The sequence below is a fragment of the Streptomyces sp. S063 genome, assembly GCF_002832675.1.
GTDB lineage: Bacteria > Actinomycetota > Actinomycetes > Streptomycetales > Streptomycetaceae > Streptomyces > Streptomyces sindenensis.
Window position 1 is genome coordinate 282,670 of record NZ_CP021707.1, and the last position, 57,671, is coordinate 340,340.

The following is a 57,671-nucleotide window of genomic DNA, read 5'->3' on the forward strand; positions in this document are numbered from 1 at the left end:
CGTCGAGCCCGCGCCCGCGTGGGCGGGCCGTTCGATCGCCGAGGTCCCGGCCGCCCGCTGAACGCGCATGTCATGCCCCGTACCCGCTGACGGTGGTCCGACCGGGTCACGCGGCCGGGCGGGCCCCGGCCAGTACGGCGCGGTGCACGGCGCGGGCGATCCGCGCGCCCCAGGTGGAACGGGGTCCGGCGAAGGGTTCGCCGCCCTCGTGCCCCGGCTCGGGGGCGGCGACGCACACGGCGTCGGTCGGCGTGCCCGAGCAGTCGAGTCCCGCGTCCAGGAGCGCCTGGACCTTGGCCTCGGTGGCGGTGGCGACGGCGTTGACGAGGGCGGCGTCGGAGAGCGCCACGGGAAGGCTGACGACGATGTTGACCGTCCCGGGCCGGAACGAGGGCGCCCGGTCGTCGTCGGGGGCCGCCGCCCAGCCCCGCACACCGAGGCCCGCCGTGACGGTCGCCGTGACGCCGCCGTCCTCGGCGGTCGTGTACGCGGCGACGTCGGCGGCGGTCATCAGCCCGGCCCCCGGTCCCGAGAGCCCCTCCGCTGCCGCGATCTCGGCAAGATGGCGGTCCGGATCGAGGCGCGGGTAGCCACCGGGGACCTGGGCGTTGAGGATCCAGGCCCGGGAGCCGATGCCACCGCCGAGCACCGCGCTGCTGCACACCCGCACGCCCGGCCCCAGCCGCCACACGAGGTGGTGGAGGTGTTGTCCGCCCTCGTGCCGGTCGCGAAGGTCCGCGCGCGGTTCGCCGCGTTGCGCGGGCAGCCCGAGACGTACGGAAGAGATGGCGCACCCCTGGTGGTTCGGCGGGTCGGCGGTGATCCGTCCTGCGGCCGCCGTGGTCCGCCGATCCTATGCGAGCGCGGGTGACTCACCCGATTGGCGTAATGCGCTCCGGAGTGGCCCGGTGCCGCCGCACAGGGCCCGGGGCCCCGCAACGGGCTTCCGGGAGCCGCGATCGGGGTGGGCGGGCGGTTGCAGCGTCCATGCGGGTGAGGCGCGATGGAAGCCGGACGCGCCACCTCCGGTGGAGCCAGCCACAGGGCGTGCCCGAGAGGAGGAATCGGTTATGGGAGCCGCTGACGGTTTCACGGATTCCGGAGAACTCGACGGTCTGACCGTGTACGACAACGACGGCGAGAAGGTCGGCAGCGTGGGCCGGGTGTACGTCGACGACGACACCGGCAAGCCCGACTGGGTCACGGTCAAGACCGGCCTGTTCGGCATGAAGGAGAGCTTCGTCCCGCTCGCCGGAGCCCGTCGAGTGGGTTCCGACCTGCACGTCGCCCATCCGAAGGAGAGCGTCAAGGACGCGCCCCGGGTGGACGCGGACGCGCACCTCTCCGTGGCCGAGGAGGAGGAGCTGTACCGGCACTACGGCCTGAGCAGGAAGTCCGGCAATCTCGGCGAGAACCGGTCGCCCGGCATGGACGCGCCGACCGTCGCCGGGACCGGGGCGATGGGCGCGGCGGGTGCCGCGGGCACGGCGCGGGGCACCGGAACGCCCCCCGGCGCCAAGGCGACCACCGCCGGGACGAGCGCCGGGACGGCCGGCGCGGGAACGACAGGAGCTGCGGGCATGGCAGGAGCAGGCAGCGGTACGGGCAGGCATCGCGACACGGACGCGTCCACCACGGCACGTCCGCTGGCGGGCGCCGGTGCGGGGACGTCCCGGGCGGCCGACATGAGCGGCAAGGAGGAGATGATCCGCTCCGAGGAGCAGCTGCACGTCGGCAAGGAGGAGTACGAGAGCGGCAAGGCACGGCTGCACAAGTACGTGGTGACCGAGGAGGTCACCCGGACGGTGCCGGTCTCCCACGAAGAGGTCCGGGTGGTCCGTGAACCGCTCCGGCCCGGCGAGAAGACCACCGGGACCACGGACTTCGCCGAGCAGGACGTCGAGGTCACGCTGCACGCGGAACGCGCCACCGTGCGCAAGGAGGCCGTGCCGGTGGAGCGGGTCCGGCTGGAGACCAACCGGGTCACCGAGCAGAAGGAAGTCTCCGCGGAGATCCGCAAGGAGAAGATCGACTACGCGGACGGTAGGGACACGGGTACCGGCAAGGACGCCGGCGGCGAGTTCGGCCAGGGGCGACGCCGCTGACCGTCTCGACCCCAGGTGGCCGGAAGGCCGCTCCCACGTCCTCGGCCGCCGGGCGGGCTCGCAGCTTCGAGTCCGCCCGGCGGGCTGTCCGGGGCCGTTCGGGCCGGGAGGGCTGGGCCGGGGCGCGGGCAATCCGTCGGTTCCGGTTGCACACCGGATGCCCTGCCCCCGTCGCTGGGTTCGGCGGGCCCCGGCACGTCTCGCAGCTCGGGTGCGGTGTGGTGGATGACGGCCCGCAGGGCCGGTGCGGCGCGGGATCGGCCCGCCGTACCGGCCGCGCGGATCCCGTTCAGACCTGGGGAGCCTGGAGGGCGATCACCGCGTTCTGGCCGCCGAAGCCGAAGGAGTGGCTGACGGCCCGGCGTACGGGGACCTCGCGCGGGGTCTTGGTGACGCAGTCGATGGCGAATCCGGGCTCGGGGGCGTCCAGGTTCGCGATCGGAGGGATCACCCCGTGCTGGAGCGTGAGGATCGTCAGGCCCGCCTCGATGGCGCCGGCCGCCCCCATGCAGTGGCCCAGGACACCCTTGGGGGCGGTGACGGGCGGCCGGTGCGGGTAGGCCCGGCCGATGAGGGCGGCTTCGGTGGCGTCGCCCTGCGGGGTCGCGGTGCCGTGGGCGTTGACGTGGTCGACGTCCTCGGCCCGCCAGCCCGCGTCGCGCAGCGCGGCGTCGACGGCTGCCCGTGCGACCTCTCCGGAGGGGTGCGGGCTGGTGGGGTGGTGGGCGTCGGTGGTGGCGCCGGTCCCCGCGATCAGCGCCCGGGGGGAAGCTCCTCGGGCGCGGGCCTCCTCGGCCCGCTCCAGAACCATGATCGCCGCGCCCTCGCCCATGACGATGCCCGCCCGGTCGGCGGCGAAGGGGCGGCAGAGCCGGGCGGGGTCGCCGTCCCGCGGTGCCGCCGCGCCGGAGCGGGCGAAGCCGGTCATGGCGACGGGGAACACGATCGACTCGGTGGCCCCGGCGATGGCGATGTCGCACTGGCCCAGGGTCAGCATGTCCCGGGCCACCGACAGTGCGGTCACCCCGGACGAACAGGCCGTGCACGGGGCGAGGCTGGGTCCGGTGGCCTTCATCGCGATGGCGATCTCGGCCGCGGGCATGTTCGGGATGGTCAGCAGGATGCCCGACGGCGAGGTGGCCTCGGGGCCGCGTCGCTCCAGGGCGACGGCCTGTTCGGTGAGTCCGGCGGATCCTCCGCTGCTGGTCCCGACCACGACGGCGACCCGGGCGCCGTCCCAGTGCGCCGGATCGAGCCCGGCGTCGGCGACCGCCTCCCGAGCGGCCAGGAGAGCGAACTTGACGTACCGGCCCATCCGGAACGCGGACCGGCCGCCGACCGCTTCGTCAAGGTCGATGCCGGAGACCGTACAGGCGAAGTCGACGGCGCAGCCCCGCAGTTCGGAGACGGTGCGGGCGGGCGAGACGCCGGCGCGGACGCCGTCCCAGGTGGTGTCGGTGGTGTGGCCGACCGGGGTGATCATCCCCAGCCCTGTCACGGCGATGGCGGGTCGCTTCATCGGGTGTTGCTCACCGGCACCGTCGCCTCGGCCGCCGCGCTGCCGACGGCCGCGTCGATGTACGCGGAGATGTCGGCGAGTGTGGCGTCCTTGTAGAGCTTCTCGGAGTCGGCGTCGACGCCCAGGGTCTCCTTGATGATGACGGCGAACTCGGCGACCGCGAGGGAGTCCATCTCCAGACTGTCCATCGTGGACTCCGGCAGGACCTCGTGGGCGGGCACCTTGAACGTCCCGGTCAGTACCTCGGTGATCTTGGGGTGAATGGTCTTCATGGTCGTTCCTCTCATCGGGGTCATCGAGTTCGTCCGAGCGGCGGGGATGAAGAAAGTGGCCCACCGACCGAAATAACTGGATGACGATCTTCCGGTTACGCCTTCCGGCGAACCGATTCGTCTACGCTCACCTGCGGCTTCTCGAACCACCGGGAGAGCACTGACGTGGTTCCCCAGTACGCCAAAAGGACCCCACGGGCGCCGAGCGCCGCGAACTTCTCGCGCAGCGGGCGCCTCCGGCTGCCGCAGACGGGCCGCCGGAATTCCGCCGCGCGGCCCCGGATTCCCGCCCTGCCGCCCCGGTGCCAGGCCCCCTCGGGGTCGTCGTAGACGTCCGCGTAGCGGGGTCCGGCGATCGGCCAGTCCGACATCAGGCGCTCGGGCAGGGCGAAGGTCGCCACCAGGGCGGGGGTGTGTTCGGCCACGACGACGGTCGCCTCCTCCACCGCGTCGGGCAGAAGGGTGACCTGTTCGGCGGTCAGCCGTCCGGAAGCGAGCAGGTCGCCGCTGTTGCGGGCGACCCACCGGAGCGCGAAGAGCCGGCGCAGTTCGGTGAGCCGGTCGCGCGCCTCCCCCTCGGGCAGGGTGGCGACGGCCTCGGCGTACGCCTCGTCCGCCTGCCGGTAGGCGTAGGCCTCGACGCCGCGCAGCGCGGCCGACGACGCGGCGTTCCAGCGGCCGAGCGGGTCGCCGGGCGGTGCGGCGCTCATCTGTTCACGGGCGCGGGTGAACCAGAGGTCCTCGACGTCCGCGAAGAGCCGCGCGAGGAAGGCGGGGTCGTTCGGATCGCCGGGGCCGTCGTCCTCGGCCGGCTCCCGGTCGGTGACGCCGAAGAGCATCTCGGCCGCGGCCTTGGCGTGGACGGCGAGGTTGTCGCCCTCGGCGGTGATCGCGCCCTCGATGCCGGTGACCAGCTCGGTCATTCCGTTGTTCTCCAAAAGCCCCTGGGCCCCGCACCGTTCGCGGCATTCGACGATGACGTCGCGGGCCTGCCAGGTGATCCACCCCTTGGCGACGGCGACCAGGCGTTCGGCCTCGTCCCGGTCGGCCCCGGAGGCCGACTCCCAGCCGTCCAGGGCCCTGCGGTGCAGCAGGCTCATCGCGTAGACCGTGGCCATCGCCCCGGCCAGCGGGCCGTGGTGGGTGCGGTGCGCGTACACCGGGATCCGCCGTGCGGCGCGCGATCCGGAGATCATCCGGTGGCCGGCGTACCGGACGGCGATGGCCAGGGTGACCCGGGCGGAGCCGACCGCGCAGGCGCTCATGGACAGCTTGCCGGGGGTGACCCGGCCGATGGAGGCAAGGAACCGCCGTCTGCGGTTGGGGACGTCGCTGTGGAGGCGGCCGTCGTCGCCGATCCGCCCGTGCTGTCCGGCGAGCAGCGCATCGCGCGGGACGAAGCAGCGGTCGAAGGAGGTGAGGCAGTGGTCGACCGGGGAGCCCATCCGGGCGGGCAGCCGTCGCACCCGGACGCCGGGCAGGGCACGGTGGGCGTCGGTGAGCGGGGTGAGGAAGAGGAAGACCCCGTGGTCGGTGCCGTCGGCGAGCAACCGGGCCGCCACCACACCGGACTTGGGCCCCCCTGCGGGGCTGGTGTTGGGCATGAACTTCTGCGCCCCGGCGTGCGGGTGTGCAGGACGAAGCCGTCGCGTTCGCGGTCGTACGTCGCGGTCGTCTCGATGGCCGCCGCGTCGTTGCCGTGCGCCACCTCCGTACAGAGGAAGGTGCCCACGCGCCGCAGGGCGAGGAAGTCCGACAGGTCGCGCCGGGTGTCGGCGTCGTGGTCGAGGAGGCTGCCGAGGAAGAGGTTGTAGTGGATGCCCGCCACGGTGGTCAGCGCCGGGTCAACGGGGCCGAGCCATTCGTGGAGGGCGGCCAGCGCCCGGGGGTCGGCGGCCAGGCGGGCGCCGCTGTCGAGGGTGTTGTTGAGGATGCGCAGCCGGTGGTAGGAGAGGGCGAGTCGTTCGTCGGGGGTGCCGCCACCGGGGCGGCGAAACGGTTCTGTTGTCAGCAGGCGACGCCAGAAGCCGTGCTCCTGGCGGAAGTTCGGCCCGAAGAGGACTGAGGTCAGCAAATCGTTCGTGGACGGCGAAGCCGCGTCGTTCGTGGTTACGGTCACAACACAGTAACGATCAAGGAACGGCGAGGACACCCCCGCCGTCCCGAAATGCCCGTGCTTGTCAGGCGCGTTGGAAGGCGAGCGCGACGTTGTGGCCGCCGAAGCCGAAGGAGTGGCTCAGGGCCGTCTCGACCCGGTGGTGACGGGGCTCCTTCGTCACGCAGTCGAGGGGGAAGGCGTCGGGGAGCGCGTCCAGGTTGGCGATCGGCGGAACGGCGGAACGTTCCAGCGTCAGGACGGTGGCCACGGCCTCGATCGCGCCGGCCGCCGCGAGGGTGTGTCCGGTGACGCCCTTGGGGGCGGTGACCGGCGGGCGGTGCGGGAAGAGCCGGGAGATGAGGGTGGTCTCCATGGCGTCGTTGAGGGGGGTGGAGGTGCCGTGGGCGTTGATGTGGTCGACATCGCCCGGCGTCCAGCCCGCCTGATCGAGCGCCGCCTGCACCGCACGCTGGGCGCCGTGCCCGTCGGGGGCCGGGGCGGTGGGGTGGTGGGCGTCGGTGCTGGAACCGGCCCCGGCGAGCAGGGCGCGCGTCCGGCCGCCCCTGGCCCGTACCCCCTCCTCGCGTTCCAGGACGAGCATGGCGGCGCCCTCGCCGATGACGAAGCCGTCCCGGTCGGCGGCGAACGGGCGGGAGGCGGCGGCCGGTTCGCCGGTGCGGGTGGACAGCGCGCCCATCCGCGCGAACGCTGTGACCACCAGGGGGGTCAGCACCGACTCCGCGCCGCCCGCGACCACCACGTCGCAGCTGCCGCCGAGCAGCAGGTCGCGGGCGACGGCGACGGCCGTGGCACCGGAGGCGCAGGCGGTGGCGGGGGCGAGGCTCGGGCCGCCCGCCTTCAGAGCGATGGCGACCTCGCCCGCCGCCGCGTTGGGGATCATCATCGGCACGAGGAGCGGGGAGACCGCGTCGGGGCCCGAGGCGGCCAGCCTGGCCGCGTTGTCGACGAGGACGGAGACGCCCCCGACGCCCACGCCGAGCACCACGCCGACCCGGGCGCCGTCCCACCGGGCCGGGTCGAGGCCGGCGTCGGCGACGGCCTGCCGGGCGGCCACCAGTGCCAGCTTCACGAAGCGGGCCATCCGCCACACCGACCGGCCGCCCACCGCCGCGTCCAGGTCGATGCCGTCGACCGGACAGGCGAAGTCGACCGGCAGGCCCGCGAGTTCCTCGATCCGCCGGGCGGTGGACCGCCCGGAGCACAGCCCCTCCCAGAAGCTGTGCTCGTCCGCCCCTGCGGGTGTCACCAGGCCGACGCCCGTCACCGCCACGGCGGTGCCGGCTCGGGCCTCGGTGCCCTGATCAGCGGGGAGCGACATGCTGTGTTCCTTCCATAGAGTCCGTGCACATGGTCTGCGGGGTCCCGGGCCAGCGAAGTGCCGCCGAGCCCCAGGTCAGTCCGCCCCGAAGGCGGTGAGCAGCACCCGGTCGCCGGGGCGCAGGCGTCCGCCGTCCGCCGCGTCGGCCAGGGCCAGCGGGATGGAGGCGGCGCCGGTGTTGCCGACCCGCTCCAGATGGGTCACGCAGCGCTGCGGCGCGATGCCGACCCGCTCGGCGACGGCGTGCAGGATCCGGGCGTTGGCCTGGTGCGGTACGAAGCGGTCCACGTCGGCCGGGTCCCAGCCGACCCGGTCCAGGAGCGTCCGGCAGGAGGCGGTCATCCGCTCCACGGCGTGCTGGTAGACGGTGCTGCCCCGCATCCGGAAGAACCCGTCGCCCGGGCCGGCCGGTTTGCCGCCCGCCCGCGCGCGGGCCCCGCCGCCGGGGACGGTGATCAGGTCGTAGCCCGTACCGTCGCTGCCCAGGTCGAAGGCGAGCAGCTCCCCCGGATCGCCGCGGCGCCCGGCCGCCACCAGGGCGGCGCCCGCCCGTCGCCGAAGACGACGCCCGCCGAACGGTCCGCCGGGTCGAGCCACGTCGAGTAGACGTCGGCCCCGACGAGCAGGATCCGCCCGTAGAGACCCGAGGTCACCAGACCGTGGCAGACGGCGAGGCCGTAGACGAAGCCGCTGCACACGGCGGCGAGGTCCAGCGCCGGTACGGTACCGAGCCCCAGCCGGGCCGCGAGCGCGGGAGCCGTGCCGGGGCACAGGTGGTCGGGGGTGGCGGTGGCCAGGACCACGGCGTCCACCCCGCCCGCCGCCGGGACGCCGGCCAGCAGCCGGGAGGCCGCCTCGTAGGCGAGGTCGCCGGTGGCCATGCCCTCTCCGGCCCGGTGCCGGCTGCCGATGCCGGTGCGGCGGCGCACCCAGGCGTCGTCCACGCCCCAGTCGGCGGGCAGCCGTTCGTTGCCGACCGGCTCCCCCGGCACCCAGCCCCCACGCCCCGCAGCACCGCCGTGCGCGTCCCGGACGCTAAGACGCCCGCCCGTGTCCCCGGCTCCGCACCTCTGTCGGCCGCCCGTCTCCTCGCCACCCGTCGCCCCGATGCCACCCGTCGCCCCGATCCCGTTGTCGTACCGCATCAGGTTGACGAACGGTGGAACGTCTCACGGGGATGCGTTCGACTGCGCCGAACGGGTCATGACGTGGCGTCAGTTGACGTCGAGCGCCGCGCGGAGGTCGTCGGGCCCCGGTGGGCTGGCCCCGGCCCGGGCGACGGTCACGGCGGCGGAGGCGGCAGCGTGGCGCAGGACGTCGGCCACGGTGTCCCGGTCCGCGGCGCGCAGACGGTCGCGGGCGTCCGGGCCCAGGAGCCCGTGCGCGGCGAGGGCGTGGAGGCTCCCGACATGAACGCGTCGCCCGCGCCGACGGTGTCGGCGACCTCGACCGCCGGGGCCTCGACGGCGATCCGGCCGCCGGGGAACAGCGCGAACGCGCCCGCCTCGCCCCGGGTGACGAGGACGAGCGCGGGTCCGGCGGCGAGCCATCGCTCGGCGATCCGCTCCGGCTCCTCGTCCGGGTGCAGCCACCTCAGGTCCTCGTCGCTGGCCTTGACCACGTCGCTCACGGCGACGGTGCGCTCGACGCGGGCCACGGCCCGGGCGCGCTCGCCCATCAACTCGGGCCGCACGTTGGGGTCGTAGCTGACGGTGGCGGCGGCCCGCAGCGATTCCAGGGCGGCCAGGACCGTCGCCGCCCCGGGCTCGACGACGGCGGCGATGGAGCCGGTGTGGACATGCCCCGGCGCCCGGTCGAGCGGGACCGGCCCCAGGGTCCAGCCGACGTCGAAGGCGTACGTGGCGTGCCCCTGGCCGTCCAGGGTGACCACGGCCGAGGGGGTCGGCCCGGTGGCGCCGTCGGTGCGGACCTCGACCCCGGCGGCGGTCAGATGGTCCCGGATGAGCCGCCGTGCCCATCGGCGCCCAACTGGGTCAGCAGGGTGGGGTGATGGCCGAGCCGGGCCAGTCCGTACGCGACGTTCGCGGGGCTGCCGCCGGGGTGGACCCGGTCGGCCCGGTCCGGCCGCCGGACGATGTCGGCGACGCATTCGCCGATGACCAGCGGCTCAAGTCGGTCGAGCATGGGGGCGGATCTCCTCGGGTGCGGTGTCGTGGAGCGGTCCGGCGGGGACGGGGGCGGCGACCGGGCCCCCGGTCGCCGAGGGGCCGTGGTGGGCCGGGGCCGGGGCGGCGCGGCGGACCCAGAGCAGTGCGCCGGCCAGCACGGCCGTGGCGGCCAGCAGCCAGGGCAGCGGGCCCGGGGGCAGTGCGCCCGCGCCCAGTCCGGCGCCGGCGGCGACCAGCTGCAGGGAGAGCGACTGGACGGAGAGGGCGGTGGCACGGCCGGAGGCGTCGACGCGGCGGTGCAGCAGATCGTTCTCGTTGGGCCCGCGGCTCCGAGGGCCAGGTAGACGAGGCCGTAGCCGGTGACGGCGATCGTCGTGGCGAGGGGGCTCATCGAGTCCGTGGTGAGGCCGAGCAGGGCCAGCCCCAGGACGGTGAGGCCGAGGCTCGCGGGCACCGCCCGCTCGCTTCCGCCGGTGAACCGGGCGACGAGCGGGGCGAGTTGGGAGCCGAGGGCGGAGGTCAGGAAACCCGCGCAGGCGAGTCCGGCGAAGACCAGAGCCCCTGATTCGGCGGTGCCCATGAGGGCGGCGGCCCGGCCGGGGGTGAGCAGTTCGACGGCGGCGAGGGCGGCTCCGGCGGCGCTCGCGGTGAGCAGGATGCGCCGGATCAGGACGTCCCGGGCACCGAGCCGGAGCCCGTCGGTGATGGCCGCGGGCACACCGCCCACGACCCGCGAAGGGTGGTGCGGGCCGGGTCGGTTCGGGCAGGGCGCTGAGCACGTAGAGCACGAAGACGCCTTCGACCAGGGCCGCCGAGCACGGCGGGCACGGAGAGCGGGATGACCAGGCCGCCGGTCGTGTCGGCCAGCCACTCCCCCACGCCGCCGGGGCGAGGCCGAGCACCCAGGGCAGCCCGCCGCCGAGCAGGGTGCCGAGCGCGAGGGCGGCCGAGGTGGCGGAGCTGCCGCGCGCCAGGCCCCGTACGCAGATCGGCGTCCGGGCCCCTCGTGGGCGTGGACGGTGTCGACGTACCAGGCCTCGGCGGGTCCGCTGGACAGGGCGCGGGCGAGGCCCATCAGCCCCATGCCGAGCGCAATGGCCCAGCCCGCCGCGCCGAGGCCGATGAAGGTGAAGGCGGTGAGGTTGAGCAGTCCGGCGATGGCCAGGACAGGACGTCGCCCGATGACGTCGGAGAGGCCGCCGGTGGGCAGTTCCATCGCGGCGGCCGTGAGGGAGTGCACGGCGTAGAAGCCGGCGATGGCGGCGAGGCCCATACCGCGTTCGGTGAAGAGGAGCACGCCCGTCGCGATGGACATGCCGATGGGGAGCCAGAAGAGGAAGGAGACCGTGACGTAGCGGCGGCGCGCGGTCGCGCCGTCCAGGCCGCCGTGGCCCGGGGAGACGGCGGCGGATACCGGCCCGCCGGTCACGAGCCGTCTCCCGTGTCCGTGGCCTCCGGAGCCAGCGGGAGTCCTGCCGTGAACAGCACGACCTGTTCGGCGCGGGGATCATCGGCGTCACGGGCGGTCAGCTCGGCTGTCTTCGCCCGAACACCTCCCACAGCTCGGCCAGGGACTCCGGGGTCAGCCGGGGCATCAGGTCGCTGACGCCCGACGGTTCGTGCCACTCCTCACCCAGCCGGCCGCTGTCCAGGTCCGCCTCATGGCGGTCCAGGGACTGCTGGAGGTGCTCGACCTGGCGGCGGTGCAGAACGCTGAGAATCACGCTGCCGCCGGGGCTGGAGCGCAGCGCCTCGTTGCTCCACGAGGTGACGTCGTGCACGGACTTCCAGCGCCGCTCCCGGCTGTCGCGGTGGTCGGCCTCGGCGACGAACGCGTACTTCGCGAGCACCCGCAGGTGGTAACTGGTGGAGGCCGAGGACTCTCCCGTCCTGGCCGCGAGCTCGCTGGCGGTGGCCGGGCCGTGCTGTCGCAGCAGACCGAGCAGAGTGAGGCGCAGGGGGTGAGTGAGGGCCTTGAGGGCGGCCCCGTCCTGCGCCGGATCGAGTACGCGACCTCTGTCTTCGCTGTCCATGGCAGCAGCCTAGAGCGGCGGAAGCACTTTCCCAAATAGTTTTTGCAGAATTTTTTTGGGAAAATGGGACGTCGCGGGGAGCCGGACGTCAGTCGCCTTCCCGGACCTGGACCCGCCGCGCCCGCAGCACCTCCATCACATCCCGGCACCAGTCACGGTTGGCACGTTCGAAGTCCCGGCCGCGGCGGCAGGTGAGATACGGGCCGACGCGCGACGCGCCGCGGAGCAGGAACTCCGCCTCGTCCAGCCCTCCGCGCATCCTGCGCAACTGCTCCTCGAACAGCGCGGCCTTGGCCTCGGCGAACGCGTACCGCTCGGTGAGCCGCTCGATCAGCACGTCGGCATCGAGATGGTCGGCCGCCTGGACCTGGACCAGCAGATCCTCCCGGAGGAACGCCGGCTTGGCGGCGGCGGACGCGAAGCTCTCCAGCTCACCCAGCCCTTCCCCGGTGACGCGGAACAGCCGCTTGTTGGGACGGCCCTCCTGGACGACCTCACGCCCGGCGACCAGACCCTCCTTCTCCAGCTTCGCCAGCTCCGCGTAGACCTGCTGCGGCAGGGCGTGCCAGAAGTTGGCGACGCCCGCCGCGAACGCCTTCGTCACCTGATAGCCGCTCAGCTCCTCGTCGAGCAGCGCCGCCAGCACCGCATGACGCAACGCCATCGGACCGCCTCCCTCTCCGTCGCGTCCGGCCCCCGAGCCCAGCCGGGTCGGGACGGATCCCCGTCCGCCCCTGTCCGGAACACCAGCCCTCATGATAGTCATGAAGCTGACTAGTCACTTTCTTGACTATGAGGAGGACACATGGCCACCGCAGTGGACCGCTTCCGCGCCGCCGTCGACAACCGCGACCTCGACGCCCTGGACGATCTGTTCACCGAGGACATCCGGCTCTACAGCCCGGTGAAGTTCACTCCGTTCGAGGGCAGGCCGGCGGTGCTGGGGCTGTTCGGCGTCCTGCTGCGCACTTTCGAGGACTTCCGGTACGTCGGCGAGTTCGCGGGCGCCTCGCGGACGAGCGCGGACGGGACCGAGGCCCCGTCGGCGGTCCTGCTCTTCCGGGCGACGGTCGGGGGCAAGGAGATCCACGGCATCGATCTCCTGCACCTGGACGAGGACGGACGCATCAAGGAGTTCACCGTGATGGTCCGCCCCGCCTCCGCCGTACAAGCACTGGGCGAGGCGGTGCTCGCCGGGCTGGTCGCCGACGGCCTCGTCGCCGCCCCGTAGAACCCGGGGCTCCGGGACTCAGTTCGCCCGCGCGGCCTCCAGGGCGTCCGCGACCAGGCCCAGGAAACGGGCGTGGTCGCGGGGCCCGTAGAGGGGTTCGGGGTTCCACGGGACGACGGGTGTCGGCGTGCCCTCGCTTCCCCGCAGCTCCTCCAGGGGCGCCGCATGGGAGCGGATGTCGGTCAGGATCACCTCGGGGCGCAGCGCGAAGGTGTCGGCACGGCTCTGCGTGGACCAGTTGGCCCCGGGCCTGCGGCGGGTTCCACCAGTCGGACGCCCAGTTCGGTGAGGACGCGCAGCTCGGGCCACATCCTGGGGCGTGCGACATGGGCCTGGTCCGGGCCGGCCGGGGAGAGGGCGAGCACTCGGGGCGCGCCGGCGGAGGTGGCGGCGACGACGGCGCGCAGCCTCTCCCGCGCGGCGTCGAGGTCCTGGTCCGCGCCCGGCCGCTCGGTCGCGCCGAGCGAGCGGGCCAGTTCGGCGAACCGGTCGCCGATCTCGCCGAACGTACGGGCCTGGCTGACGTCGAGGACGACCACCGGTACCCGCTCCTCCAGGGGTTTGGCCGTCTCGGGGGCCAGGCCGTAGACATGACCGCCGCCGTAGCTGACGGCCACCACGAGGTCCGGCTCGGCGCTCAGCAGCCGCTCGACGTCCAGGGCGCCGCCCGCGCCGATGTAGTCGACCTCGGCCAGCGGCAGCGTCCCGGTCTTCGCCGTGTCGGGGTCGGGGCCGTCGTGGTCGGAGCCGAAGATCCCCACCGGCCGGATCCCGAGGTCCCACAGGGTCGCCCCGGCCTGAACGTAGGCCAGCACCCGCCCGGGCGGCCGGGGCGCCGTCGACCGCTGACCCCGGTCGTCGGAGAACCGCCATTCGCTCTGCTCCGTCACGTCACACACGCCCCTCTGCCGCCGACTGCCGTTCCGCCCGTGCGAGTTCGCACACGTGTACCTGCCCACCTCCTCACCGCCACACCCCTCTGACCGGCGAGTAGACGGCCGCCCGGCCGGTGCGGGCACAACAGGCACCACCTGTCACCCAGTGTTAGAAATAAGTCACTCCCAGTCATCGGGTGGCGTCGTAGCCCTGCCCCTTCCGGACGGAGTCGGCTCCTCATGCGCGCGAACCTTCTGAAGGCGGCTCTGGCCGTGGCGGTGGCCGGGGCGTCGCTCTGCGCGGCCTCGGCCGACGCCCCGGCACATCCCGTGGCGGAGGCGACGAGGGCGGCAGCGTGTCCCGTGGTCGACGTGCTGGTCCTCTACACACCGAAGGCCGCGCGGCGGGTCGGCGGCGAGCACCGGGTGCCCGCCTCGGCCCAGCGGATCGCGACCCGGATGAACCGCTCCCTGGCGGGCGGCGGGCTCTGCGGCATCATCCGCGTCGTCCACCCGCACACGGTGACCGGCTACGAGGGGCCGGAGGAGTTCCGGGCCGCACACGCCCTGTTGAAGGACCGCACATCGGCGGGGGTCGGACGCCAGGCGCACGAACAGCGGGCGCGGCACGGCGCCGATCTGGTCACGCTGATCGTGGACCGGCCGGAGCGGGGCGGCGGCACGGCGGACTACACGCCCGCCCTCGACAGCTCCACGGACGAGTACGCCTACGCGGTCGTCGATGTCGACGGGATCGATCTGGATTCGGCGAGCCACGAGATCGGCCACAACCTGGGCCTCGCCCACGACCGTGCGACGCTGGCGGGCAACCCGGGCGGTTCGATGAGGGTGAGCCTGAACCACCCTTACAACACGGGCTGGGTCACCGAGGACGGCACGCGCTACACGATCATGGCGTACCGCTCCGCGTGCGGGAACCACTGCCGCCGCATCAGCCGGTTCTCGAGCGCGACGGGGATGTGGGAGGGCCACCGGCTGGGCGACGCGGACAACGACGGCGTACGGGTGCTGCGCGAGACCATGCCGATCGTCGCCGGGTACCGCACCAAGGGCTGAGCCGGGAGGGCCCCGTCGGGAGGGCCCCGGTTCCCGTCAGCCGGCCGGCTCCGTGCCGGGGTCCCGCCGCGGTGCGGGCCGCCGCAGCTCGACGTTGAACTGGGCTCCGGCCAGCAGCGAGAGGTTGGCGAACCAGACCCAGATCAGGAAGACGACGAGCCCGGCGAGCGATCCGTACAACCTGCTGTAGCTGCCGACCTGGGTCGCGTAGAGGGCGAACAGCGCCGATGCGGTGAGCCAGCAGATCGCGGCGAGTATCCCACCGGGCAGGCTCCGGCGGACGCCCCGCGCGGAGCGGGGGCCGGTGCTGAAGAGGACCGTGATCAGGCAGGCGACGAGAAAGACCAGCAGCGGCCACTTCAGCGCCGCCCACAGAGTCTCACCCCGTGCGGCAGGCCGATGCGGTGGCCGAGCCAGCGGGCCAGCGGGCCGGTCATGACGAGGGCGAAGGCGCTGGTCATCAGGAGGAGCAGCAGGCCGATCGCCGAGACGACGATGATGTGGGCCTGGCGCAGGGGCGGGCGGTTGTCCCGGACGCCGTGCATCGCGTGCATCGCCCGGCGGAAGACCGCGAGGTAGCTGCACGCGGACCAGACGGCGCTCACGGATCCGGTCGCCACGAGCAGCCACACGGCGGAGCGCTGCTCGGTCGCCGCCTCCAGCGGCCTGCGCAGCGCCTCCCCGGACTCGGCGGGTGCGAACGCGGTGATGTCGGCGATCAGGGCGCTGGTGGCGTCGGGGTTGGCGAGGCCGATCACGGACACGGTGACCAGGAGCGCCGGGAGCAGGGCGAGGATGGCGTAGTACGTCAGGGCCGCGGCCCAGTCGGTGATGTCGTCGTTCCACAGCGAGACCGGGGTACGGCGCAGGGCGGTGAGCCAGGAGCGGGGTGGTGCGGCGGGTCCGCCGGCGGGGGCGGTGCTGTCCGCGGCGGACGCGGTCTGGGTGGGCAAGGTGGTGCTCCGGGGACGTGGGTGGCTGCGGCGACCGGGGTGGCCTGCCCGTTCCCGGACGTGGCGACCCCGCTCGATCCTCTCCTGCCACGTCGCGGCCGGGGCACACCCGGGGTGCCCCGGCGACCGTCGGCCGGTCAGTCGTTGACGGCGGTGAGCAGGACCACGGCGTCACCGAGCGCCAGCAGTCCGTGCCGTTCCTGCGGGATCGGGTGCAGGGTTCCGGCGGAGAGTTCCGCGTCGCCGGACGCGGCGGTGAGGCGGACGCTGCCGCGCAGGACGAGCAGCGAGGCGGCGGGCGGCGCATTGTGCTCGTCGAGCGCGGTCCCTTCGGTGAGCGCGATCACCGTCTGCCGCAAGGGAGGCTGCTGGAGCAGCAGGTGGGCGCTGCGGCCGTGTGCGGAGGCGCGGGCGGCGGTCAGGTGTTCCTCGGCGAGTGCGTTGAGGTCGTCCATAGGCCCCACTGTGCCGCAGCCGCACGCGCCCCGCGATCCCGGTGTGCCCGGACGGCGGGGGAAGGGCCGGCGCGCCGGAGTCGGCGGGGCGCCTGCGCGATGGCGCCTCGGACCACGAGCTCCGGCTCGAAGAGCGACTCGTCCGGCGGCAGCGATCCGCCCTGGACGCCCGCGCACAGCGGTTCGACGGCGGCCCCGTGCCGGATCCGGTTCTGCCGTTCGGGCAGGACGAGGCGGGCGAGCCGAGGGAGCTCGCCCCGCAGCCGGGTGAGGCGCTCGTAGCCGAGGACGTCCAGGGCCGTCAGCACGGACTGCCGGGTGGGGTCGACGATGTCCGCGTTGTTGATGCGGGTGCCCTGGAACACCTTCGACGCCGAGAGCCGGACGGCCTGTCCTGCCCCGTTGCGGGGACCGGACAGGCCGCACGACGGGCCGTCAGAGGCCGCCGGTGTACAGCAGCCGGTCGGGCGAGCCCTGGCCGAGGCCGGCGAGCACGTCGGGGGTGGCCGTGTCGTTGAGCCACCGCGCGACGGCGGCGGGCGAGGCCGAGGGGTTCTCCTGCTTGTAGAGCGCGGCGACGCCCGCGACGTGCGGGCTGGCCATGGAAGTGCCGTTGAGCGAGACGGTGCCGCCGCCGAGCCGGGCGGAGACGATGTCGGCCCCGGGGGCGTACAGGGCGAGGCAGGGACCCCAGTTGCTGAAGGAGGTCTCCCGGTCCTGCCGGTCGCTCGCGCCGACCGTGACCACGCCGTCGGCGGCTGCCGGGGAGACGTCGCAGGCGTCCCGGTCGTCGTTGCCGGCGGCCACGACGGGCAGCACACCCGCGTCGGCGACGGCCTCGACCGCCGCGTCGACGGCGGTGGAGCGGGCCCCGCCCAGCGAGGCGTTCAGCACGCCGGGGGTCTTGGTGCGCTCGGCGTCCTTGGCGACCCAGTCGAACCCGGCGAGGATGCCGGCCCAGGTGCCCCGGCCCTCGCAGTTCAGGACGCGGACGTTCACCAGCGAGACATCCTCGGCGACGCCCGAGGTCGCGCCGCCCGCGGTGCCGGCGACATGGGTGCCGTGCCCGTTGCAGTCCATGCCACCGCGGCCGTCCCCCACGGCGTCGTAGCCGTTGACGACCCGCCCGCCGAACTCGCTGTGCGCGGCGTCGATCCCGGTGTCGACGACATACACCTTCACGCCGTCGCCGGTGGCCGTGGTGGTGAAAGTGTCGTCCAGCGGCAGCGTGCGCTGGTCGATGCGGTCGGTTCCCCAGCCGACCGCGGGGGCCCGGAAGAGGCTTCCCGCCCGGGGCGCCTCCACCGCGACCTCGGCGTTCTCCTCGACGGCGAGGACGCCGGGAACGGTGCGTACCGCTTCGAGTTCGGAGGCGGTGAGCGTGGCGGCGAAGCCGTGCAGGACGTTCCCGTAACGGAACATCGGACTGAGCCCGAGCTCCCGCAGAACGGTGTCCGGCGAGAGTTCGGGCTCCAGGGTGACGATGTACTGCCCGGGTACGGCCCGGGTGGACTGCTCCACCGCGACCCCTTCCGGCCCGCTGTCGGCGGCGGCCGGGGCGGGGATGGCGATCAGCGGGGCGATCAGCGGCAGAGCGGCCGCAGCCCATCGGGCGGGCAGGCGCATGCATTCTCCTCGGGATGGGGGTCCGTTCGCGGAGCGAGTGCATCCGCGAAGCACGAACACCCGTTCCTTCGTCCCCGTCCGCCGGTCGCCTTAGCCGGTTCAGCCGGACAGCGCAACGCCGGCGGTCAGCTCCAGCTCGTCGAGGCCTGCCTCCACGGACGGACGGAGGGCGTCGTTGGTCCAGCTGCCCACGGCCGTCTCGGCGGTGATGCCGGGTCCGAAACCGGCGATGAGACCCTGCGCGGACTCGGCGGCTCCGCCGTCGTCGAAGAGCCTGGCCAGCGCGTCGAAGACGACGGAGCTGGCGATGTTGCCGCGTTCGGTGAGGGTGGCCCGGCTGTAGCGGAACATCTCCGGCGGCAGCTTCAGGAAGTGGCAGAGGTCGTCCAGGATACGCGGTCCGCCCGCGTGGACGATGAAGAAGTCCATGTCCGGGACGGACCAGCCGTGCAGGTCGACCAGGTCCTGGAGGACCGGGGCGAGCATCTCCATGGTGCCGGGGACCCGCTTGTCCAGCAGGAAGTGGAATCCGGTGTCGCGGACCGCGTAGGAGATCCAGTCCTCGGTGTCGGGCACCAGGTGCGAACCGTTGCGCTCCAGCCGCATCCCGGTGCCGCCCTGCCCCCGGACGACGGCGGCGGAGAGGGCGTCCCCGAAGAGTCCGTTGGAGAGCAGCGAACCGACGCCGATGTCGGTGGGCTGGTAGCACAGCGAGCAGAACTCGCAGGAGACGATGAGGACGTTGGCCTCGGGGTAGGCCACGCAGAAGTCGTGCGCGCGGTTGATGGCCGCGCCGCCCGCCGCGCAGCCGAGCTGGGCGATGGGCAGTTGGCGGGTCCCGGGCCCGAAGCCCATGGTGTTGATGAGCCACGCGGTCAGCGAGGGCATCATGAAGCCGGTGCAGGAGACGTAGACGATCAGATCGATCTCGGACGGGTCGGTCTCGGCGTGGGCGAGGGCCTGCCGGACGACGTCGGGCACCCGCCTCTTGGCCTCGGCCTCGTACACCCGGTTGCGGAGCTCGAATCCGGGGTGCTTCAGGGTCTCCTCGATGGGCTGCACCAGGTGGCGGGTCTGGACGCCGGTGTTCTGGATGAGCCGCAGGACGAGGTCGCGCTGCGGGTGCCCGGCGTGGGTCTCGCGGGCCAGGTCCAGGGTCTGCTGCATGGTGATGACGTGCTCGGGCACAGCGATGGCGGGTCTGCACAGGGTCGCCATGGGTTCTCCTCGTATCTCGGAGCGGAGGCTCTCGTCACCAGGTGACGGGCAGGACGAGCGGGTAGCGCCAGATGGACGTCGTGTTCCACTCGATGTCCTCGGGCGCTACGTCCAGACGCAGGGCCGGGAAGCGGGTCAGCAGCGTGGAGAAGGCCACTTCGAGCTCCATGGTGGCCAGCGGCGCCCCCAGGCAGTGGTGGGCGCCCCAGCCGAACGTCATGTGGGGGATGGACGGCCGGTCGGGGTCCAGCTCGTCGGGGCGGTCGAACTTCGCGGCGTCCCGGTTGGCCGTCAGATAGGACACGTGGACCACGTCGCCGGCCTTGATGAGGACCCCGCCGAGCTCCACGTCCTCCAGGGCGATGCGCGGAATGCCGACGCCCTTGCGGAAGGGGATGTGGCGCAGCAGCTCCTCCAGGGTGCGGGGCAGCCGCGCCGGTTCGGTCCGGAGGGAGTGGAGGAGTTCGGGGCGGGTGAGCAGGGTGTAGGCGATGTTGCCGAGCTGGTAGGTGGTGGTGTCCTGGCCGGTGATGAGCAGGACCATCGCCATGACGGCCAGTTCGTCGTCGTCCAGCAGTTCGGCGCCGTCCCGGGCGGTGGCCAGAGTGCTGATGAGGTCCTCGCCCGGGGAGCGGCGGCGGTCCGCGGTCAGCTCCTGGAAGTAGCCGCGCAGCTCCGCCTTGGCGCGTACGGCGTCCTGCTTGCCGGCGGCCCCGACGTTCATCATGGTCATGGCGTGGGCGCGGAGCCAGGGGCGGTCGGCCTCGGGGATGTCGAGCGCCTCGCAGATGGTGATGAGCGGCAGCGGCGAGGAGACCCGGGCGACGAAGTCGGCCGGTGCGCCCTCCTCGGCCATCTCGTCCAGCAGCCGGTCGACGACGCGCTGGGTCCCGCCGCGCATCTGCTCGACGCGGCGCGGGGTGAAGCTCTTGGCGACCAGGCTGCGGAGCCGGCTGCTGGCGGGCGGGTCCATGAGGTTGATGGACTCGGCCTGGACGATCGGTTCCGGGGTCATCCGGGGGAAGTCACGGCCGAGGACGGCGCTGCGGCTGAACCGCCGGTCGGTGGTGACCGTGCGGACGTCCTCGTAGCGGGTGACGAGCCAGGCTTCGCCCTCGCCGTACGCCATCCGGATACGGGAGACCGGCTCCTCGGTCAGCAATTGCCTGAGCTGGGGGTCGAACTCGAGCTGCTGCGCGTAGTCGAACGGGCAGTTCCGTACGGTTTCCTTGTTCTGCACCGAGGTGTTCTCCACCGAGGTTCTCCCCATGGCCGGTTCGGGGTGTTCAGGACATCCCGGTGCCAGGTCCGGGAACAGACCTCCCCTGTGTGCCCCGCCGCGCCGCGAAACATGTCACTCACTGTTCGCAGTCAGCCGATCAGGGGGGCACGCCCCGGCGCTCGGCCTCCCGGCCCAGGCGAACCGCCCCGCATGGAGGAAGCGGCGCTGAGCTGGTGCTCCGCGCGGTAATGGTGAGGGGACAGAGCAGCCCGTCCGCATCGCGAAAAGGGGAACGGTTATGACGGAAAGTGACCAACACCGGGACGCCCGCCTCGGCCGACGAACCTTCGTGCGGGGTGCCGCGAGTGTCGTGGGAGGCGCGGGACTGATCGGTACGGTGTCGGCGGGCGCGGCTTCCGGCGCCCCCGCGGCAGTCCCGGACGAGGGCCGGGTGCCGTTCCACGGCGCGCACCAGGCGGGGATCCTGACCCCGCAGCAGCGGTTCGGCGGCTTCGTCGCCTTCGACGTGCTCGCACGGGACCGGGCGGAGCTGGCGGCGCTCTTCCGGAAGCTGACCGTGCGGTCCCGTGTCCTCACCGCCGGGGTCACCCCGAAGGATCCGGACGTGGCGGCGGTGCGGGGCCCGCAGGACCGGCTGACGATCACCGTCGGGGTGGGCGCCTCGCTGTTCGACGGGCGTTTCGGGCTGGAGGGGGCGCGGCCACCCGGCCTCACCCGGATGCCGCGCTTCCCCGGAGACCGGCTCGCACCAGGCGGCTGCCACGGGGATCTCTCGGTCCAGGTCTGCGCGCAGCACCCGGACGCCGTCCTCCATGTCGTACGGGATCTGGCGCGGGAGACCGCGGGGATGCTGCGGGCCCGGTGGCGGGCCGACGGGTTCGTGAACCCGCCGCGCCCCGAGGGCAGCCCCCGGTCCTTCACCGGCTTCAAGGACGGGACCGCGCACCCGGACACCTCGTCGGCGCGGGAGATGGACCGGCTGGTCTGGGTCGGGCCGGAGGGACCGGACTGGGCACGGGGCGGGAGCTACCAGGTGCTGCGCACGATCCGGTTGAGGGCCGAGGCGTGGGACCGGGTCCCGTTGGGCGAGCAGGAGCGGATCTTCGGCCGGCGCAAGTCGACCGGTGCGCCGCTCGACGGGAAGAAGGAGAGCGACACGCCGGAATACGGGCGCGACCCGCAGGGCCGGGTGACGCCGCTGGACTCCCACATCCGCCGTGCCAACCCCCGTACCCCCGGGAGCGAGGACTCGGTGCTGCTGCGCCGCAGCTACAACGTGGACCGGGGCCTCGCTCCCGACGGGACGCTCGATGTGGGGCTGGTCTTCTGCTGCTACCAGCGGGATGTCGACCGGCAGTTCGCGACGGTGCAGAAGCGGCTGGAGGGCGAGCGGTTCGCGGACTTCAGCACCACCACGGGCGGCGGCTACTTCCTGGCGCTGCCGGGGGTGGCCGACGCCTCGGACTGGTACGGCTCGGCACTGCTCGAACCCTGAGGAACCGGTGTCGCTCCGTCGAGCACGTGGTGGCGGCCGATCGGGAGCATCGGGCACCGCCCCGAGACGGGGTCCTCGATGATGCGGCTGTCGAGGTCGCACACCGCCGGGCGGCGACCGGAATGTCGGAGATCGTCTCCACCGAGCCGGGCGCGAGCGCGGGAAGCGTGCGGGTCTGCCCGGTCATGGGAGGCGGCCCCGGACGGTACGGGAACGGCTCGGGGTGGGCTTTACCGTTGGGATCACGCCTCGGGGGCGTGCGGGAGCCGTGAGCCCCTTCGTCTGCCTCGACTCGACGTTTACGCGGGCCGGGGTACGTCCTTCAGGTGAAGGCATCGCCGCTTTCGCCGTGTACGCCGCCGCCCGGCCGGACAGTGGGTGGGCCGGCCCGGCAACCGGGCCGTGGCCGGTGGAACGTGACGTGCGGAGAAGGGTGACGGATTCATGGGCACTGAGGCCACCAGGCGGGTCGCGCTCGTTTTCTCCCTGTTCGACGCCAATGCCAACGGCGTCCTGGAGCAGGACGACTTCGATCTCATGGCCGAGCGGGTCGTCCGCGAGGCGCACGCGTCGGACCAAGCGGCGAAGGACGCGATGCGCGCGGCGTTCAGGCGGTACTGGACGACCCTGCTGACCGAGCTGGACGCCGACGGGAACGGCGAGATCAGCTTCGAGGAGTTCACAGCGTGCGTGCTGTCGCCGGAACGGTTCGACGCCACCATCGCCGTGTTCGCCGAGGCGCTGGCCGCCCTGGGCGACCCGGACGGCGACGGGCTGATCGAGCGCCCGCTGTTCATGGCGTTGATGCGGGCCATCGGGTTCGAGCCCGCCAATATCGACGCGCTCTTCGACGCGTTCGAGCCGACGGACGGGGACCGGATCCGGGTGGAGACATGGGTCGCCGGGATCAAGGACTACTACGCCCCGGGCAAGGCCGGTATCCCCGGGGACCACCTGGTCGTCGGCACCGCGGTCTGAACGGGCGGCCCGGGAGTGCCGTGCCCACGTGCTCCGCGCGCGAGGCACGGCATCGGCGGCCGGGGCGCGTCGGCGCGGTCGATCAGCGTTCGTCCGGGTCCGTGTCCCGGGTGATGCGCCCGATGGTGGCCGCCGCCCGTTCCGGGTGGCGGTCCAGCCAGCTGCCGAGGTGCTCCCGGACGCCCTGCTCGACGCCGTCGCGCACGGTGGTTCCGCCCAGCGGCCCCGGGTGGAGCCATGGCATTCCGGACGGTCCAGTCCGAGCGAGACGACCGCCGTCAGTCCCTCACCGCGGCTTCGTACGCGCCGGCTCCCTCCGTCACGCTTCCCCCTCCCCTGGTGTCCGACACGGCATCAGCCCGTCAGCAGGTCAGGGTTGCCCGCCAGCGCCGCCAAGCGCCCCTGCGGGTCCGGGACGAGGCGGCGTTCGGTCAGGTCGAGGACGCCGGCGACTCCGGTGATCTCCGCGGCCACCGTGCCGTCCTCCTTGAGGATCTGCTGCTCCAGGGTGAACGTCTTGCCCGTGCCGTAGTCGAACCGGCAGGTGACCCGTACGCGCTCGCCGCCGCGCAGCTCGCGGCGGTACTTGACCGTCACCTCCAGCTGCACCGGGCCGATTCCGTCGGCCAGCAGCTTCTCCTGGGGCAGTCCGGCGGCGCGCAGCAGCTCCCAGCGGGCGTGCTCCGCGTACTGGAGGTAGACGGCCTGGTTCAGGTGGCCCTGGGTGTCGAGTTCGTAGCCGCGCACGGTCACATCAACGGAGAAGGTCATGACCGTGCGAACAACCGGGCCCAGCCGTCCATTCCGGGTGGACGGGGGGTGCCGGATCCCTTTACGCACCTGTCATGCACCGGTAACTTCCTCCCCGCAAGGAATTGCAGCAATATTCCGGCAGAGCTTGCCGCCGGATCGTGTTCACTCACCGAACCCCGAGGCGCGTCAGGGTTCTCCCCTCACCTGGAGACACGCATGAGACGCACTCCTCACCGGCTGCTGCGCCGACCGCTCGCGGCGGCCGTGGCAGCGGCCGGGCTGCTGGGGCTCCTTACCGCCGTACCGCAAGCGCGTCCCGCCCCGGCGGGCGAACCCGTCGCCTCCTCCTCCGCCGCCGCCGAGACCACGGCGACCGTCTTCTACTCCACGAAGACCCGTGACTGGTCGGCCTACTACCTGCACTACTCCCCCGACGGCGGTTCCTGGACCACCGTCCCCGGCACCCGGATGCAGGCCGCCTGCGCTGACTGGGTCAAGCTGACGGTCCCGCTCGGGGTGCGGCCGGACTGAAGGCGACCTTCACCGACGGCTCGGGCACCTGGGACAACAACGCGGGCCGGAACTACGACCTGGGCACCGGGAACATCACGGTCCAGGACGGGACCGTGGCGCACAGCGACCCGTGCGCGGGTACGGGCCCCGAAGAGCCGGAGGAGCCCGGCGGGCCGAACACGGCCTCCGTCTACTACGCCACCTCCACCGTCGGCTGGTCCACCGTCAATCTTCACTACCGCCCGCACGGCGGAGCGTGGACGGCCGTCCCCGGCATCGGCATGGAAGCCGCCTGTACAGGCTGGATGAAGCGCACGGTCGACCTCGGGACGGCCACCGGCCTCCAGGCCGCGTTCAACAACGGCAACGGCGTCTGGGACAACAACAACGGCGGCGACTACACCCTGTCGGCCGGGCTCACCACGGTGAAGGACCGTACGGTGACGGCCTCGGCGAAGGACCCGTGCGCCGCCGAGGAACCGGACACCGAGGCACCGTCCGCCCCCACTGCGGTGAAGGCTGCCGCCGACGGGGTGGCGGTCGTGGTGACATGGGAACCCGCTACGGACAACCGGGGCGTGACGAAGTATCAGGTCACCAGGAACGGTGGGAGGAAGGGCACGGTGGTCGTCGACACCACCTCGACCGTCTACTCCGACACGGGGCTCGATGCCCAAACCGCCTACCGCTACACCGTCCGGGCCGTCGACGCCGCCGGAAACGTCTCGGCCGAGTCCGCCCCGGCCTCCGTCACCACCGGCGAGAAGCCCACCGCACCGGCCACCGGCACCCCCCTGGGCACCGACCCCCGCAAGGACCCGATCTACTTCGTGCTCACGGCCCGCTTCTACGACGGCGACTCCATGAACAACCGGGGCGGCAGTCAGCACGAGAAGTCCGGCAACGCCGCCAACGACGACCCCATGTTCCGGGGGGACTTCAAGGGTCTGGTGCAGAAGCTCGACTACATCAAGGGGCTCGGCTTCTCCGCGGTCTGGATCACCCCGGTCGTGCTCAACCGCTCGGACTACGACTACCACGGGTACCACGGCTACGACTTCTACAAGGTCGACCCACGGCTGGAGTCCGCGGGGCCTCCTACCAGGACCTCATCGACGCGGCTCACGCCAAGGGCATGAAGATCTACCAGGACGTCGTCCACAACCACTCCTCGCGATGGGGCGCCAAGGGCCTGTTCACCCCGAAGGCGTACGGCGTGCGCGACGCGCAGTGGAGCTGGCACTACGACGAGAAGAACGACGGGTTCACCTACGACGGCCTCACCGTCGAGCCCAAGTCCGGGAAGTCGTACTACAACGGCGACCTGTGGTCCACGGCCGAGCCGACGGGCAACACCTGCGTGGGCTGGGGCACCGCCACCGGGCACACCTCGCCGGAGGGCTACCGCATCTACAACTGCCAGTGGCCGAGCCCCACTTCGGGCATGTTCCCGAAGGCGCTCTACCACACCTGCTGGATCGGCAACTGGGAGGGCGAGGACTCCCGCTCCTGCTGGCTGCACGATGACCTCGCCGACTTCAACACCGAGAACGCCCAGGTCCAGAACTATCTGATCGGCGCCTACAACAAGTACATCGACATGGGGGTCGACGGCTTCCGGCTGGACACGGCGGTGCACATCCCCCGCACCACCTGGAACCGCCGATTCCTGCCCGCGATCCAGGAGCGCGTCACGCGGCGGTTCGGCGCGAAGGCGGCGGAGAACTTCTTCGTCTTCGGTGAGGTCGCGGCCTTCGTGAACGACAAGTGGAACCGCGGCTCGGTCAATCACTCGGCGCAGTTCTTCACGTGGAAGGAGCGGGGGAGTACAGCGCGGACGACGAGAAGGCCGCCCTGGAGATGTACGACCACGAGCAGCAGCGGGGCACGGCGGCTCAGCCCGTCTCGGACAACGCGTTCCTCAAGGGCAACGCCTACCACGCGCCCGACCGCAGCCGGTTCTCCGGGATGAACATCATCGACATGCGGATGCACATGAACTTCGGTGACGCGGACAACGCGTTCCACAATGGCAAGGACTCCGACGACGCGGTGAACGACGCCACGTACAACGTCGTCTACGTCGACAGCCACGACTACGGCCCCAACAAGAGCAGCGAGCGCTACACCGGCGGTACGGACGCCTGGGCCGAGAACATGTCGCTGATGTGGACCTTCCGGGGCATCCCGACGCTCTACTACGGCTCCGAGATCGAATTCCAGAAGGGGAAGAAGATCGACTGCGGCCCGACGTGTCCGCTGGCGACGACCGGGCGGGCCTATTTCGGGGACCACCTGGCCGGTGAGGTCACCGCCTCGGACTTCGGCAAGGTCTCCTCGGCCACCGGCAAGGTCGCCGACACCCTGGCCGCCCCGCTCGCCCGCCACCTCCAGCGGCTCAACGAGATCCGGCGGGCCGTGCCCGCGCTCCAGATGGGCCAGTACTCGACGGAGGGCATCAGCGGCTCCATGGCGTACAAGCGCCGCTACACCGACGCGGCGAGCGGCACGGACAGCTTCGCCCTGGTGACGGTCTCCGGGAGCGCCGCGTACACCGGCATCCCGAACGGCGCGTACAAGGACGCCGTCACGGGCGACACCAAGCAGGTCACCTCGGGGACGCTCACCGTCCCGGCCCCCGGGAAGGGCAACCTGCGCGTGTACGTCCTGGACCTCGGCGGAAAGAACGCCGCGCCGGGGAAGATCGGCGCGGCGGGTCCGTATCTCAAGTAGCGGCCCCCTCCCGTCACGACCCGTCGCACCGTGCGCAGCAGGTACTTCTCGCGGTGCGGCGGGTCGTCACCGCCCTCGGGCTCCCTGGGCGTCGGTGACGTTCTCGACGAGTCTGGCGATGACCCCTTCGTCGGGACCCGGCTCCGGCTCGAACGTGGCGAGCTTCTCGGGAGACAGGGGCCCGGTGACCTCCTGGACGTCCATCGTCGCGATGACGCCTCCGCCAGGTGCGGAAAGCGCCATTCGGTGCGGCTGTGCAGGACGGCTCCGGGGCGCAGCACCGTGCTCGGGTAACCGGGGCGGTTGGGTGAGTCCGGGAGGTGCTGGGTCTCCAGACAGAGCGAGCCGTGGCGGTGGTGGCGGCGGCCGGTGCCGTCGGTGAACGCGCCGTCGAGCTGGTTGGCGGTGTAGATCTGGAGGCCCGGTTCGGTGGTCCAGAGCTCCAGGGTGCGCCGGCCGCCGGGGGCGGTGAGGCGGGCGGTGCCGGGGGTGGCGGGGCGCAGGATGCAGCAGTGGTCATAGCCGCCGGCCTGCTCCAGTTGGGCATCCGGGCGGTCGAGGCGTTCGCCGATGCGGTGGGGGGTTCGTGAGGTCGAAGGGGGTGCCGGTCACCAGAGCGGGCGGGCCTTCGGGGATGGAGCCGGCGTCGACGGGGAGGTAGGCGTCGGCGTCGACCTGGAGGATGTGGCCGAGGATGTCGTCGTCACCGAGGTTGAGGTAGGCGAGGTTGACGACGGTGGGCCGGTCGGTGGTGGCCGTGTAGTCGACGGCGAGGGTTCCGGCGGTGTCCAGGGTGTAGGTGGCGCTCACGTCGAGCGCTCCGGGGAAGCCCATGTCGCCGTCGGGGCTGTGCAGGGTGAGCCGGAGGGCGGCGGCGGTGTCCGTGCGGTCTCCGGTGGCCTGCCAGATCCTGGTGTGGAAGCCGTCGGGGCCGCCGTGCAGGGCGTGGCCGCGGTCGTTGGCGGGGAGGTGGTGCGTGGTGCCGTCGAGGGTGAAGCGGCCGTGGGCGATGCGGTTGGCGTACCGGCCGACGATCGCCCCGAAGTACGGGTTCTTGTCGGTGTAGTCGTCGAGCGCGGGCAGCGAGCGGACGACCGGGCCGGCTTCGCCCGCGGTGTCCGGCACGGTGAGGCTGTGCAGGACACCGCCGTAGGTGAGGATCTCGGCCCGGACACCGGTGCCGGAGTCGAGGGTCCAGAGGTCGATCTCGCTCTGCCCGTGGGCGCGGCCGAACGTTGTGCGGTGCACGGTGGGCATGAGGAGTTCCTTGGGGGGTGCGGGAGGGGCCTCGCGGGGGTGCGTCAGCTCGGCGGTCCGGAGGTCTCGCGGGGCGTGGTGGATTCGCGGACGACGAGGCGGTAGCCGGGGCGGGGTCGCCGGGGTTCGGCGACCTGGGTTCCGGCGAGGCGTTCGACGAGGCTGTCGACGGCGAGCCGGGCGATGGCCGCCTTGTCCGGGGCGATGGTGGTGAGGGTGGTGGCCCGTACCGGCTCTCCTCGATGTCGTCGAAGCCGACGACGGCGATGTCGTCCGGGATGGCGAGACCGTGTTCGGTGATGGTGCGCATGGCCCCGATCGCGATCAGGTCGTTGTAGGCGAACACCGCGTCGGGCCGCTCGCCACGGTCGAGAAGGGAGGCCATCGCGGCGGCCCGTCCTCGCGTCCGTAGCCGTCGGTGACGACGACCAGGGACTCGTCGGGGGTGATGCCGGAGGCGGCCAGCTCCTCGCGCCAGCCGCGCAGCCGGAGGTGGGCGGGCTGGCGTTCCTGCCCGGTGCGGGAGCCGAGGAAGGCGATCCGCCGGTGGCCCAGCGCGATGAGGTGGGCGACGGCCTCGCGGGCGGCGGCCACGTTGTCGATGGCGATGTGGTCGTACGGGGCCTCGTACTCCCGTTCGCCGAGCAGCACCAGCGGCGCGGTCTCGGTGCGGGCCATCAGGTCCTCGGTCTCCAGGTGGATGGGGCTGAGGATGAGCCCGTCGATGACGTGGGAGCGGAACCCCTGGCAGACCAGCAGTTCCTTCTCGCGCTGGCCCGCCGTGTGGTCGACCAGGACGGTGTAGTCGTGCCGGGCCGCCGCGTCGACGACCTCGCCGGCCAGCTCCGCGAAGTACGGGTTGCCGAACTCGGGGACGGCCAGCGCGATGATGCCGGTGCGTCCCTTGCGGAGATGGCGGGCGGTGAGGTTCGGCCGGTAGCCGAGCTCGTCGATCGCCTGCTGCACCTTGGCCCGCATCTTCGGGGTGACGTGCTGGTAGTTGTTGACCACGTTCGACACGGTCTTGATGGACACGCCCGCCCGTTGAGCTACGTCCTTGAGGCTGACGCCCACGGCACTCCTTGTTTCTCTTGGTTCGACTCGACCCGGCCCGTGCGGCTCAGGTGGTTCTCCGGCTGCGCGCGAGGTAACGCTGCGCCACCACGACAACGATAAGGAAGCCGCCGCTGACCACCGACTGGTACGAGGAGTTGAGCGAGCCGATCTGGTTGATCAGATTCTGGATCACGGCGAGCAGCAGGACGCCCCAGAGGGTGCCGCTGATCGAGCCCGCTCCGCCGATGAATCGCCGCCCGCGTTGTCGGAGGTCTCCGACTTGGCGCAGCCGGCTGCGGCCGGCGTGGTGGCGGCGAGGAAGCAGGCCACGGCGAGAGTACGGGATCGGCGCTGGATCATCATGCGCGGAACGCTCCTTGGCGGGTTGACACCAACGCCGGTCGGCGTGCGGTCGGGCATGCGGGACGAGGCATCGGCGAGGGGGCAGCCGATGCCACTGCACTCCCCAGAGCCTGCTCCGGACTGCGGGAACGGCGGTCGTGAGAGCCTGCGCAGCCTGTCGGCGGCTCGGTTTGCAACGTTATACAGGCGGTGCGGCGGGGGCGGCAAGAGCGTGGTCGATGCGTTTCCAAAAGGTGCCGGCGAGCCGCCGGGGCACTTTCGCCATCGGCGGCCCGCCGCACGGGGCCGACTGCGCAAGGTCTGGACACCCGCGCGGCGTTGTGCTGTCCAGGCGTCCCGCAACCCCGCCCCTCCGGTGAACCTCCCCACCGGACAGAACAGGTCGCTGCGGGTCACCCCCTGGGCACACCACGAAATACCTGCGCCACTACGACGGGCCGACCTTCACCGAGGCGGTGAACAGCGGGAGTTCGGCTGTTCTGAAGGCGGACGTCACCTGGAGGATCGTCACCGGGCTCGCCAACAGCAACTGCTACTCCTTCGAATCCCGGAACTACCCCGGCGAGTTCCTGCGCCACCGGGAGTTCCGGGTGCGCCGTGACGCCAACGACAACTCCGCGCTGTTCAAGACGGATGCGACGTGGTGCGCGGTCGCGGGGAACGGTGATGTGCGGGACACGACGTGGGCCGTGGACGCGCCGTGGGCTCCGTGACCCGACCGGGGGAACGGGCAGGGGCCCGGCGACGACGGAGAAATGCACTCTCCGTCGCCGCCGGGCTGGGCGCCTCGGCCGGTCAGAGACGGGCCGGCGCGTGGACCGGGGTCAGAAGCGGTCCGGCGCGCGCTCCGGGAGCGGGGAGCCGGGGAGCTGGTCCGCCCTCTCGTTGTGCCGTGCCGCCTCGTTCGACTCCGGGGTCGCCCGGCAGGTCACGTTCTTCGCCGGGAGCTTGCCGGTGAGCAGGTAGCCGTTGATCGCTCCGTCCGTGCACGGGTTGCCGCTGGGGTAGATGGCGTGCCCCTCGCCGCCGAGGACGGTGACCATCGTCGACCCCTTCAGCTGCCGGTGCAGGGCCTGGCCGCTGGGGAGCGGCGTCTGCGAGTCCCATTCGTTCTGGACGACCAGCGAACCGACCTTGTTGTTCACCGTGGTTGCCCGCTCCGCGGAACGGTCCCAGAAGGCGCACGGTTTGATGCTGGACGCGAAGTCCCCGAAGATGGGGTAGCGGCCCTTGTCCGCGATGGCGTCCCGGCGGTAGCTCTCCGGGTTGCGGGACCAGGCGGCCGAGTTGTCACCGCACACGACGGCCCAGAAGCTCGCGGTCCCGTTGTCGGCCGGCGTGACGGCGGACGCGACCGCCCCGGAGCGCCCCTGGGGCCGGAGGAATTCCCTGAGCTTCCTGGGGCCACGGTCTCGCCGTCGGCGGCGTTCCGCAGCTCCACGAACGCCTCGGTGGCGTACCGCGGGGTGAAGAAGGCCCACCTCATGCCGCTGCGGATGTCGTCGCCGGTGACCGGCTGCCCGTCCACGTCGATCGGGTCCTCGTCGGCCCGTGCGACCAGGTCCCAGAAGGCTCCCTCGACCTTCTTCGGTGTGTCGCCGAGGCCGTACGCCTCCGAGCGCTCGGCGGCCCACCCGGTCCACCGGTCGAACGCGGGCTCGGCGCCCTCCGCCCACCACTGGATCATCCCGCGCCAGGCCCGTTCCGGATCGACCGCGCTGTCCAGGACGAACCGGTCGGCGCGCTTCGGGAAGAGCTGGGTGTAGACGGCGCCCAGGTAGGTGCCGTACGAGTACCCCAGGTAGTTGATCTTCTTCTCGCCGAGGACCGCCCGGATCAGGTCCATGTCGCGTGCGGTGTTGCGTGTGGTGATGTGCGGGAGAGTGGCGCCCGCCCGCTTCTCGCACTTGCGGGCGACCGTCCGGGCCCAGGCCACGTCGTCGTCGAACGTCTCCGGCTTGTACGGCCGCAGCCAGTTCTCCTCCTCGGGCTTCAGACCGCAGGTGACCGGGGTACTGCTTCCCACCCCGCGCGGATCGAAGCCGATGAGGTCGTACTTCTGCCGCGCGGCGGCGGGCAGCCACTCGGCCAGGCCCAGCGGCAGGTAGAGTCCCGGGCCGCCCGGACCGCCGGGGTTGGAGAGCAGGACTCCCTGTCGCTTGCCGGGCGCCGTGGCCTGGACCCGGGATATGGACAGCTCGATGCGTTTGCCGCCGGGTTTGCGATAGTCCAGCGGGACCTTGATCGTGGCGCACCTGATCTCGGGCGGGGCCTCGGGCTCGGGGCACCGCTTCCACCGCACCTTCTGCTTCGCGTACCGGTCCAGTGCGCTCTTGTCGGCGGTCGGGACGGTGGCCGGGGAGACTGCCGCCCCAGGGGTGGCCGCCGGGGCGGCGGTGGCCGTCGAGGTGGCGAGCGCGGGGGCCAGGGTCGCCATGACACTCACCGCCAACAGGGGCACAAGACGTCGTCTGCGCACGTCATCGATCCTTCCGGTCACACGGTCGGCACATTCGGCCGTTCGGACAGGAGAGATCCTTCAGGAGCGGTCACGCGCGCGTAACCTCCGTCGGGCTGCACCTCGTCTCCACCTTGAGAAGGATGCAACTCAGTTGACCAGTGCGTGAGTTGTACATGTGGACGGGCCCCCTCCCGCACCGGGCGGGGCGGGGGGCCCGGGCCTTCTTCCGCTACGGCCTCCGGCGGCCGTGGAGCGCGGACACCTCCTCGGCGGTCAGGGCCTTGTCGTAGACCTCGACCTGGTCGACGGAGCCGTTCCAGAAGTCGACCTTGGCGCCGTCGTACTGTGCCCGGCCCACGGAGAGCGGGCCGGTGCTCACATCGGCCGGCCCGGCCTCGGTGGTGGCGGCGGGCTTCCCGTCGACGTACAGCGTGATCTCGTCACCCTTGCGGACTCCGGCCAGGTGGTACCACTTCCCGGTCTCCGGGACGATCTCCAGACGGGCGCGCTTGCCGCCGGGGGTGGAGAAGGCGAATGCCCCCTGACCGTACTGGAGGTAGAAGGGGTTCTCGGTGCGCCGGCCGTCCTGGCTGACGACGGTGGCGTAGTTGCCGGGTACGGCGTCGAGCGAGGCCCATGCGGAGACGGTGTAGTCCTTCGTGGTGTCCACGACCGGGCCGGCGCTCTGCGCGTAACTCCCCTCGCCGTCGAACCTCAGCGCCGAGCCCGTGACTCCGGGGGCCCAGGACGAGCGGCCCTCCAGGGTGAGGTGGGCCTTGTTGGGGCCGCTGTCGCGGGCGGTCGTGCCCTTGTTCTCGTCGAGCGACCAGGAACCGCCGCCCTTCAGCTCGTCACGTTCCCCGGCGCCGGCCCCGGCGGCGATGACCTGACGGTTGATCTCCCGGACCTTCTTCGGGTCGACCTTGATCTCTCGACGGTCGTACGTCCAGAGTCCGTTGAGCTCGTTCTCCAGATCGCTGACCTGGGTGTAGACGGAGCCGGACAGTTCGGCTCCGGCGGCGGCGAGGTAGTACGTACGGGTGTTGTCGACGTACTTGGCGGTGAGGGCGGCCTTGTCGGCCACGCCTGAGTAGATGTTGGCCGGGGCGCCGGGCCACATGTGACCGGGGGTCCGCAGCGTGAAGCCGCCGTGCTCGCCGTCCATCGCGGCGCGCCTGTCGTCCGGGAAGGCCGGGTCGTTGTTCACGTAGTCGTGGTGGTCGATGATCTCGCCCTTGCCGGAATCGCCCTTGGAGGCACAGCAGTTGACGCCACTGTGCGCGTTGACCACGCGGGACGGGTCCAGCGCCTTCACATCCTCGGCGATCTTGCCGGTCTCCGCACGGTCCCACTCGCCCCAGCCCTCGTTGAAGACGATCCAGCCGCTGATCGAGGGGTGGTTGTGGAACTGCTTCATCAACTCCTTGCCCTGGGTGAGGAAGGCGCGCTTGCCGGCGTCGTTGTCGATGTCGGCGTTGACGAAGTCCTGCCACACCAGCAGCCCGAGCCGGTCGGCGTGGTAGTACCAGCGCGGCGACTCGACCTTGATGTGCTTGCGCACGGCGTTGAAGCCGAGGTCCTTCTGGGCCTTCAGGTCGAAGGCGAGGGCGGCGTCGCTGGGCTGGGTGTACAGCCCGTCGGGCCAGAAGCCCTGGTCGAGCATGGCGAGGGAGAAGAACGGCTTCCCGTTGAGAACGAGCTTCTGGTAACCGCCGACCTTGTCGACCTTCAACTGCCGCATGCCGAAGTAGCTTTCGACTCTGTCCTGGGAGCGGCCGTCGGTGAGGGAGACGTCGAGGTCGTACAGGTAGGGGTCATCCGGGGACCAGAGGTGCTGGTCCTTGAGCTGGAGGCTGAGCTGACGGTTGGCGGGACCGCTGACCGTGCCGACGATCTTGCCCTCGCGATCGCGGGCGACGGCGGTGATCCGGGCGTCGGCGGACGCCTTCGCGGAGTTGACGGTGACCGCGAGGCGGCCGGTGTCGATGTCCGGGGTAGTGGTCAAGGAGTCGATGGCGGCGGGGGCCACCGGCTCCATCCACACGGTCTGCCAGATGCCGGAGGTCGGAGTGTAGACGATGCCGCCCGGGTTGGTGGACTGCTTACCCTTGGGCTGGTTCGGGCCGGTCTTGTCGGTGACCGCGACGACGATCTCCTGGGGGCCGCTGTCCAGAAGGGCGTCGGTGATGTCGGCGCTGAACCCGGTGTAACCGCCGGTGTGTTCAGCCACCTTGGTGCCGTTGACCCAGACGGTGGACCGGTAGTCGACCGCGTCGAAGTTGAGCTTCAGCCGCTTGCCCTTGCCGGACGCACCCTTGTCGCTCTTGTCGCCCTCGCCGACCGACCAGTTCTTCGGCACGGTGACGAGCTTGCGGTAGAACATGTGGTCCTCGTCGCGCTCCAGGCCGGAAAGCTGGGACTCGACCGGGAACGGCACGATGATCTTCTCGTCGAGCTTCTTGCCGAAGACCGGCTGCTCGCCCTCGGTGGCCCCGGCGAACTCCCAGGGGCCGTTGAGGTTCTTCCACTGGTCGCGGACCTGCTGCGGCCGGGGGTACTCGGGCAGCGGGTGGTTCCTGTCCAGCGTGTCACCCCAGGGGGTGGTGAGGCGGTGCGCGGAGAGGTTCTTCGCGGTCCGGCCGATCTCCGGGACCGTCTCGGACCCGGACCTCAGACCGCCTTCGCCGTCGTAGGCGACCTTGACGCGCTGGTCCTTCTGGACGGGCGCGGCGAGATCGATGACCAGCGCCCTCGGGTTGTTCGAGGCCCGGTTCACCGACTTCACCGGCATCGGGGAGGTGTCGACCTCGATGGTGAGGTGTTCCTTCACTCTTCGCCAGTCCGCGACCCGGCCCCCGAAGGTGGCCTGGAGGCGCTTGCCGTTCTGCGCGACGCTCAGGGCGACCGGGTAGACCTCGAAGTCGGCGGGCGGAGTGAACGCGGACTCGGGGACGATCTGCTTCTTCAGACCGTCGGCCTCCCAGCGCAGGAACATGCCGGCACCGCCGGTGTCCTGGAACATCTCCAGCTTGAACTCGTGCTCCTCCCCCGCCTTCAGGGCGATCGGTTCGCTGCGCTGCTCGTTGTCCCAGTCCGGCTCCCAGTGATCGATGACAACGTTGCCGTCGAGGAAGAGCCGGAACCCGTTGTCGCCGATGGCGGAGAACGTGTACTCGCCGGTCTCGGGGGCTTCGATCCGGCCGGTCCACCGAGCCGTCGTGTGCTCGGTCTTCCCGGTCGCCGACTCGAACGTCCCGGTGAGTCCGGGAAGTTGATGTCGGGGTCGAGGGTGGTGGCGCCGAGCGCGGCGAAGTCACGGGCGCCCGGGGCGGACATGCTGAAGTACTCGCCCTTCAGCCCGTGGACATCGGACACCGGGTCGTCGGCCGTGAAGGCCTTCGCGGTGGCACCGGCCGGTACGGCGGGTGCGGCGGCCGCCGTCGGGACCAGGGTGGCACCGACCGGTATGAGCAGCGCCGCAGCGCAGGTCAGGGCCCTGAACAGGGCGCGGGGGCGAGGGTGTTGTCGTCTCAAGGCATCGTCCTCGTCGAGAGCCGGGGGTGCCTCCACCTGCGAGGCACTGCTCATGGTCGAACATTGAGCCACAACACCAAACACTGCACAACGGTCGTGCACCCGAAATTTTCAACGATAGAAAAGATGGGTCTCACACCAGGAACGACGCGACCGTCACCACGAAGCGGTCCGGGTCGTCGCCCCGGACAGTGCCCCGCTCCGGGCTGCTCGACGAAGGCGCCACGGCGGAACAGCTCCGCACACGCGGCCACTGCACGCGGCGGACCGTTCCGGTCGAACTCTCCGGCGAGCAACAGGGCGGACCCCTCGAAACCGGCGAGCCCCGCCCTCGTGGCCGCAGGATCGAAGGCCCCAATGATCACGTTGTTCGCCGGTCTCGGCTGGACCCAGGAGAGGACCGCCCGGCTCACGGGCATGAGCCAGCCCGCGGTGTCCGAGCGGGTCGCGAAGGCCCGGCCGGACGGACCTGCTCCCCCGCCCGACATCACGCTGGACCAGCACGACGCCCCCTGGCCGGAAGGGCGGCTCCGGGGCCCGGCGGAGGCGATCTCGGCGACCCTGGACGGCGGCGCGCACTGCACGCACCTGACCGATGCCCTCGGCCGGGGCCGGAAGCAGTTCACGCCGCAGAACGTGGACGCGCTGAGACGTCTCTTCGAGAGGAATCTGACGTCCCGTCAAGAAGAATCTGAGGGAGCATCGGGCGCAACTGCCCGGCAGCCACCGAAGCGCGTGCGACGCGATCAGCCGCGGGCTCGGCGTACCGGCTAAGGCGACGGCCACCGAGACGGCCGCCACCGGGTCCGCCGCGGCGCGCCGGGCCCTCGCGTGCCGGATCCAGTGGGATCGGCTCGGGGGCGAGGACTGAGCCGGGCGCGGTGCCGCGCCCGGGTGCTGCGTGCGCCTTCCGCCGCCGGTCTCCATGAAACGCCGTTTCGGGGGTACCCGGACTCCAGCCAGAAAGCTATCGCGACGGGGTGGACGCTATGAACGACCGCATTCTGATGACGTTTTCACCGGATGGCGAGACCCGTACCGATTTCGTCTGCCGACCGGAGAAGGCTGCCGACGCACGGGACGCCGTCAGCGCCTTCGTCGCCCGACTGCATCCCGCGCCGACCTCGCACATGGTCCAGAACCTTCTGCTCCTCGTGTCGGAACTGGTCACCAATGCCGTCCGGCACGCCGGGCCGTCACCGCGCTGTGGCTGACCGCGGACCGCACGGGCGTCCGTGTCCGGGTCACCGACCCGAGCCCGGCGCACCCGCAGGACCGGACGCCCGACCTGACCGGCCGGACCGGTGGGTTCGGCTGGCCGATGGTCCAGCGACTGGCCCAGGAGGTGCGGGTCCACGAGACGGTGGGCGGCGGGAAGGTCATCCTCGCCACCGTGCCGCGCTGAGGCCGAGCCCCGCCGATCCAGCGCGGGTCGAGCCGCCGAGAACCTCGACGGCGGGCGCCGATCGGTACGTACGGCGGGCGCCGATCGGTACGTACGGCGGGCGCCGATCGGTACGTATCGATAGAATTCAGACATGGGAGAGCGGCCCGCGACGCCGACTGCGCCCGAACTCGTTCTGGAGACCGATCTGGGCTCCACGGTGATGAGTCCGAGCCGGGACTACCATGTCGGGCGCGATCCCGAGAGCGACATCGTCATCGACGACGACCGGGTCTCCTGGCACCACGCGATCCTGCATCCCGAGGACGGCCACTGGACGATCGAGGACGAGGACAGCACCAACGGCACGTACACCGGCGGCCGGCGCATCCACACCTCGGACGTCGGCGCGGGCAGTGAGATCCGCTTCGGCAATCCTGGCGACGGACCGCGCGCGGTCCTGCTGGGCCGGGAACCCCCCGCGCCCACCGCGACACCCTCCGCCGACCGCCCCTCGGGCGTGTCGGTGCCCGGGGCGACCGGCACGTTCCGGCAGCCGACGACGGTGCGCCCGCTGCCCGCCAGAACCGTACGGATCGGCCGCGACGCCGGGAACGATCTCGTCATCGACGATCTGGTCGTCTCGCGCCACCACGCCGAACTGCGAGCCCTGGCCGACGGGACGTACGAGATCGTCGACCTCGGCAGTCACAACGGAACCTTCCTCAACGGCCAGCCGGTCGCCCGCGGCCCGGTCGGTCCCGGCGACATCGTCGGTATCGGCCACTCGGCGTTCTGCCTGGTCGGCGACTCCCTACAGGAGTTCGTGGACACCGGTGAGGTGTCGCTGGACGTCCAGGACCTGGAGGTGACGGTCGGCCGCGCGGGCAAGGGCGGCAAGACCCTGCTGGACAAGGTCTCCTTCCCCGTCGGCGAGAAGTGCCTGCTCGGCGTGGTGGGCCCCAGCGGCGCGGGCAAGTCCACGCTGCTCAACGCCCTCACCGGGCAGCGCCCGGCCGACCGGGGCACCGTGCTCTACGACGGCCGCGACCTCTACCGGGACTTCGCCGAGCTGCGCCAGCGCATCGGCCTCGTCCCGCAGGACGACATCCTGCACGCGCAGCTGACCGTGCGCAAAGCGCTCGGTTACGCCGCCGAACTCCGCTTCCCGCAGGACACCGCGAAGGCGGAGCGGCAGGCGCGGGTCTCCGAGGTGATCCGGGAACTCGGCCTCGAACAGCGCGCCGACCAGCCGATCCACTCGCTCTCGGGCGGCCAGCGCAAGCGGGTGAGCGTGGCTCTGGAGCTGCTGACGAAGCCTTCGCTGCTCTTTCTGGACGAGCCGACGTCGGGGCTCGACCCCGGTATGGACCGCTCGGTCATGCACATGCTGCGCGGACTGGCCGACGACGGCCGCACCGTCGTCGTGGTGACGCACAGCGTGCTGAGTCTGGAGGTCTGCGACCGGCTGCTCGTCCTCGCGCCCGGCGGGCGCATCGCCTACTACGGCCCGCCCCAGGACGCCCTCGCCTTCTTCGGTTTCGAGGAGTGGCCGGAGGCTTTCGAGGCGTTCGAGAACGACCGCGACCGCGACTGGGCGGCCACCTACGCCGGTTCGCCCTTCCGCCGGCGGTACATCGACAACGCGTCGGCCCAACCACATCTGCCGGCCGCCGCGCCCGGAGCACTGGTCGCGCCACCCCCCAAGACCCGTAACTGGGGTGCGCAACTCAACACCCTGGTGCGCCGGTACGCCTCCGCGCTGAGCGCGGACCGGACGTTCCTGATCATCATGATCGCGCTGCCCTTCGTCATGGGCGCGATGGCCCGCGCGCTGGCGGGCAGCCGGCTCACGCAGGAGACGGCGATGAACGCCCTGCTGATCCTGTGCGTGGGCGGAGTGCTGACCGGGGCGGCCAACGCGGTACGGGAGTTGGTCAAGGAACGGGTGATCTACCAGCGCGAGAGAGCCGTCGGCCTGTCCAGATCCGCGTATCTGATGTCGAAGATCGTGGTGCTCGGCACCATCACCGTCCTCCAGGCCGTGGTGCTGACGCTGGTGGGCCTGGTGGGCGTCGATCTCGGCGCGCCCGGCGGCGAAGGGGTGTTCCTGCCGCCACTCGTGGAGATCACGCTGGCCGTGGCCCTGCTGTCCTTCACCGCGATGATGCTCGGCCTGCTGGTCTCCGCGCTGGTGCGCAAGGAGGAGGTGACCATGCCGTTGCTCGTTCTCCTCGCCATCGTCCAGGTCGTCTTCTGCGGTGCGCTGCTCAAGCTGCACGGTGTCCCCGGTGTGGAGCAGCTGTCCTGGCTGGTGCCGTCGCGGTGGGCGCTCGGCGCGATGGCCGGGACGATCGACCTGGCGCGGATCGTGCCGGGCGAGCTGACCTCCGATCCGCTCTTCGACCACGCGGCGGGGATCTGGCTGCTCAACATGGGCATGATGGTCGTTCTCTCGGTCGTCTTCGGATACGTGGTCGCGAAACTGCTCAGGCGGCACGAGCCCGCGGTCATGCGGAAGTGAGCTGGTTCCATGGCGACCCCGACCCCGGAATTCCGCCCCACGCACGTCGTCCCGCCGGAGGGGCTGCCGGCGTGGGAGTCCCCTGACGTCGCCCGGCCCACCGATCCGCTGGACGCGCTGCTTCCCGTGCAGGTGCGGGACCGGCGCGGGGACTGGGCGTACGTCGCGTGTTCCAACGGCTGGTCGGCCTGGGTCGACGGCCGCCTCCTCGTCTCCGTACCGCGGACGCCCCCCGCCCCCGGGGCGCCGCTCGCCCGCACGGCGGACCCGCGACCGCTGCTGGCCAGGGCGGAGGAGTCGCTGAGCCGGTACCGCCGGGCCGCCCAGGACCTGGCCGAGGGGCGCAGCGACGGGGAGGGTTTCCGGCAGCGGACGCGGGGGCTGCGGGTCGGGATGGTGGTGGACGGGGAGTCGGTGTGGCTGTACGACGCCGAGCACGAACGGTGGGTCTTCTGCGACGGGACCCGGCTGAGCACGTACGCGGCGGAGGCGGGCCCGGGGGCGGCGGCACCGGCATCGGTGTCCGGGGAGGCGGAGACGCCGGAGCCCTTTCGGGTAGCGGCAGGTGGGGAGCCGGAGCCGGCGCGGATGGTCACTCCGGAGCCCACACGTGTGGTCCCGCCGGTCGGCCCCGAGCCGACGCGCGTGGTCCCGCCGGAAGGCCCCGAACCAACGCGCGTGGTGCCGCCGGGGGGACCGGAGCCCACTCGTCCGGTCCCGCTCGACAGCCCCGAGCCGACGCGGATGGTTCCGCCCGAGGCCCGCGAGCCGACCCGCGTCGTCACGGGCGACGAACCGGAACCCACCCCCGTCACGCCGCCCGAAGGGCCGGAACCGACACGCCTCGTGGCCCCCGACGAGAACGAGCCGACCCGCGTCGAACCGCCCGAGGGTCCCGAACCCACCCGCCTCGTCGCCCCCGAGCCCACCCGGGCCATCACCGTCGCCGGGCCCGACGAACCGGCCGGCGGCGGGGCGTCGGACGGTTCGACGGGCGGGCGGTGACCGGCGATGGCCCCGTCGCACGATGCCGGGTGCCCACCGGGCGCGAGGACGATCTCGTCGGCAAGCGGATAGCGAGCTATCTGGTGGAGGCCGAGATCGGGCGCGGCGGCATGGCGGTCGTCTACCGCGCCAAGGACCTGCGGCTCGACCGGATCGTCGCGCTCAAGCTGCTCGCCCCCGAGCTGGCCCGCAACGACACCTTTCGGCAGCGGTTCACGCACGAGTCGCGGGTGGCGGCCGCGATCGACCACCCGCACATCGTGCCGGTGTTCGAGGCGGGGGAGACCGAGGGGCTGCTCTACATCGCCATGCGGTTCGTCGCGGGCGCGGATCTGCGTGTCCTGATCGACCGGCGCGGGCCGCTGGATCTGACGGCCGCCGTGCGGATCGCCGCCCAGGTCGCGTCCGCGCTCGACGCGGCCCATGACCACGACCTGGTGCACCGGGACGTGAAACCCGGCAACATCCTGGTGGCGGCGGGCACCGACAGCGACCATCCGGAGCACGTGTACCTGACGGACTTCGGGCTGACGAAGAAGTCGCTGTCGCTGACCGGGTTCACCACGGTCGGCCAGTTCGTCGGCACCCTCGACTACGTGGCGCCGGAACAGATCTCCGGGCGGCCGGTGGACGGGCGGTGCGATGTGTACAGCCTCGCCTGTGTCGTCCAGGAGACCCTGACCGGGGCGCCGCCCTTCCAGCGGGACGACGACATGGCGTTGCTGTGGGCCCACCAGTACGACCCGCCCGCCCCGCTGAGCGGGCTGCGGCCCGGGCTGCCCGCCGCCGTCGACGGCGTACTGGCGAAGGCGCTCGCCAAGTCGCCGGAGGACCGTTACGAGACCTGTCTCAGGTTCGTCGCGGCGCTGCGGGCCGCGGCGGCGGGCATCGGTCCCGGCGAGCACCCGGCGACCCGGGTGGACGCGCCGGCCGGCTCCTGGTCGGCCGCCCCCGAACCGCCGCCCGCCCCGCCGCGCTGGGCCGCCCCGGTGTTCCCGGGAAGCGGCTGAGCGCCGGAGCGACGGCCGCTCAGGGGTCCGCCGAGCGCGGAAGCGACGGCCGTTCAGGAGTCGGCGGAGCGCGGGAGCGACCGCCGTTCAGGCGTCCACCGAGCGGGGGAGCGACTGCCCTTCAGGCGCCGGAGCCGGAGCCGGACCCCGAACCAGGTCCCGGCCCCGGGTCCACGACCTCGCCACGCCGGTGCACCCGGGTGGCCGCGAGGCCGCCGAGGAAGCCGGTGACCAGCCCCCACAGCACCGCGAACCCGAGCGCCGTCCACCATTTCGGGCGCAGCGACACCTCCCCGCCGAGTCCGCCGCCCAGGTCCCCGAGACCCAGGAGGGACAGGCCGTAGTGGGCGGAGATCCGGGCGGTGAGGCAGATGAACAGCACGGTCAGGGTGAGCGCCACCGCCATGTGCACCGCGTGCTGCCACAGGCGCGTCCGGCGGGCGACCTCGCCGCCATCAGGAAGGCGGCGGCCGGCACCAGTACGGCGACGACGACCACGAGCCAGCGGACGCGCCCGTCCTGTTCGGCGAGGGTGCTCAGGTTCAGGGTGGAGAGGTCGGGGGTGCGCAGGACGGTGTCGAGCACCTGGGGCATGGGCAGCCCGAAGGGGCCTTCGACCTTGCCCTCCCACGACGCGCCGAGGCCGAGGGTGAGCGCGAGCCAGACCAGGTTGGGCAGGCCGAGGAGGATCACCGCGGCGGTTTCGGCGGGGTGACCGCGCGTGATCATCACGATGATTCCGGCGAGAACACCCAGCGCGACGCAGGCGAGGAGCAGCACGACCATGGCGTACGCCGCCGGGCGCACCGCCTCCTGGAAGCGCAGCAGCCGGGCGGGGAGCGGGGCGCGGCGCGAGACGATGAGGGCCAGCACGAGGACCCCGGCCAGCCAGAGCAGCCCGAAGACCAGAGTGAGGGGGATCTCCGCCCGGAATCCGATCTTCGGGTCACTGCCGAGGAGGTCCCCGGCTTCGCTGCCGGTGAGGTCCTCGGCCGAGAGGGTGAAGGTGTGCCGGGCGACCAGCGCCAGGACGATCAGCGCGACGATCCACAGGCCGGCGACCCGGCCCGCCCAGCCGGCCAGTTCGCGGCCCCCGGCGACGGCACGGTGGTGCAGCGGACGGAGGAAGCCGCGGGCGACGAGGAGCGCACCCACGAGGGTGACCGAGAGCGGCAGGACCGAGAGGGCGGCCTGCGTCCCCACGAGGGAACCGGCGTCCCCGGACAGCCCGACCGAGCCGCCCGCCGCCATCACCACCACCGCCGCGACGACGGCCGGGAAGGCGCCGCCGGGCAGACCGGCCGCACCGGCGGCCCACAGGCCGAGCGCCGCGGTCACCACCATGGCCAGCACGCCGGTGAGGACCGCCAGGAGCGCGTCGCGCCAGCCGTGCGGGGTGCGTGCGCCGTTCTCGTCGTTGCTCGCCCGGACGTTCACGACCCCACGCTAAGCAGGGACCGAACGCTTCGCTTCCCGGGGAAACGGTTCGCTCCTCCGCTTGCGGGGACCGCCGGGACGGGGCAGACAATGGTGCGAAATGCCCTGGATTGTCACCTCCTGGCCCCCGTACGGAAGCGGGGCCGGGCGGGGGCCTCCGGGGCGGGTACCGACAACGGGGAGCAGAGCCCGTGAGTGTCCAGCCACCGCCGTCAGGCCGCCCCACAGGACCGCCGTCCGGCCCGCTCTCGGGCCCCTCGGAGCCCGGCCCCACCCCGCCCCCTCCGACTGTTTCGGGCCCGCCGCCCGGCCCGCCCAGCGGCGGCGACCACGGCCCGAACGGCCCCGGCGGCTCGGGCGGGTCGGGTGACGGGGGCGACTCAGGCGGATCCGGCGCTTCGGGCGGTGGCCCCGGAGGGCCGGGCGGCGGCTCGGGTGCCGCCCCCGGCCCCCGCCCCGACCGCCCCTGGTGGCGTTCGGCGCCCCGGATCGCGGCGATCGCGACGGCTCTGGTCGCCGCGGTGGTGCTGGTGGTCGTGCTGACCCGGCCCGAGGGCGGCGGGTCGAAGGAGGGCGGCGAGGTCTTCCTCCAGGCGGCGGGCGAGTCCGGGCCCGATCCGTTCACGGAGTCCACGGCGAACGACGACGCCCCCGGCCCCGGGACCGCCGGCCCCTCCGTCCCACCGAGCCCGTCGAAGACCGGCGCGCCGGTGACGCGGGGCGTGGACGGTGCGGCCCCGGGGCTGTACGGAGGCACCCGGAAGGTCGCCAGTTGCGATGTGGAGCAGCAGGTCAAGGTGTTGCGGGCGGCGCCGGACAAGAACCGGGCCTTCGCCTCGGTCCAGGACATCGAGCCGTCCGCCGTTCCCGGGTATCTGCGCGGGCTCACCCCCGTGACGCTGCGCATGGACACCCGCGTGACCAACCACGGCTACCGGGACGGCGAGGCCAACGCCTATCAGGCCGTGCTCCAGGCGGGCACGGCGGTCCTCGTCGACGACCGGGGTGTGCCCAGGGTGCGGTGTGCGTGCGGGAACCCCCTGCTGCCGCCCGTCGCCCAGGACGACCCGCGACAGACGGGCAAGGCGTGGCCGGGCTACCGGGCTTCCGACGTGGTCGTGGTGGCGCCGTCGAAGAAGCCGGTGAAAGAGTTCGTGATGGTCGATCCGGAGAACGGCGACTGGTTCAAGCGGCCGGCCGGTGACACCGGCGACGGTGACAAGAAGACGGATCCGCCGAAGGACGCCTCCGAGTCGCCCTGCCCGCCCGGCTCGGACGTCTGCCCCACCTTGTCCGGGGACACCACGTCGGAGCCCGCGCCGGACGACCCGGCCTCGCGGCCCGGTGAGGATCCGGCGACCTCCGAAACCCCCGGACGACCCGGCGACCTCGGAACCGCCGCCCGACGACCCGGGGACCGAGCCCGCGCCGGAGGTCCCACCGGGCTCGCCCGACTCGCAGTCGGCCCCGCAGCCGCCCGCCCCGGACACCCGGGCCCCGGAGGATCCCGGCGCGGGAACCGCCCCGCCGGGCGCGCCCGCCTTCGGGCCGAGCCGGTAGCCGGTGCGGAACGGCGGTCCGCCCGCCCCTCAGCCCACGGCGTCGGGGCGGCGCTCCACCGGGGCCGCCGGGTCTTGGCCCGGTTGCCGGTGCTGCCCCTCGCCCCGCTCCCGTACGCACTCCGGCGGCCGACGCGGCCGAGCGCAGGGAGCGCAGAGCGACCAGCAGGAAGCCGATGTCGTCGAGGTAGATCGGGTCGGGCAGCAGGTCGACCGGTGAGACGGTGTAGATGACGGCCGCCCAGAAGAGCGCCTTGCTGCGCAGCGGGACCCCCGCGTCGACCAGGAGCTTCCTGGCGCTGAAGACGCGGACCAGCAGCACGACGGCCAGGGCCAGCATGATCAGCGCGGCCACGGCGCCGAGAACGAGCCATGCGGTGGTGTCCATGGCTCATCGTGTACCCATTCGTTCCCGGATCACGAGCACCGCTCCGGGCAGCGCGACCCCGCGTCCCGGCTCCCGAGCACCGCTCCGGGCGGCGGAGCCCCGCGGCGGGTGCGGGTCAGGCCGTGCCGCGTCCCCGCGCCTCCGCCCGCCTGCGGCTGCGGCGCTTCAGGGCGCGCCGCTCGTTCTCGGACAGGCCGCCCCAGATGCCGGAGTCCTGGCCGTTCTCCAGGGCCCACTCCAGGCAGGCGGCCTGGACGGGGCAGGTCCGGCAGACGGCCTTCGCCTCCTCGGTCTGGACGACCGCGGGGCCCGTGCTCCCGATGGGGAAGAACAGGTCCGGGTCCTCCTCGCGGCAGGCGGCGTGCAAGCGCCAGTTCTCGGTGCTGCTCAACTCTGCTCACTCCCGAATGTCGTGACGTCGTCGGTGTGTTGCCGTACGTGTCTTCCGTGCGGGTGACCGACGATCGACGCCTCAAACACGTATCGGGCGGGCAGGTCCCGGAGCCGGAAGCGCAGGGCCCGCTACGCGTGCGGAGGGGCAGGCGGGCGGTGCAGCGCGAGGAGGGCCTGATCGTCCTGGATCCGGCCCCCGGTGTGATGGCCGACGTCCTCGATCAGCAGATGGAGGATCTGCGCCGGGGAGGCCGGGTAGCCGACCAGCGCGCGGTGGTGGACGAGGAAGGGCAGCCGGACGGACGCGTCGTAGAAGACCCCGGACTCGTCGCGCGCCTCGGTGGCCCCGTCCGTGTAGCAGATGAGGGTGGCGCCGGGCGGAAACGGGAACGTGTCGACCGGGCACGACCAGGTCCCAGGCCGCTCATGCCGAGCGGGGGCGCCTCCTCGGAGGGTTCGAGGACGGTGGCCCGGCCCGGGCGTCCAGGAGCACCGGCGGGGGATGCCCGCGGTTGACGACCCGTACGGTGCCGAGGTCGTCGGCGAACTCGGCGATCAGCGCGGTGGTGAACCCCTCGTCCTGATCCTGGCCGCCGCGCCTGCCGCCCTCGCGCAGCAGGGCCCGCTCCAGCGCGGCGACCAGGCCGGGCAGGTCCTCCGCCTCGTCCGCCGCGTACCGGAAGGCCCCCAGGTCCGCGCAGACCGCGCTGACCGCGCCCAGGCCCTTGCCGCGCACGTCCCCGACCATCACGCGCACACCGTGCGGGGTGTCCTGGACGACGTAGAGGTCGCCGCCGATCATGGCCTCGTCCTCGGCGGGCACGTACCGGGCGGCGATCCGGAGCTCCCCGAGGCGCGAAGGGGGCCGGGGCAGGACGGCGCTCTGGGCCACGGCGGCGATATGGCGGGCGCGCCGGGTCCGGGCGTCCCGGCCCTCCAGGGAACGGTCGATGAGGACGGCCAGCACGGTTACGGCCACAAGGGTGAGCTGGTTGGCGACGCCGCGCTGCCAGCCGAAGGTGCCGTCGTACCACGCGAGGACCGCGTGGACGGCCATGGCGAGCGCCCCGATCGCGATGATGCCGCGCAGGCCGAGCAGCGGCGCGGCGGCGACCGGGGCCGCCATCAGCAGGGGCGCCGAGGTGACATCCGCCGGGGTCACCAGGTCCAGCACGACGCCCAGCACGATGACCCCCAGCGGGATCCACTTGGCCCTGCGCTGCCGCACCACTCCCCCACGCTGCACGGGACTGGAGCCCGCCGCATCCCGGCGGGCTTCGGCCGGACACGGTCACTCCGGCAGCGGGGCCCGGGGCCGGGCGCGGCGGCGCACGCGGCGTCGAGCCGGATGCGGTGGGCCGTCACGGCCTCGGGGTCGTCGATGAGGTCGACCCGCACGCCCGGGGTCTCCAGCACCGCCTGGTCCCCGATCTCGGGTGCGGGCACCCGGAGGATGTGCAGGGGCGGTACGCCGGTCAGAGGGTGCGGCGGGTGGTCGAGGGGCACCACCTGGACGGTGACGTGCTGCTCCTTCATCGCCTCGGCCAGCGCGGCCCGCTGCCCCTCCATGGTCGCCCGGTCGCCGACCCGCGTATGAAGGGCCGCGGCCGGGAACAGGGCCCACAGGGTGGCCCCGCGCTCGCACAGCCGACGGCGGCGTTCGCGCAGCAGCTCGACCCGGCGTTCCCGCCGGGCGGGGCTGTCTTCGGGGTACTGCGTGCGGTGGAGGGCGGCGGCGTACGCGGGGGTGCGCAGCAGTTCGGGCACGAGCGCCGGGTGCCAGGTCCGCACGAGGCTCGCCGAGGACTCCACGCCGATGACCTCCTGCTGCCAGGCCTCCATCGTGTCCCGCCAGCGGTGCCACCAGCCGGGCAGGTTCGCGGCCGCGAGCCCGGCCATGATGGGTTCGGCCACGGCGGGCGGCACGCCGTAGCAGCGCAGCAGTTCGCCGACCTGCCGGGCGTCGAGTCCGGTCTCCGCGCGTTCGATGCGCCGTACGGTGGCGGGGTGGGCGTCCAGTGCCTCGGCGGCGGCCCGCAGGCTGACGCCCGCGCGTTCCCGCAGCATGCGGAGGCGGACCGCGAGGACGCGGTGTTCCACGGTGGGGCCGGACCGGGCTCTCATGCGCATACCTTCTTCGTCCAGCCCCGTGGCGGAGCATGACACACTCTGTCGCTTGCAAAGTATGCGTTTTGCGTCGAGAGTGCATACATGTCGGAAATAGTCAGTTGCGCGGAGTGTGCCCCCGATGACGGAGGTGTCCAAGGTGCCGAAGGCACCCGAAGTGCACACAGCTGGTGGGTCCCCCGATTGCCAGGTGGCGTGCCGGAGGCCCGGCACCGGGTCCAGGAGGCCATGCGGGCCTGGGGCGAACCGGCCGAGCGGATCGAGGCGGCGGCTCTGATAGCGACCGAACTGGTCACCAACGCGGTGCAGCACACCAGCACCCGGCGGATCCGCTGCCGGCTCCTGCGCTCCGCGGGGGGCGTGCGCATCTGCGTGTGGAACCGCGGCCGGGCCCGGATCCCGGCCCCGGCCTCTCCGGCCGACTCGGCAGGCCTTCCCGTCGGCCAGGTCCCGGCGGCGGCCGACCTCGAAGGCGACCCGGCGCTCGCCCGCCTGCCCGAGGACGGCAGGGGCCTCCTGCTCGTCGACGCGCTGGCAGCCCGCTGGGGCACGCGCGCCGCGCTGGCGGGGCGGCTCGTCTGGGCCGACCTCTGAGACTCCCTTCCCCGCCTCCCCGTCCGGTCAGGCGGGGACCGTACGGCACTCCGGGTGGCCCCAGCCGTTCGGGTTCTTCGCGATCGGCTCCTGGGCCGCGTACGGCTTGCCGCAGTGGCACCGGCCCGCGAAGCGCGCCTTGATCGTGCCGCCGGACCGCCCGCTCCGGGACGCGCCCCCGGCCCCCTGCCCTTCGAGCCGCCCGACGCCCCGGACGCCTCCGTACGCCCCTTCGTGGAGCGCGCGGGCGCGGGCACCGGCAGAGCCGTCGCGCCGTGCGCCGTACCGGCCGGAAGCTGGGTGACGGCCACCTCACTGGCCGCCTGGTCGGCGATCGCGTTGAGCGGGTCGCCGTTCACCTGGTGGGCCGGGACATAGCGGAACGTCACCGAGCGGTCGGCGAGCAGGGCGTCGATGCGGGTGACCAGCTCGCGGTTGGCGACGGGCTTGCCCCCGGAGGTCTTCCAGCCGTTGCGCTTCCAGCCCGGCAGCCACTTGGTCACGGCGTTCATGGCGTACTGCGAGTCCATCCGCACCTCGACGGGCACCGCCGGATCGGTGGACTCCAGCAGCTGCGCCAGAGCCGTCAGCTCGGCCACGTTGTTGGTCGCGGCGCCGAGCGGACCGGCCTCCCAGCGCACGGGCTCGCCCTGCGCGTCGGCCACGACCCACGCCCAGGCGGCCGGCCCGGGGTTACCCTTCGACGCCCCGTCACACGCGGCGATGATGCTCTCGTTCATCCCTCGATCATGCCAGCCCCGCATGACCGCTCCGACCGGCCGCGCGACCGGCCGGCCACGACCCCGCCAGGCTCTCCCCCTGCCCCGGCACACCGTCCGTCTTGACCTCAAGCAAACTTCAGGTTCTAGCGTTCTCAGTGAACCCGGGGCCGCACGGCCGACGGGGTCCGCAGGCCGTCGGGCGATCCGGGGCCATCGATATCGGAGCGCCCCATGGACATGGAAGTCACGGCGTGGCATTCGCTGCACAGCGCGATGAACGCCCAGCAGGACCGCCGGCCCTTCTCCCGGGCGTCCTTGCGCCGCATCATGCTCTTCGCCCGCCCCACCGACGGCGGATCCACCGCTTCCTGCTGCTGAGCGTCCTCACCGCGCTGCTCGCGGTGGCGACTCCGCTGCTGGCCGGGAAGGTCGTCGACACGATCGTCAGCGGCGAGGACACCGGCGCGGTCACCCGGCTCGCCCTGCTCATCGCGCTCATCGCCGTCGTCGAGGCCGGCCTCGGTCTGCTCACCCGCTGGCTGTCGGCGACGCTGGGCGAGGGGCTGATCCTGGACCTGCGCACCGCCGTCTTCGACCATGTGCAGAAGATGCCGGTGGCCTTCTTCACCCGGACCCGGACCGGCGCCCTGGTCAGCAGGCTCAACAACGACGTGATCGGCGCGCAGCGGGCGTTCAGCAACACCCTCTCCGGAGTCGTCTCCAACCTCGTCACGCTGCTGCTGACACTCGCGGTGATGCTCACGATCTCCTGGCAGATCACCTTGCTGTCGCTGGTGCTGCTTCCGGTGTTCGTCGTACCGGCCCGCCGGATGGGAGCCGGATGGCGGGACTCCAGCGGGAGGCGGCCGACCACAACGCCGCGATGGGCACCCAGATGACCGAGCGCTTCTCCGCCCCCGGCGCGACGCTCGTCAAGCTCTTCGGCCGCCCCTCGGACGAATCGGCCGAGTTCGCCGCCCGCGCCGACCGGGTGCGTGACATCGGCGTCCGTACGGCGATGGCCCAGTCGGCGTTCATCACCGCCCTCACCCTGGTCTCCGCCCTGGCGCTGGCCCTGGTCTACGGGCTCGGCGGCTTCTACGCCCTGCGCGGCAGCCTGGACCCGGGCGCCGTGGTGGCGCTGGCGCTGCTGCTGACCCGGCTGTACGCGCCGCTCACCGCCCTCGCCGGGGCCCGGGTCGAGGTGATGAGCGCGCTCGTCAGCTTCGAGCGGGTCTTCGAAATTCTGGACCTGAAGCCGCTGATCGAGCAGAAGCCGGACGCCCGCCGGGTGCCCGAAGGGCCGGTCTCCGTGGAGTTCGACGAGGTGTCCTTCGGCTACCCCACCGCCGAGAAGGTCTCCCTGGCCTCGCTGGAGGAGGTCGCCACGCTCGACGACCGGGGCGGCACCCCGGTCCTGCACCAGGTGTCCTTCCGGGCCGAACCGGGCCAGACGATCGCCCTGGTGGGCTCCTCGGGCGCGGGCAAGTCGACGATCGCGCAGTTGCTGCCCCGGCTGTACGACGCGGACGCCGGTTCCGTACGGCTGAACGGTGTCGACGTCCGCGATCTGAGCGCCGACTCGATCCGGGACACGCTCGGCATGGTCACCCAGGACGGGCACCTGTTCCACGAGTCGGTACGCGCCAACCTGCTGATCGCCCGGCCCGACGCCTCCGAGGACGAGATCTGGGACGCCCTGCGCCGCTCCGGCTGGACGGTCTGATCGCCTCGCTGCCCGACGGGCTCGACACCGTGGTCGGCGAGCGTGGCTACCGGCTCTCCGGCGGGGAGCGCCAGCGCCTCACCATCGCCCGGCTGCTGCTGGCCCGTCAGCGGGTCGTGATCCTCGACGAGGCGACCGCGCACCTCGACTCCACCTCGGAGGCGGCCGTCCAGGAGGCGCTGGCCGAGGCGCTGTCGGGCCGGACCGCCCTGGTGATCGCCCACCGGCTCTCGACCGTACGGGCGGCCGACCGGATCCTGGTGCTGGAGGCGGGCCGGGTCGTCGAGAGCGGCACGCACGCGGAGCTGCTGGCGGCCGGCGGCCGGTACGAGGAGCTGTACCGCACCCAGTTCGAGCGGCCGTCATCGGACGGGGAGCGGCCGGTCCAGCCGGTCGGCTGACCCGGGTTCCACGCCCGTAGCGGCGCGCGCTGACGCCGTCCGGCCGGACCCCACCGGGCGGGCGGCGTCAGCGCGCGCCGCTACGGCCGAAGGAGGGGCGCTCGGCGGTTCGCAGCCGTCGCAGGGCGTGGCCGCCGCACCGGCGCCACTCCTTCGGCGAGACCCGCGGGCGGTGCCCGTTGGTGACGAGCGCGTTCACCGATGTCATCGGGTCCGCCGCCAAGGTCTTGGCCAACAGCACGCCGACCACCAGCGGGAGCAGCGTGACGGCCAGGGCGGAACCGGCGGTGGTGACGTGCTCGATACGGGGGCGGCGCGGCGCTTCGGTGGTCATACGGCCATCGAACAGCGGCCGGGTGGCCCGGACAATCGGAGAACGTACTCAGGAGCGCGGGGCCGGCATACTCAGGCGCTCGCCGGGGGACGCTCTCAGCGGCCGGGCACACGGCCCCCGGCCGGCCGCCGGACCACGGAAGGACCGCCTCGATGGGTGACAGCCAGGGACGCGCGGGCGAGGGTCACGGAAGTGAGGCCGCGGCGGTGTTCGACGCGCTCGGCGCGGAGTACGAACGGGCCTTCGCCGCTTCGGCCGCCCACCGGCAGTCGCTGGAGCGGCTGCTGGCCGGCCTGACCCCGGCAGCAGCGTGCTGGATGTGGGCAGCGGGACGGGCCGGCCGACGGCACAGACCCTGGCGGACGCGGGCCACCGGGTGCTGGGCGTCGACGTGTCGCCGGTGATGACCGCTCTGGCGGCCCGGCAGGTACCGGGGGCCGAGTTCCGGTGCGCGGACATCCGTGACCTCCCTCTGGCGGAGGGAGAGTTCGACGCGGTCTGTGTGTACTTCTCGCTGCTCCAGCTGGAGCGCGGCGAGCAGAGCGACCTGTTGGAGCGGCTCGTGCGCTCCCTGCGGCCCGGCGGGCTGCTGGCCGCCGCGACGGTACCGGTGGACGTCGCGGGAGTCGACGCGGTGTTCATGGGGCAGCCGGTCCGGGTGTCCAGCTTCGGCGCCGAGGAGTTCACCGCCCTGACCGCGCGGGCGGGGGTCGCCGTGGAGTGGACGCACAGCGCGCTGTTCACCCCGGACCACCCGGCGGGCGAACCCGAGCCGCACTTCTTCGTGCACGGCCGGCGCATCTGACGCCGCAGACACACCTTTCGGAACTCCCCACCCCTTGGCTATCACAAAGAACAAGCCGAATGAATGACTCGGGTGGCGCATTTACGTTCCTTCACGAGAAGGTAATGCGATAGCAAAGTTCTGGTCTATATGCTCAGGTGTAGTTGTATCCGTGCGGAGCGTCCGGAGGGGGCCTCATGACGGCTGCCGTCCGGCAAACCACAGGTGAGGACCCCTTCACCTATTCCGAACACGCATACGGATACAACTAGCGCATTCGTCAATATGACCCGACCACACCGCTCCCCGGCACCGCCGGATGCAGGAGGCAGGCCACCATGCAGTCCCTCGTAGAACACGCCCGGACATTCACCGAGCACGTCGCCGCGAACGCAAAGGATTTCGAACGTTTCGCGGACGGCCAGACCCCCGAAGCGCTCTTTGTCACGTGCTCGGACTCGCGTGTCGTCCCTTCGCTGATCACCGGCGCCCGCCCGGGGCAGCTCTTCGAACTCCGCACCGCGGGCAACATCGTTCCGCCCTACCCGGGCCGGGACCGGCCCACCGGCGAGGCCGCCACCATCGAGTACGCGCTGTGCGTGCTCCAGGTGCGCGACATCATCGTCTGCGGGCACTCCCACTGCGGCGCGGTGGGCGCGATCCTCCGCGGCGACGACCTCTCCGCCATGCCCGCCGTCCGCCACTGGCTGGAGCGCTCCACGGACGGCCGCACACCCCCCGACGACGCCGGCGACCTCCCCGGCGCGGTCCAGGCCCACGCCCTCGCCCAGCTCGACACCCTGCGGGGCTACCCCGCGGTGCGCGAGCGGCTCGCCGAGGGCTCCCTCGGCCTGCACGCCTGGTACTACGAAGTGCACACCGGCTCCGTCAGCGTGCACCGCCCCGAGCGCGGCACCGAGTTCGCCCGCCTTTGACGGCTCTCCCTCCCCCACGTCCCGCGCGCTCGGCCCCGGCCGGGCGCGACCGTACCCACAAGGGAAGCCATCGTGATTTCCGCGAAGGAACTCAAGAACCCCACGTCGTACGACGTGACCTGCTGGCGTCACTCGTCGTCTTCCTGGTCGCGCTGCCGCTGTGCGTCGGCGTCGCCGTCGCCTCCGGAGTCCCGGCCGAACTGGGCCTGGTCACCGGCATCGTCGGCGGACTCGTCGTCGGCCTCCTCCCCGGAAGCAAACTCCAGGTCAGCGGCCCTGCCGCCGGACTCACCGTCCTCGTCTTCGAAGCCGTCAAGGAGTTCGGCCTGAGCACGCTCGGCCCGATCGTGCTCGCGGCCGGACTGCTCCAGGTCGTGCTGGGCCTGGCGCGCTTCGGTCGCTGGTTCCGCGCCATCTCCGTCTCCGTGGTGCAGGGGATGCTCGCCGGCATCGGTCTGATCATCGTGCTGGGCCAGGTGTACGCCATGGCCGACCTCGAACAGCCGGGCAGCGGTCTCGCCAAGCTGGCCGGGCTCCCCGGTCTCGCGGCGGACATCGTCACGAACCAGGAGGCCCTGACCGCCTTCGGCCTCGGCGCCGGAACGGTCGCGGTGCTGCTGCTGTGGCCGAAGCTCCCGGCCCGGGTCCGGATCGTCCCGGCGCCCCTCGCCGCGGTCGCCCTGGCCACCGCGGTCGCCTCCCTGGCCGGGCTGCGGCCCGCGGTGGCCGATGTCAACGGGCTGCTGAACGCCATCGATCTGCCCGGCGGGCGGAGTTCTCCCGGCTCGCCGATGTGGCGGTCATCGGCACCGTCCTGGCCTTCGCCCTCATCGCCTCGGCCGAGAGCCTGTTCAGCGCGGCGGCCATCGACCGGATGCACGACGGCCCCCGTACCGACTACGACAAGGAGCTGGTGGCCCAGGGTGTCGGCAACACCCTCTGCGGGGCGCTCGGCGCCCTCCCGATGACCGCGGTCATCGTCCGCAGCGCCGCCAACGTCCAGGCCGGGGCGACCACCGCGCTCTCCCGGGTCGCCCACGGTCTGTGGCTGCTGCTCTTCGCCGCGCTCCTGCCCGCCGCCGTCGGGATCATCCCGCTGGCCGCGCTCGCCGGAGTCCTCGTGCACGCCGGGTGCAAGCTGGTTCCCGCCAAGGAGTTCGGCCCGCTCTGGCGCGAACACCGTGGGGAGGCCGTCCTGTTGGCGATCACCGCGATCGCCATCGTGGTGACCAACCTCTTCGAGGGGTCGTGCTCGGCCTGCTGCTGGCCGTGGTCAAGTCGGCCTGGGAGACCTCGCACGTCCAGCTCACCACCCATGAGCTCACCGGCGGCCGGGTCGTGGTGACCCTCACGGGGAACGCCACCTTCCTCCGGCTGCCCCGCATCCTGGAGCAGTTGGAGAAGCTCCCGCAGGACCAGCCCATAGAGCTGGACCTCACCGGACTGCGCCACCTCGACCACGCCTGCCGGGTCGCCCTGGAGAACTGGGCCCGCCGGCACAACAACGCGGAGATCGAACCGGTGACGATCCGCCAGTAAGTTCCCCGCCCGGGGCTTCTCGTCCGGACGAGAAGCCCCGGTAGCGCTTCGTCGCCGCGAGCGATCTCGCGAGGGCGGGTCCGTGGCGAGCACAACAGGAGCCACGGGGGACCCGATCGTCCGCCCCGCCGGACCCAGCCCTGCGACTTCCAGCGCGAAGCGCGTGTCCGCGTCGGACGCCGTGTCCCCCGCCGTCGGTGATCGGCTTGCCGTTCACCAGACTCCGGCCGACCGGCCGGCCCGACGATCGCACATGCGAGCGCCTCGCTCACTCGATGGTGGGTTCTGCCTCCCCACCCCCGGTACGTGGGGATCCTGTGACAGAGGGCGCGACCTGCGCCGGCGAAAGCGTGGAGGCGGGGAGCGGCATGACGAGCGAATCGGGCCACGGCGAAACTCTCGACGAACGTGCGGTGCTGCTCGTGGCCGGGGCGGCCGACCTGGCGGTGAGCGCGATCGGTTCGGCCCTGGGTGCGGTCCGAGGGCTGCTGCGCCGTTCGGACACCGCCGAGCTGGCGGCGGAGGCCGAGCATGAGCTGAAGGCCCGGGGCGGCTGGTGCTGGACCGGTACGCGGCCCCGCCCCCTGCCCATCTGGAGATCCTGGCCCGCCAGGCCGTCGCACGGCGGTCCACCGAAGATGTCTGACCGGTGGGACGCGGCAGCGTTCAAGACCCGGGTCGACGAGGTCCTGCATCAGTTCGTCGCCCGGGAAGTCGATCTGTTCGCGAAGATCGATCCCTCACTCGCTCCGGTGGCCGCCCAGCTGGAGGCCGCCGTCCAGGACGGCAAACGGTTGCGAGCCGCGTTCTGTTACTGGGGATGGCGGGCAGTGGGGCAGCCGGACAGCTCCGCACTGCTGCGGGCGGCCGCGTCCCTGGAGCTGATCCATGCCGCCGCGGTCGTCCATGACGACCTCATTGACGACAGTGCTCTGCGGCACGGCCGTCCCACCGCTCACGTCGCCCTGCGCGGAGCCGTGCGACGGCGTCCCCGTTCCGCAGCGGCCGCCAGGTCGCTGGCCATGCTGGTCGGGGACCTGCTGATGGGGATGGCCGGGCAGTTGTTCGCCACCAGCGGCCTGCCCGCCGCCTATGTGGGCCGGGCCCGTCCGCTCTGGTCGGTTCTGGGCCGGGAGCTGATCGCAGGCGAGTGTTTGGAGATCCTGCGTACCGGAAGTGAGCCGGACACCGATGCGTCCCTACAGGTGATCCGGTACAAGACCGCCAAGTACACCGTCGAGCAGCCTCTGTTGATCGGTGGCGCGCTGGCCGGGGCCGGCGGGCGGCTGCGCGAAGGCTACTCCGCCTACGGCTTGCCTCTGGGCGAGGCGTTCCAGCTCAGGGACGACCTGCTCGGGCTGTTCGGAGACCCCGAGCACACCGGCAAGGCCAACGCGGACGACGTACGCGGGCAACGGCCCACAGCGTTGCTGGCGGAGACCTGGCGCATCGCCGGTGAGGACGACCGGACCCGTCTCCGGGCCCTCCTGGGCCAACGTGGCCTGGACGAAGCCGGGCTCCAAGCCGTGCGTGAGGTGATGTGCCGGTTGAGAGCTCCCTCTCTCGTCGAAGACATGATCACGGCACGGGTGGAGGAAGCTCTCGGCGCCCTCGGAGACCTCGACCTTCCGGCGGGCCCGGCCGATGCGCTCGGCGCGCTGGCGAACTCGGCCACCGTCCGCCTGTTCTGACCCTCGCCACTGTCGGCCGCCTCAACGACAAGGAAGCTACGTCATGAACTACACCGAGGCCTCGATGAACGTCCTGCGGCAGGGCGGCGACGAACTGGCCGACGCCACCGTCGCGGCGCTCTTCGAGCGCGGAGAGGTGGGCAAGTTCAACACCCTGATGCGCCATGTGTCGACTACGGGCACGCCCCTTCCGGACGGGCTGCCCGATGTCGCCCGGGAGTACCTCCGGACCACGAGCGCCCCGCCGGACTGGGTCGACTGGGAGCTGATGGAGAAGGCCCGGCTGTTCTTCATCGACAACAACGTGCACATCTCCACTGCCCTGTCGTTCGCCTCCATGCCGGCCTGCTACGTGGTTCCGCACGTGGCGAGGCTGCTATCGGCCACCCACGGGCTGAGGTACCCCTCCAAACGAATGGCCGAGACCGGCCAGTTCACCGTCTACCTGATGCAACCCGATGCCTTCGAGGCCGGTGGCCGCTTCATCCCCGCCGCCCAGAAGGTCCGACTTCTGCACGCGTCCATCCGACATCACCTTCAGCGCGAGAACCGCTGGGACACCAGCGGGCTGGGAACGCCGATCTGTCAGGAGGACATGATCGGCGGGCAGATGTTCTTCTCCCTGCTCGTTCTCGACAGCCTGCACCGCCTCGGCATCCACATGTCCACGGAGGGGGCGGAGGCCTACTACTACGCCTGGCGCGTGGTCGGGGCGATGCTGGGCGTCGACCAGCAAGCCGTACCCCCTACCCTGGACGACGCCCGAGCCTTCCTGGACCTGTACATGGTCCGGCACATGGGCCCCTCCGAGGAGGGCACTCTGCTCACCCGGCAGCTCATCGATCTCTACGAGGAGGTCGTACCAGGAACCCTCTTCGACCCGGTCGTCTCCGCGCTCATCCGGCACCTCATCGGCGACACCTGCGCCGACTGGCTCCGGGTGCCCCGCTCCTCGTGGGACACCGCCGTCAAGGCCGTACCTCACCTCCTCGGTCTCCTGGAGACGATCGAGGACCGCTCGCCACTGGGCGCCAGGGCACTGGACCACCTCGGCCGTCTCACCACCCTTCTCGAACTGTCCTCGCTCACCCGCGGACGCGTCATGCACTACGCCATCCCCGAACAGCTCAAGGACGCATACGGCGTCACCCCCGCCTCACACCGCGCCCGCCGCTGGAATCCCCCGCCGCCACCTCCTCAAGCTGATCCACGGGCCGACCCGTTGCCCCCTGCCGCACAGGGCCCTGAACCGCCTTCTCCTCGGCGGCCATCCCACAGGGCGCCCCGCCAATTCCCTTGGTCCAGACCTCTTGACGATTGGTCTAGGCCTTCCTAGGGTCACGGCAACACTGCGCGATCGCCGGCGAGAGCCCTGTGCTCCTGGCCCCGCAGGGTTGACGGGCCAGGGATTCCCCTGTCCCCTGGAGCCACTCATGGAGCAGCCTTGAGTACACACATACGATGGCGCCGTACCGGATCCCCGCGGAGCGCCTCCCCCGGCAAGCGGTCCAGGGCCGTCGCGGGAGCCACTGCGCTCCTCGTGCCACTGGCCGCCATGGTGGGCCTCGCGACCCCGGCGCAAGCAGCCGCCTCGGCCACCGCCACCTACACCAAGGCATCCGACTGGGGCAGCGGGTTCGAGGGCAAGTGGACGGTGAAGAACACCGGCACCACTACCCTCTCCGCCTGGACCGTCGAGTGGGACTTCCCGGCGAACACCAAGGTCACCTCGGCCTGGGACGCCACCGTGACCAACTCCGCGAACCACTGGACCGCCAAGAACCTCGGCTGGAACGGCACCC

Annotated in this window: 29 protein-coding genes and 28 pseudogenes (2 of these 57 only partly in view); 23 read left to right on the forward strand and 34 right to left on the reverse strand. The window is 72.2% G+C overall.

Translation table 11 applies throughout. The features are described 5' to 3' along the window. Window positions 1–61, forward strand: the final stretch of a protein-coding gene (locus CCZ36_RS01345; protein WP_443069782.1) for a thioesterase family protein. Its footprint begins 509 nt before the window's first position; the window shows 61 of its 570 coding nt (coding positions 510–570); its start codon lies off the left edge, out of view; its stop codon occupies window positions 59–61. Between the two features lie 45 nt (window positions 62–106). Here CCZ36_RS01345 and CCZ36_RS01350 read toward each other — a convergent pair whose 3' ends face one another. Then, a complete protein-coding gene (locus CCZ36_RS01350; protein WP_443069836.1) occupies window positions 107–787 on the reverse strand; it encodes an adenosylcobinamide amidohydrolase in 681 nt (226 codons plus the stop codon). A 283-nt stretch (window positions 788–1,070) separates the two neighbouring features. Between CCZ36_RS01350 and CCZ36_RS01355 the strand changes: the two genes are divergently transcribed. Then, on the forward strand, window positions 1,071–2,105 hold the full coding sequence (locus tag CCZ36_RS01355; RefSeq protein WP_069735182.1) for a DUF2382 domain-containing protein: 1,035 nt from the start codon (window positions 1,071–1,073) through the stop codon (window positions 2,103–2,105). Between the two features lie 289 nt (window positions 2,106–2,394). Here the strand turns inward: CCZ36_RS01355 and CCZ36_RS01360 are convergent, their stop codons facing one another. From CCZ36_RS01360 to CCZ36_RS01400, 9 genes and pseudogenes are all read right to left on the reverse strand, one after another. Then, the gene (locus CCZ36_RS01360; protein ID WP_069735183.1) at window positions 2,395–3,624 is read right to left on the reverse strand and encodes a beta-ketoacyl-[acyl-carrier-protein] synthase family protein; all 1,230 of its coding nucleotides are present in this window, start codon (window positions 3,622–3,624) and stop codon (window positions 2,395–2,397) included. Further along, a complete protein-coding gene (locus CCZ36_RS01365; RefSeq protein WP_069735184.1) occupies window positions 3,621–3,896 on the reverse strand; it encodes an acyl carrier protein in 276 nt (91 codons plus the stop codon). Before CCZ36_RS01365 ends, CCZ36_RS01360 begins: the two co-directional genes overlap by 4 nt. Before the next feature lie 95 nt (window positions 3,897–3,991). Further along, window positions 3,992–6,015 (reverse strand): annotated as a pseudogene (locus CCZ36_RS01370) (acyl-CoA dehydrogenase family protein). Between the two features lie 61 nt (window positions 6,016–6,076). After that, window positions 6,077–7,333 carry a beta-ketoacyl-[acyl-carrier-protein] synthase family protein gene (locus tag CCZ36_RS01375; RefSeq protein WP_069742002.1) on the reverse strand — a complete coding sequence of 419 codons (1,257 nt, stop codon included), beginning with the start codon at window positions 7,331–7,333 and terminating at the stop codon, window positions 6,077–6,079. Next, window positions 7,317–8,429, reverse strand: a pseudogene (locus CCZ36_RS01380) (beta-ketoacyl-ACP synthase 3). Before CCZ36_RS01380 ends, CCZ36_RS01375 begins: the two are co-directional and overlap by 17 nt. A gap of 118 nt (window positions 8,430–8,547) precedes the next feature. Beyond that, window positions 8,548–9,478: pseudogene (locus CCZ36_RS01385) on the reverse strand (carbohydrate kinase family protein). Continuing rightward, a pseudogene (locus CCZ36_RS01390) lies at window positions 9,462–10,891 on the reverse strand (MFS transporter). The pseudogenes CCZ36_RS01385 and CCZ36_RS01390 overlap by 17 nt, the downstream one beginning before the upstream one ends. Beyond that, a pseudogene (locus tag CCZ36_RS01395) lies at window positions 10,888–11,495 on the reverse strand (helix-turn-helix domain-containing protein). Before CCZ36_RS01395 ends, CCZ36_RS01390 begins: the two co-directional pseudogenes overlap by 4 nt. An 88-nt stretch (window positions 11,496–11,583) precedes the next feature. Further along, window positions 11,584–12,159 (reverse strand): PadR family transcriptional regulator, encoded by a 576-nt coding sequence (locus CCZ36_RS01400; protein ID WP_069735191.1) that lies wholly within the window; start codon window positions 12,157–12,159, stop codon window positions 11,584–11,586. Window positions 12,160–12,300: 141 nt separating this feature from the next. Here CCZ36_RS01400 and CCZ36_RS01405 point away from each other — a divergent pair, with 141 nt between their 5' ends. Further along, complete coding sequence (locus CCZ36_RS01405) at window positions 12,301–12,726, forward strand: nuclear transport factor 2 family protein (protein WP_069735192.1); 426 nt, start codon at window positions 12,301–12,303, stop codon at window positions 12,724–12,726. Window positions 12,727–12,744: 18 nt separating this feature from the next. Here CCZ36_RS01405 and CCZ36_RS01410 read toward each other — a convergent pair. After that, window positions 12,745–13,616 (reverse strand): annotated as a pseudogene (locus tag CCZ36_RS01410) (ABC transporter substrate-binding protein). Window positions 13,617–13,841: 225 nt separating this feature from the next. Here CCZ36_RS01410 and CCZ36_RS01415 point away from each other — a divergent pair. Further along, on the forward strand, window positions 13,842–14,678 hold the full coding sequence (locus CCZ36_RS01415; RefSeq protein ID WP_128816892.1) for a M12 family metallo-peptidase: 837 nt from the start codon (window positions 13,842–13,844) through the stop codon (window positions 14,676–14,678). Window positions 14,679–14,714: 36 nt separating this feature from the next. Here the strand turns inward: CCZ36_RS01415 and CCZ36_RS01420 are convergent. The 6 genes and pseudogenes from CCZ36_RS01420 to CCZ36_RS01445 form a co-directional block, all read right to left on the reverse strand. After that, window positions 14,715–15,631 (reverse strand): annotated as a pseudogene (locus CCZ36_RS01420) (YihY/virulence factor BrkB family protein). Window positions 15,632–15,768: 137 nt separating this feature from the next. Continuing rightward, window positions 15,769–16,086 carry a cupin gene (locus CCZ36_RS01425; protein ID WP_069735196.1) on the reverse strand — a complete coding sequence of 106 codons (318 nt, stop codon included), beginning with the start codon at window positions 16,084–16,086 and terminating at the stop codon, window positions 15,769–15,771. 149 nt (window positions 16,087–16,235) lie between these two features. After that, a pseudogene (locus tag CCZ36_RS36850) lies at window positions 16,236–16,451 on the reverse strand (hypothetical protein); the annotation flags it as partial. A gap of 70 nt (window positions 16,452–16,521) precedes the next feature. Then, window positions 16,522–17,712 carry a S8 family peptidase gene (locus tag CCZ36_RS01435; protein ID WP_128816893.1) on the reverse strand — a complete coding sequence of 397 codons (1,191 nt, stop codon included), beginning with the start codon at window positions 17,710–17,712 and terminating at the stop codon, window positions 16,522–16,524. 99 nt (window positions 17,713–17,811) lie between these two features. Further along, the gene (locus tag CCZ36_RS01440; RefSeq protein WP_257791384.1) at window positions 17,812–18,945 is read right to left on the reverse strand and encodes a type III polyketide synthase; all 1,134 of its coding nucleotides are present in this window, start codon (window positions 18,943–18,945) and stop codon (window positions 17,812–17,814) included. 19 nt (window positions 18,946–18,964) lie between these two features. Next, window positions 18,965–20,200 carry a cytochrome P450 gene (locus CCZ36_RS01445; protein WP_069735200.1) on the reverse strand — a complete coding sequence of 412 codons (1,236 nt, stop codon included), beginning with the start codon at window positions 20,198–20,200 and terminating at the stop codon, window positions 18,965–18,967. A gap of 322 nt (window positions 20,201–20,522) precedes the next feature. On the opposite strand from CCZ36_RS01445, the gene CCZ36_RS01450 reads away from it, so the two are divergent. Further along, the gene (locus CCZ36_RS01450) at window positions 20,523–21,668 is read left to right on the forward strand and encodes a Dyp-type peroxidase (protein WP_128816895.1); all 1,146 of its coding nucleotides are present in this window, start codon (window positions 20,523–20,525) and stop codon (window positions 21,666–21,668) included. Here the strand turns inward: CCZ36_RS01450 and CCZ36_RS35390 are convergent. Beyond that, a pseudogene (locus CCZ36_RS35390) lies at window positions 21,599–21,775 on the reverse strand (ABC transporter ATP-binding protein); the annotation flags it as partial. The gene CCZ36_RS01450 and the pseudogene CCZ36_RS35390 overlap by 70 nt on opposite strands. 337 nt (window positions 21,776–22,112) lie before the next feature. On the opposite strand from CCZ36_RS35390, the gene CCZ36_RS01460 reads away from it, so the two are divergent. Further along, entirely contained in the window at window positions 22,113–22,646 is a 534-nt protein-coding gene (locus tag CCZ36_RS01460) for an EF-hand domain-containing protein (RefSeq protein ID WP_069735202.1), read from the forward strand. A gap of 82 nt (window positions 22,647–22,728) precedes the next feature. On the opposite strand, the gene CCZ36_RS34645 is transcribed toward CCZ36_RS01460, so the two are convergent. Together CCZ36_RS34645 and CCZ36_RS01465 are read right to left on the reverse strand one after the other, a co-directional pair. Beyond that, a complete protein-coding gene (locus tag CCZ36_RS34645; protein ID WP_164873470.1) occupies window positions 22,729–22,890 on the reverse strand; it encodes a hypothetical protein in 162 nt (53 codons plus the stop codon). 110 nt (window positions 22,891–23,000) lie between these two features. Then, a complete protein-coding gene (locus tag CCZ36_RS01465) occupies window positions 23,001–23,417 on the reverse strand; it encodes an acyl-CoA thioesterase (protein ID WP_069735204.1) in 417 nt (138 codons plus the stop codon). Window positions 23,418–23,615: 198 nt separating this feature from the next. On the opposite strand from CCZ36_RS01465, the pseudogene CCZ36_RS01470 reads away from it, so the two are divergent. Then, a pseudogene (locus CCZ36_RS01470) lies at window positions 23,616–26,645 on the forward strand (carbohydrate binding domain-containing protein). 66 nt (window positions 26,646–26,711) lie between these two features. On the opposite strand, the gene CCZ36_RS34650 reads toward CCZ36_RS01470, so the two are convergent. From CCZ36_RS34650 to CCZ36_RS35395, 5 genes and pseudogenes are all read right to left on the reverse strand, one after another. Further along, on the reverse strand, window positions 26,712–26,888 hold the full coding sequence (locus CCZ36_RS34650; RefSeq protein WP_164873447.1) for a hypothetical protein: 177 nt from the start codon (window positions 26,886–26,888) through the stop codon (window positions 26,712–26,714). After that, window positions 26,870–27,902: pseudogene (locus tag CCZ36_RS01475) on the reverse strand (aldose epimerase family protein); the annotation flags it as partial. The gene CCZ36_RS34650 and the pseudogene CCZ36_RS01475, both read right to left, overlap by 19 nt. 44 nt (window positions 27,903–27,946) lie before the next feature. Then, window positions 27,947–28,976: pseudogene (locus tag CCZ36_RS01480) on the reverse strand (LacI family DNA-binding transcriptional regulator). A 46-nt stretch (window positions 28,977–29,022) separates the two neighbouring features. Continuing rightward, window positions 29,023–29,217, reverse strand: a pseudogene (locus CCZ36_RS01485) (ABC transporter permease); the annotation flags it as partial. Next, window positions 29,154–29,321, reverse strand: a pseudogene (locus CCZ36_RS35395) (LacI family transcriptional regulator); the annotation flags it as partial. The pseudogenes CCZ36_RS35395 and CCZ36_RS01485, both read right to left, overlap by 64 nt. A 310-nt stretch (window positions 29,322–29,631) precedes the next feature. On the opposite strand from CCZ36_RS35395, the pseudogene CCZ36_RS01495 reads away from it, so the two are divergent. Further along, window positions 29,632–30,034 (forward strand): annotated as a pseudogene (locus CCZ36_RS01495) (AbfB domain-containing protein); the annotation flags it as partial. A 111-nt stretch (window positions 30,035–30,145) separates the two neighbouring features. On the opposite strand, the pseudogene CCZ36_RS01500 reads toward CCZ36_RS01495, so the two are convergent. Together CCZ36_RS01500 and CCZ36_RS01505 are read right to left on the reverse strand one after the other, a co-directional pair. After that, window positions 30,146–31,758, reverse strand: a pseudogene (locus CCZ36_RS01500) (alpha/beta hydrolase). Between the two features lie 253 nt (window positions 31,759–32,011). After that, window positions 32,012–35,370, reverse strand: a pseudogene (locus CCZ36_RS01505) (LamG-like jellyroll fold domain-containing protein). A 303-nt stretch (window positions 35,371–35,673) separates the two neighbouring features. Between CCZ36_RS01505 and CCZ36_RS35400 the strand changes: the two are divergent. From CCZ36_RS35400 to CCZ36_RS01530, 5 genes and pseudogenes are all read left to right on the forward strand, one after another. Further along, window positions 35,674–36,090, forward strand: coding sequence for a hypothetical protein (locus CCZ36_RS35400; protein ID WP_237302568.1), 417 nt, complete (start codon window positions 35,674–35,676; stop codon window positions 36,088–36,090). A 215-nt stretch (window positions 36,091–36,305) separates the two neighbouring features. Next, window positions 36,306–36,721: pseudogene (locus tag CCZ36_RS01515) on the forward strand (ATP-binding protein). A 133-nt stretch (window positions 36,722–36,854) separates the two neighbouring features. Beyond that, window positions 36,855–39,224 carry an FHA domain-containing protein gene (locus CCZ36_RS01520; protein ID WP_069735211.1) on the forward strand — a complete coding sequence of 790 codons (2,370 nt, stop codon included), beginning with the start codon at window positions 36,855–36,857 and terminating at the stop codon, window positions 39,222–39,224. Between the two features lie 9 nt (window positions 39,225–39,233). Then, a complete protein-coding gene (locus CCZ36_RS36630; protein WP_335755787.1) occupies window positions 39,234–40,229 on the forward strand; it encodes a hypothetical protein in 996 nt (331 codons plus the stop codon). Window positions 40,230–40,258: 29 nt separating this feature from the next. After that, a complete protein-coding gene (locus CCZ36_RS01530; protein WP_237302817.1) occupies window positions 40,259–41,239 on the forward strand; it encodes a serine/threonine-protein kinase in 981 nt (326 codons plus the stop codon). A 121-nt stretch (window positions 41,240–41,360) separates the two neighbouring features. Here CCZ36_RS01530 and CCZ36_RS01535 read toward each other — a convergent pair. After that, window positions 41,361–42,676 (reverse strand): annotated as a pseudogene (locus CCZ36_RS01535) (streptophobe family protein). Window positions 42,677–43,455: 779 nt separating this feature from the next. Between CCZ36_RS01535 and CCZ36_RS36855 the strand changes: the two are divergent. Beyond that, window positions 43,456–43,818, forward strand: a pseudogene (locus CCZ36_RS36855) (DUF6777 domain-containing protein); the annotation flags it as partial. A gap of 475 nt (window positions 43,819–44,293) precedes the next feature. Here CCZ36_RS36855 and CCZ36_RS01545 read toward each other — a convergent pair. From CCZ36_RS01545 to CCZ36_RS01560, 4 genes and pseudogenes are all read right to left on the reverse strand, one after another. After that, a pseudogene (locus CCZ36_RS01545) lies at window positions 44,294–44,623 on the reverse strand (YkvA family protein); the annotation flags it as partial. 115 nt (window positions 44,624–44,738) lie between these two features. Beyond that, window positions 44,739–45,014: a WhiB family transcriptional regulator gene (locus CCZ36_RS01550; RefSeq protein WP_069735216.1), complete on the reverse strand. Its 276-nt coding sequence runs from the start codon at window positions 45,012–45,014 to the stop codon at window positions 44,739–44,741. A 131-nt stretch (window positions 45,015–45,145) separates the two neighbouring features. After that, window positions 45,146–46,247: pseudogene (locus CCZ36_RS01555) on the reverse strand (PP2C family protein-serine/threonine phosphatase). Beyond that, window positions 46,175–47,140, reverse strand: a complete 966-nt coding sequence (locus CCZ36_RS01560) for a helix-turn-helix domain-containing protein (protein WP_237302570.1) — start codon at window positions 47,138–47,140, stop codon at window positions 46,175–46,177. The pseudogene CCZ36_RS01555 and the gene CCZ36_RS01560 overlap by 73 nt, the downstream one beginning before the upstream one ends. Before the next feature lie 231 nt (window positions 47,141–47,371). On the opposite strand from CCZ36_RS01560, the gene CCZ36_RS01565 reads away from it, so the two are divergent. After that, window positions 47,372–47,737, forward strand: a complete 366-nt coding sequence (locus CCZ36_RS01565) for an ATP-binding protein (protein ID WP_069735276.1) — start codon at window positions 47,372–47,374, stop codon at window positions 47,735–47,737. Window positions 47,738–47,764: 27 nt separating this feature from the next. Here the strand turns inward: CCZ36_RS01565 and CCZ36_RS01570 are convergent. Further along, a pseudogene (locus tag CCZ36_RS01570) lies at window positions 47,765–48,477 on the reverse strand (ribonuclease H family protein). A gap of 213 nt (window positions 48,478–48,690) precedes the next feature. Between CCZ36_RS01570 and CCZ36_RS01575 the strand changes: the two are divergent. Continuing rightward, window positions 48,691–50,586, forward strand: a pseudogene (locus CCZ36_RS01575) (ABC transporter ATP-binding protein). A 67-nt stretch (window positions 50,587–50,653) separates the two neighbouring features. Here CCZ36_RS01575 and CCZ36_RS01580 read toward each other — a convergent pair. Next, window positions 50,654–50,920: a hypothetical protein gene (locus CCZ36_RS01580; protein ID WP_128816898.1), complete on the reverse strand. Its 267-nt coding sequence runs from the start codon at window positions 50,918–50,920 to the stop codon at window positions 50,654–50,656. A gap of 152 nt (window positions 50,921–51,072) precedes the next feature. Here CCZ36_RS01580 and CCZ36_RS01585 point away from each other — a divergent pair. From CCZ36_RS01585 to CCZ36_RS01620, 7 genes and pseudogenes are all read left to right on the forward strand, one after another. Continuing rightward, window positions 51,073–51,725, forward strand: a pseudogene (locus CCZ36_RS01585) (class I SAM-dependent methyltransferase). Between the two features lie 317 nt (window positions 51,726–52,042). Further along, window positions 52,043–52,639 (forward strand): carbonic anhydrase, encoded by a 597-nt coding sequence (locus CCZ36_RS01590; RefSeq protein ID WP_069735222.1) that lies wholly within the window; start codon window positions 52,043–52,045, stop codon window positions 52,637–52,639. Window positions 52,640–52,711: 72 nt separating this feature from the next. Continuing rightward, window positions 52,712–54,178: pseudogene (locus CCZ36_RS01595) on the forward strand (SulP family inorganic anion transporter). Between the two features lie 368 nt (window positions 54,179–54,546). Beyond that, window positions 54,547–54,824: pseudogene (locus CCZ36_RS01605) on the forward strand (polyprenyl synthetase). Continuing rightward, window positions 54,817–55,869, forward strand: coding sequence for a polyprenyl synthetase family protein (locus tag CCZ36_RS01610; protein ID WP_128816899.1), 1,053 nt, complete (start codon window positions 54,817–54,819; stop codon window positions 55,867–55,869). The pseudogene CCZ36_RS01605 and the gene CCZ36_RS01610 overlap by 8 nt, the downstream one beginning before the upstream one ends. A 43-nt stretch (window positions 55,870–55,912) precedes the next feature. Then, complete coding sequence (locus tag CCZ36_RS01615; RefSeq protein WP_128816900.1) at window positions 55,913–57,205, forward strand: oxygenase MpaB family protein; 1,293 nt, start codon at window positions 55,913–55,915, stop codon at window positions 57,203–57,205. Window positions 57,206–57,424: 219 nt separating this feature from the next. Further along, window positions 57,425–57,671, forward strand: a pseudogene (locus CCZ36_RS01620) (glycosyl hydrolase family 18 protein); it runs 1,508 nt beyond the window's last position.

What these genes read in the sequence shown, in the direction of transcription:
- CCZ36_RS01355 (WP_069735182.1), top strand. Translation starts at nt 1,071, where the DNA reads ATGGGAGCCGCTGACGGTTTCACGGATTCCGGAGAACTCGACGGTCTG.
- CCZ36_RS01360 (WP_069735183.1), bottom strand. Translation starts at nt 3,624, where the DNA reads ATGAAGCGACCCGCCATCGCCGTGACAGGGCTGGGGATGATCACCCCG.
- CCZ36_RS01365 (WP_069735184.1), bottom strand. Translation starts at nt 3,896, where the DNA reads ATGAAGACCATTCACCCCAAGATCACCGAGGTACTGACCGGGACGTTC.
- CCZ36_RS01375 (WP_069742002.1), bottom strand. Translation starts at nt 7,333, where the DNA reads ATGTCGCTCCCCGCTGATCAGGGCACCGAGGCCCGAGCCGGCACCGCC.
- CCZ36_RS01400 (WP_069735191.1), bottom strand. Translation starts at nt 12,159, where the DNA reads ATGGCGTTGCGTCATGCGGTGCTGGCGGCGCTGCTCGACGAGGAGCTG.
- CCZ36_RS01405 (WP_069735192.1), top strand. Translation starts at nt 12,301, where the DNA reads ATGGCCACCGCAGTGGACCGCTTCCGCGCCGCCGTCGACAACCGCGAC.
- CCZ36_RS01415 (WP_128816892.1), top strand. Translation starts at nt 13,842, where the DNA reads ATGCGCGCGAACCTTCTGAAGGCGGCTCTGGCCGTGGCGGTGGCCGGG.
- CCZ36_RS01425 (WP_069735196.1), bottom strand. Translation starts at nt 16,086, where the DNA reads ATGGACGACCTCAACGCACTCGCCGAGGAACACCTGACCGCCGCCCGC.
- CCZ36_RS01435 (WP_128816893.1), bottom strand. Translation starts at nt 17,712, where the DNA reads ATGCGCCTGCCCGCCCGATGGGCTGCGGCCGCTCTGCCGCTGATCGCC.
- CCZ36_RS01445 (WP_069735200.1), bottom strand. Translation starts at nt 20,200, where the DNA reads ATGGGGAGAACCTCGGTGGAGAACACCTCGGTGCAGAACAAGGAAACC.
- CCZ36_RS01460 (WP_069735202.1), top strand. Translation starts at nt 22,113, where the DNA reads ATGGGCACTGAGGCCACCAGGCGGGTCGCGCTCGTTTTCTCCCTGTTC.
- CCZ36_RS34645 (WP_164873470.1), bottom strand. Translation starts at nt 22,890, where the DNA reads ATGCCATGGCTCCACCCGGGGCCGCTGGGCGGAACCACCGTGCGCGAC.
- CCZ36_RS01465 (WP_069735204.1), bottom strand. Translation starts at nt 23,417, where the DNA reads ATGACCTTCTCCGTTGATGTGACCGTGCGCGGCTACGAACTCGACACC.
- CCZ36_RS34650 (WP_164873447.1), bottom strand. Translation starts at nt 26,888, where the DNA reads ATGGCGCTTTCCGCACCTGGCGGAGGCGTCATCGCGACGATGGACGTC.
- CCZ36_RS35400 (WP_237302568.1), top strand. Translation starts at nt 35,674, where the DNA reads ATGATCACGTTGTTCGCCGGTCTCGGCTGGACCCAGGAGAGGACCGCC.
- CCZ36_RS01520 (WP_069735211.1), top strand. Translation starts at nt 36,855, where the DNA reads ATGGGAGAGCGGCCCGCGACGCCGACTGCGCCCGAACTCGTTCTGGAG.
- CCZ36_RS36630 (WP_335755787.1), top strand. Translation starts at nt 39,234, where the DNA reads ATGGCGACCCCGACCCCGGAATTCCGCCCCACGCACGTCGTCCCGCCG.
- CCZ36_RS01560 (WP_237302570.1), bottom strand. Translation starts at nt 47,140, where the DNA reads ATGAGAGCCCGGTCCGGCCCCACCGTGGAACACCGCGTCCTCGCGGTC.
- CCZ36_RS01565 (WP_069735276.1), top strand. Translation starts at nt 47,372, where the DNA reads ATGCGGGCCTGGGGCGAACCGGCCGAGCGGATCGAGGCGGCGGCTCTG.
- CCZ36_RS01580 (WP_128816898.1), bottom strand. Translation starts at nt 50,920, where the DNA reads ATGACCACCGAAGCGCCGCGCCGCCCCCGTATCGAGCACGTCACCACC.
- CCZ36_RS01590 (WP_069735222.1), top strand. Translation starts at nt 52,043, where the DNA reads ATGCAGTCCCTCGTAGAACACGCCCGGACATTCACCGAGCACGTCGCC.
- CCZ36_RS01610 (WP_128816899.1), top strand. Translation starts at nt 54,817, where the DNA reads ATGTCTGACCGGTGGGACGCGGCAGCGTTCAAGACCCGGGTCGACGAG.
- CCZ36_RS01615 (WP_128816900.1), top strand. Translation starts at nt 55,913, where the DNA reads ATGAACTACACCGAGGCCTCGATGAACGTCCTGCGGCAGGGCGGCGAC.